At 55.1% G+C, this 57671-nt stretch carries 52 protein-coding genes and 3 pseudogenes (1 of these 55 running past the window's edge); 34 read left to right on the top strand and 21 right to left on the bottom strand.

Features of this window, described 5'->3' with window-relative positions; genetic code table 11:
- Positions 1-675, top strand: partial view of an aldo/keto reductase gene (locus EMO90_RS06225; RefSeq protein ID WP_150355070.1) — the 3' portion only. Its footprint begins 144 nt before the window's first position; 675 of the gene's 819 nt are visible here — the last part of the coding sequence; its start codon lies beyond the left edge, outside the window; its stop codon occupies positions 673-675.
- 82 nt (positions 676-757) lie between these two features.
- On the opposite strand, the gene EMO90_RS06220 is transcribed toward EMO90_RS06225, so the two are convergent.
- The 4 genes from EMO90_RS06220 to EMO90_RS06205 all read right to left on the bottom strand — a co-directional run bounded on the left by EMO90_RS06220 (position 758) and on the right by EMO90_RS06205 (position 5605).
- On the bottom strand, positions 758-973 hold the full coding sequence (locus EMO90_RS06220; RefSeq protein WP_150355069.1) for a hypothetical protein: 216 nt from the start codon (positions 971-973) through the stop codon (positions 758-760).
- Positions 974-1014: 41 nt separating this feature from the next.
- Complete coding sequence (gene rsmD, locus EMO90_RS06215) at positions 1015-1605, bottom strand: 16S rRNA (guanine(966)-N(2))-methyltransferase RsmD (protein WP_263390671.1); 591 nt, start codon at positions 1603-1605, stop codon at positions 1015-1017.
- 215 nt (positions 1606-1820) lie between these two features.
- Positions 1821-4253, bottom strand: coding sequence for an ATP-dependent DNA helicase RecG (locus EMO90_RS06210; protein WP_150355067.1), 2433 nt, complete (start codon positions 4251-4253; stop codon positions 1821-1823).
- 47 nt (positions 4254-4300) lie between these two features.
- Positions 4301-5605, bottom strand: a complete 1305-nt coding sequence (locus EMO90_RS06205) for a HipA family kinase (RefSeq protein ID WP_150355066.1) — start codon at positions 5603-5605, stop codon at positions 4301-4303.
- A gap of 496 nt (positions 5606-6101) precedes the next feature.
- Between EMO90_RS06205 and EMO90_RS06200 the strand changes: the two genes are divergently transcribed.
- The 7 genes from EMO90_RS06200 (at position 6102) to EMO90_RS06170 (ending at position 11675) form a co-directional block, all read left to right on the top strand.
- Complete coding sequence (locus EMO90_RS06200; RefSeq protein ID WP_150355065.1) at positions 6102-7274, top strand: ATP-binding protein; 1173 nt, start codon at positions 6102-6104, stop codon at positions 7272-7274.
- Positions 7275-8193: 919 nt separating this feature from the next.
- The gene (locus tag EMO90_RS06195; protein ID WP_150355064.1) at positions 8194-8385 is read left to right on the top strand and encodes a hypothetical protein; all 192 of its coding nucleotides are present in this window, start codon (positions 8194-8196) and stop codon (positions 8383-8385) included.
- Between the two features lie 132 nt (positions 8386-8517).
- Complete coding sequence (locus EMO90_RS06190) at positions 8518-8781, top strand: hypothetical protein (RefSeq protein ID WP_150355063.1); 264 nt, start codon at positions 8518-8520, stop codon at positions 8779-8781.
- Positions 8782-8802: 21 nt separating this feature from the next.
- Positions 8803-9153: a type II toxin-antitoxin system PemK/MazF family toxin gene (locus EMO90_RS06185; protein ID WP_150355062.1), complete on the top strand. Its 351-nt coding sequence runs from the start codon at positions 8803-8805 to the stop codon at positions 9151-9153.
- A 263-nt stretch (positions 9154-9416) separates the two neighbouring features.
- Positions 9417-9788: a helix-turn-helix domain-containing protein gene (locus EMO90_RS06180; protein WP_150355061.1), complete on the top strand. Its 372-nt coding sequence runs from the start codon at positions 9417-9419 to the stop codon at positions 9786-9788.
- 154 nt (positions 9789-9942) lie between these two features.
- Positions 9943-11112: an ImmA/IrrE family metallo-endopeptidase gene (locus EMO90_RS06175; protein ID WP_150355060.1), complete on the top strand. Its 1170-nt coding sequence runs from the start codon at positions 9943-9945 to the stop codon at positions 11110-11112.
- Positions 11109-11675, top strand: a complete 567-nt coding sequence (locus EMO90_RS06170; protein ID WP_150355059.1) for a DUF4411 family protein — start codon at positions 11109-11111, stop codon at positions 11673-11675. The genes EMO90_RS06175 and EMO90_RS06170 overlap by 4 nt, the downstream gene beginning before the upstream one ends.
- Positions 11676-11706: 31 nt before the next feature.
- Here the strand turns inward: EMO90_RS06170 and EMO90_RS06165 are convergent, their stop codons facing one another.
- The 3 genes and pseudogenes from EMO90_RS06165 to EMO90_RS06155 form a co-directional block, all read right to left on the bottom strand.
- Positions 11707-12096, bottom strand: coding sequence for a hypothetical protein (locus tag EMO90_RS06165; RefSeq protein ID WP_150355058.1), 390 nt, complete (start codon positions 12094-12096; stop codon positions 11707-11709).
- Positions 12093-12566 (bottom strand): helix-turn-helix domain-containing protein, encoded by a 474-nt coding sequence (locus EMO90_RS06160; protein ID WP_150355057.1) that lies wholly within the window; start codon positions 12564-12566, stop codon positions 12093-12095. Before EMO90_RS06160 ends, EMO90_RS06165 begins: the two co-directional genes overlap by 4 nt.
- A 645-nt stretch (positions 12567-13211) precedes the next feature.
- Positions 13212-14319 (bottom strand): annotated as a pseudogene (locus tag EMO90_RS06155) (IS30 family transposase).
- A 287-nt stretch (positions 14320-14606) separates the two neighbouring features.
- On the opposite strand from EMO90_RS06155, the gene EMO90_RS06150 reads away from it, so the two are divergent.
- The 14 genes from EMO90_RS06150 to EMO90_RS12405 all read left to right on the top strand — a co-directional run bounded on the left by EMO90_RS06150 (position 14607) and on the right by EMO90_RS12405 (position 30321).
- On the top strand, positions 14607-15845 hold the full coding sequence (locus tag EMO90_RS06150) for a nucleotide sugar dehydrogenase (RefSeq protein ID WP_190972091.1): 1239 nt from the start codon (positions 14607-14609) through the stop codon (positions 15843-15845).
- Between the two features lie 87 nt (positions 15846-15932).
- The gene (locus tag EMO90_RS06145) at positions 15933-16136 is read left to right on the top strand and encodes a hypothetical protein (RefSeq protein ID WP_150354795.1); all 204 of its coding nucleotides are present in this window, start codon (positions 15933-15935) and stop codon (positions 16134-16136) included.
- Between the two features lie 385 nt (positions 16137-16521).
- Complete coding sequence (locus tag EMO90_RS06140; protein ID WP_150354796.1) at positions 16522-17661, top strand: glycosyltransferase family 4 protein; 1140 nt, start codon at positions 16522-16524, stop codon at positions 17659-17661.
- Entirely contained in the window at positions 17661-19118 is a 1458-nt protein-coding gene (locus tag EMO90_RS06135; RefSeq protein WP_150354797.1) for a glycosyltransferase, read from the top strand. Before EMO90_RS06140 ends, EMO90_RS06135 begins: the two co-directional genes overlap by 1 nt.
- Positions 19105-20205 carry a glycosyltransferase gene (locus tag EMO90_RS06130; protein ID WP_150354798.1) on the top strand — a complete coding sequence of 367 codons (1101 nt, stop codon included), beginning with the start codon at positions 19105-19107 and terminating at the stop codon, positions 20203-20205. Before EMO90_RS06135 ends, EMO90_RS06130 begins: the two co-directional genes overlap by 14 nt.
- A complete protein-coding gene (locus EMO90_RS06125; protein WP_150354799.1) occupies positions 20202-21212 on the top strand; it encodes a capsular polysaccharide synthesis protein in 1011 nt (336 codons plus the stop codon). The genes EMO90_RS06130 and EMO90_RS06125 overlap by 4 nt, the downstream gene beginning before the upstream one ends.
- Before the next feature lie 136 nt (positions 21213-21348).
- Positions 21349-22551, top strand: coding sequence for a hypothetical protein (locus EMO90_RS06120; protein ID WP_150354800.1), 1203 nt, complete (start codon positions 21349-21351; stop codon positions 22549-22551).
- Positions 22544-23521 (top strand): glycosyltransferase family 2 protein, encoded by a 978-nt coding sequence (locus EMO90_RS06115; RefSeq protein ID WP_150354801.1) that lies wholly within the window; start codon positions 22544-22546, stop codon positions 23519-23521. Before EMO90_RS06120 ends, EMO90_RS06115 begins: the two co-directional genes overlap by 8 nt.
- A gap of 1 nt (position 23522) precedes the next feature.
- Entirely contained in the window at positions 23523-24527 is a 1005-nt protein-coding gene (locus EMO90_RS06110; protein WP_150354802.1) for a DUF6625 family protein, read from the top strand.
- Between the two features lie 54 nt (positions 24528-24581).
- Positions 24582-25679 (top strand): polysaccharide pyruvyl transferase family protein, encoded by a 1098-nt coding sequence (locus EMO90_RS06105; protein WP_223849834.1) that lies wholly within the window; start codon positions 24582-24584, stop codon positions 25677-25679.
- Between the two features lie 21 nt (positions 25680-25700).
- On the top strand, positions 25701-26720 hold the full coding sequence (locus EMO90_RS06100; RefSeq protein WP_150354804.1) for a nitroreductase family protein: 1020 nt from the start codon (positions 25701-25703) through the stop codon (positions 26718-26720).
- A gap of 10 nt (positions 26721-26730) precedes the next feature.
- Positions 26731-27822, top strand: coding sequence for a polysaccharide pyruvyl transferase family protein (locus EMO90_RS06095; RefSeq protein ID WP_150354805.1), 1092 nt, complete (start codon positions 26731-26733; stop codon positions 27820-27822).
- 48 nt (positions 27823-27870) lie between these two features.
- Complete coding sequence (locus EMO90_RS06090; protein ID WP_190972086.1) at positions 27871-29325, top strand: flippase; 1455 nt, start codon at positions 27871-27873, stop codon at positions 29323-29325.
- A gap of 156 nt (positions 29326-29481) precedes the next feature.
- Complete coding sequence (locus EMO90_RS12405) at positions 29482-30321, top strand: transposase (RefSeq protein WP_190972087.1); 840 nt, start codon at positions 29482-29484, stop codon at positions 30319-30321.
- 46 nt (positions 30322-30367) lie between these two features.
- Here the strand turns inward: EMO90_RS12405 and EMO90_RS12400 are convergent, their stop codons facing one another.
- The 3 genes from EMO90_RS12400 to EMO90_RS06070 all read right to left on the bottom strand — a co-directional run bounded on the left by EMO90_RS12400 (position 30368) and on the right by EMO90_RS06070 (position 32893).
- Positions 30368-30712: an IS110 family transposase gene (locus EMO90_RS12400; protein ID WP_190972092.1), complete on the bottom strand. Its 345-nt coding sequence runs from the start codon at positions 30710-30712 to the stop codon at positions 30368-30370.
- Positions 30713-31064: 352 nt separating this feature from the next.
- A complete protein-coding gene (locus EMO90_RS06075) occupies positions 31065-32207 on the bottom strand; it encodes an XRE family transcriptional regulator (protein ID WP_150354808.1) in 1143 nt (380 codons plus the stop codon).
- 32 nt (positions 32208-32239) lie between these two features.
- Complete coding sequence (locus tag EMO90_RS06070; protein ID WP_150354809.1) at positions 32240-32893, bottom strand: hypothetical protein; 654 nt, start codon at positions 32891-32893, stop codon at positions 32240-32242.
- A 569-nt stretch (positions 32894-33462) separates the two neighbouring features.
- On the opposite strand from EMO90_RS06070, the gene EMO90_RS06065 reads away from it, so the two are divergent.
- A complete protein-coding gene (locus EMO90_RS06065; protein ID WP_150354810.1) occupies positions 33463-33933 on the top strand; it encodes a DUF6978 family protein in 471 nt (156 codons plus the stop codon).
- Positions 33930-34706, top strand: coding sequence for a DUF1829 domain-containing protein (locus tag EMO90_RS06060; protein WP_150354811.1), 777 nt, complete (start codon positions 33930-33932; stop codon positions 34704-34706). The genes EMO90_RS06065 and EMO90_RS06060 overlap by 4 nt, the downstream gene beginning before the upstream one ends.
- Positions 34707-34885: 179 nt before the next feature.
- Here EMO90_RS06060 and EMO90_RS06055 read toward each other — a convergent pair whose 3' ends face one another.
- The 6 genes and pseudogenes from EMO90_RS06055 to rfbB form a co-directional block, all read right to left on the bottom strand.
- A complete protein-coding gene (locus EMO90_RS06055; protein ID WP_263390670.1) occupies positions 34886-35872 on the bottom strand; it encodes an ISL3 family transposase in 987 nt (328 codons plus the stop codon).
- A 395-nt stretch (positions 35873-36267) separates the two neighbouring features.
- A complete protein-coding gene (locus EMO90_RS06050) occupies positions 36268-36540 on the bottom strand; it encodes a ribbon-helix-helix protein, CopG family (RefSeq protein WP_150354812.1) in 273 nt (90 codons plus the stop codon).
- Positions 36537-36809, bottom strand: coding sequence for a hypothetical protein (locus EMO90_RS06045; RefSeq protein WP_150354813.1), 273 nt, complete (start codon positions 36807-36809; stop codon positions 36537-36539). Before EMO90_RS06045 ends, EMO90_RS06050 begins: the two co-directional genes overlap by 4 nt.
- 198 nt (positions 36810-37007) lie before the next feature.
- A pseudogene (locus EMO90_RS06040) lies at positions 37008-38206 on the bottom strand (IS110 family transposase).
- A 542-nt stretch (positions 38207-38748) separates the two neighbouring features.
- Entirely contained in the window at positions 38749-39276 is a 528-nt protein-coding gene (locus tag EMO90_RS06035; protein ID WP_150394991.1) for a hypothetical protein, read from the bottom strand.
- Between the two features lie 101 nt (positions 39277-39377).
- Complete coding sequence (gene rfbB / locus EMO90_RS06030) at positions 39378-40409, bottom strand: dTDP-glucose 4,6-dehydratase (protein WP_150354815.1); 1032 nt, start codon at positions 40407-40409, stop codon at positions 39378-39380.
- A 469-nt stretch (positions 40410-40878) separates the two neighbouring features.
- On the opposite strand from rfbB, the gene EMO90_RS06025 reads away from it, so the two are divergent.
- The 3 genes from EMO90_RS06025 (at position 40879) to EMO90_RS12135 (ending at position 43023) form a co-directional block, all read left to right on the top strand.
- Entirely contained in the window at positions 40879-41160 is a 282-nt protein-coding gene (locus EMO90_RS06025; protein WP_150354816.1) for an addiction module antidote protein, read from the top strand.
- An 896-nt stretch (positions 41161-42056) separates the two neighbouring features.
- Complete coding sequence (locus EMO90_RS06020) at positions 42057-42680, top strand: hypothetical protein (protein ID WP_150354817.1); 624 nt, start codon at positions 42057-42059, stop codon at positions 42678-42680.
- A gap of 202 nt (positions 42681-42882) precedes the next feature.
- The gene (locus tag EMO90_RS12135) at positions 42883-43023 is read left to right on the top strand and encodes a hypothetical protein (protein ID WP_190972088.1); all 141 of its coding nucleotides are present in this window, start codon (positions 42883-42885) and stop codon (positions 43021-43023) included.
- Here EMO90_RS12135 and EMO90_RS06015 read toward each other — a convergent pair.
- From EMO90_RS06015 to EMO90_RS12395, 3 genes are all read right to left on the bottom strand, one after another.
- Entirely contained in the window at positions 43001-43525 is a 525-nt protein-coding gene (locus EMO90_RS06015; protein WP_190972089.1) for a transposase, read from the bottom strand. The genes EMO90_RS12135 and EMO90_RS06015 overlap by 23 nt on opposite strands.
- A gap of 377 nt (positions 43526-43902) precedes the next feature.
- Positions 43903-45102, bottom strand: coding sequence for a helix-turn-helix domain-containing protein (locus EMO90_RS06010; protein ID WP_150354819.1), 1200 nt, complete (start codon positions 45100-45102; stop codon positions 43903-43905).
- Positions 45053-45739 carry a hypothetical protein gene (locus EMO90_RS12395; RefSeq protein WP_223849836.1) on the bottom strand — a complete coding sequence of 229 codons (687 nt, stop codon included), beginning with the start codon at positions 45737-45739 and terminating at the stop codon, positions 45053-45055. The genes EMO90_RS06010 and EMO90_RS12395 overlap by 50 nt, the downstream gene beginning before the upstream one ends.
- A gap of 61 nt (positions 45740-45800) precedes the next feature.
- Here EMO90_RS12395 and EMO90_RS06000 point away from each other — a divergent pair.
- From EMO90_RS06000 to cas2, 7 genes and pseudogenes are all read left to right on the top strand, one after another.
- A pseudogene (locus EMO90_RS06000) lies at positions 45801-46058 on the top strand (glucose-1-phosphate thymidylyltransferase); the annotation flags it as partial.
- Positions 46059-46560: 502 nt separating this feature from the next.
- A complete protein-coding gene (gene cas7g, locus EMO90_RS05995) occupies positions 46561-47766 on the top strand; it encodes a type I-G CRISPR-associated RAMP protein Csb1/Cas7g (protein WP_150354820.1) in 1206 nt (401 codons plus the stop codon).
- Positions 47767-47776: 10 nt separating this feature from the next.
- Complete coding sequence (csb2, locus tag EMO90_RS05990; RefSeq protein WP_150354821.1) at positions 47777-49495, top strand: type I-G CRISPR-associated protein Csb2; 1719 nt, start codon at positions 47777-47779, stop codon at positions 49493-49495.
- Positions 49496-49509: 14 nt separating this feature from the next.
- Complete coding sequence (gene cas3g, locus EMO90_RS05985) at positions 49510-52647, top strand: type I-G CRISPR-associated helicase/endonuclease Cas3g (protein ID WP_190972090.1); 3138 nt, start codon at positions 49510-49512, stop codon at positions 52645-52647.
- A gap of 5 nt (positions 52648-52652) precedes the next feature.
- Entirely contained in the window at positions 52653-53738 is a 1086-nt protein-coding gene (locus tag EMO90_RS05980; protein ID WP_150354823.1) for a CRISPR-associated protein Csb3, read from the top strand.
- Complete coding sequence (cas1, locus tag EMO90_RS05975; RefSeq protein WP_150354824.1) at positions 53731-54633, top strand: CRISPR-associated endonuclease Cas1; 903 nt, start codon at positions 53731-53733, stop codon at positions 54631-54633. Before EMO90_RS05980 ends, cas1 begins: the two co-directional genes overlap by 8 nt.
- A 28-nt stretch (positions 54634-54661) precedes the next feature.
- Positions 54662-54958: a CRISPR-associated endonuclease Cas2 gene (cas2, locus tag EMO90_RS05970; RefSeq protein WP_150354825.1), complete on the top strand. Its 297-nt coding sequence runs from the start codon at positions 54662-54664 to the stop codon at positions 54956-54958.
- A gap of 1098 nt (positions 54959-56056) precedes the next feature.
- Here the strand turns inward: cas2 and EMO90_RS05965 are convergent.
- Both EMO90_RS05965 and EMO90_RS05960 read right to left on the bottom strand, forming a co-directional pair.
- Positions 56057-56458 carry an HI0074 family nucleotidyltransferase substrate-binding subunit gene (locus tag EMO90_RS05965; protein WP_150354826.1) on the bottom strand — a complete coding sequence of 134 codons (402 nt, stop codon included), beginning with the start codon at positions 56456-56458 and terminating at the stop codon, positions 56057-56059.
- Entirely contained in the window at positions 56445-56732 is a 288-nt protein-coding gene (locus EMO90_RS05960; RefSeq protein WP_150354827.1) for a nucleotidyltransferase family protein, read from the bottom strand. Before EMO90_RS05960 ends, EMO90_RS05965 begins: the two co-directional genes overlap by 14 nt.
- Between the last annotated feature and the right edge of the window lie 939 nt (positions 56733-57671).

Below are 57671 nucleotides of genomic sequence, written 5' to 3'. Positions count from 1 at the left end.
ACGCTGGTGGGCGAGGCGATCCGCGGTGTGGACCGCGACGGGCTGTTTATCGTGAGCAAGGTGATGCCGTCGCACGCTGGCCGCTCCCATATGCGCAAAAGCTGCGAGGCGTCGCTCAAGCGACTGGGCGTGGATCATCTGGATCTGTACCTGCTGCACTGGCCCGGATCGGTGCCGCTGGCCGAGACCGTCGCGTGCATGGAATCCCTGCGCGCCGACGGGCTGATCCGCCAGTGGGGCGTGTCCAACTTCGATGTGGACGACATGGAACAGCTGTGGCGCGTGCCCGGCGGCGATGCCTGCGTGGCCAACCAGGTGCTCTACCACTTGGAGTCGCGCGGTGCGGAGCTGGCGCTCAAGCCTTGGATGGACGCGCACAATGTGGCGATGATGGCGTACTGTCCGCTCGCGCAGGGCGGCCGGCTCGCATACGGGCTCATGAATGATGGCACGCTTGGCGAGATCGCGCGCCGGCACCACGCCACGCCCGCGCAGATCCTGCTCGCATGGGTGATGCGCGACAGTCGGACCGTGGCGATTCCCAAGGCCGGCACCCCGGAGCACATGCGGCTCAACGTGGAGGCCGCGGGGATCGAACTTACGCCGTCCGATCTCGCCGCGCTGGACCGCCGGTTCCCCGCGCCCAGTGTGAAACCGCCGCTCGACTGGCTGTGATCGCGGGACTGTGATCGTGGGCTGTGATCTCGGGACTGTATCGCACAGTCCCACCCGGCCGCTTGCGATCGGGACGCGCGCCCTACAGCACCTTCATGACCACGGCGCCGATGCCGAACACGAACAGCACAAAGCCGCAGATGCGCGCGAACAGCAGCGTTCCGCGGCTCGGGTCCGAATAGGTGCCGGTGATTTTGCACGCGATGCGCCACACCCAGTCCGCCGAAAACAGCAGCGCCGCGCCCCACAGGGCCAGCACCACGCACAGCACGATCATGCCGATGTCCGAACCGCTCATTGTCCTACCTCGATTGCGTTTGACGATGATTTAACCCTAGCCTATGCCTGCTCGGCCCGCTCGATGTACACGACCGCGGTCTCGCCGTAGTCTCGCGACTGGGTGATCTCCCAGCCCTCCGGCGCGGTCAGCGGCTCGGAGCGGGTCGATCGCTCGAACATGATGATCGCGTTCGGTGCGGCCACGCCCTGCGTCACGATCGAGGTCAGTAGATCGTTGCACGCCGACGTCTCCACTGCGTACGGCGGGTCGATGAAGATCAGATCGAACCCCTCGCCGGCGAACCCCGCGGCGAACGATTCCGCCTTGGTCCGCAGCACCCGCGCGCCCATATCCGGCCGCCATGCGCGGGAGGATTTCAGCGCGGCGAAGGTCTTGCCCAGCAGCGCGGCCGCCGGTCCCGCCGATTCCACCGCCACCAGCTCGCGCGCTCCCCGGGACAGCGCCTCGATGCCCAGCGCCCCGGTGCCCGCGTACAGGTCGAGCACGCGCGCGTCTCCGATCACGCCCCACGAGTCGAGGTGCGAGAAGATCGCCTCCTTGGTGCGGTCGGTTGTGGGCCGCGTGCCGGTTTTGGCGGCCGGCAGCTGCAATCCTTTGAATTGTCCTGAAATCACGCGCATGGATACCACTCTAGCGTGCGGTGGGGGCGGTGCTCTCTTTCGTCATCCTGAGCGTAGTCGAAGGATCCTTAATTACGTGCACAAGATCAGTGCGAAATGACAAAGGATCCTTCGACTCCGCTGCGCTGCGCTCAGGATGACGGAGGGGGACCTTTTACGTCATCCTGAGCGGAGCCCGCTAGGGCGTAGTCGAAGAATCCTTCGCCATTTCACACCAAGTCGCATCACGTCGAGGTGAGGAATTCCCCGTTGCCGCGTGTGAAGTCGAGCACCGCCCCGGCCAGCTGCGGCTCGTGCGCCAGCTCCGGATCGGCCTCCAGCACGCGCTTGGCATCGGCGCGCGCCCGCTCGATCAGCTTCGCGTCCTTGATCACGCGCAGCAACTTCAGACTCGACTTGCCGCCCGACTGCGCGTCGCCCAGCACATCGCCGGCCCCGCGCAACTCCAGATCGGCCTGCGCGATTTCGGCACCATCGAGCGTGCCCTGGATCACCGCGAGCCGCTGCGCTGCAATCGAATCGGGCTCGGCGCGCGAGATCAGGAACGCCCATGAGTTCGTGCCGCCGCGGCCCACGCGCCCGCGCAGCTGGTGCAGCTGTGACAGTCCGAACCGATCGGCGTCGAAGATCACGATGCAGCTGGCTTGCGGCACGTCCACTCCCACCTCGATCACCGTGGTCGCCACCAGTATCGGCGTCGTGCCGTCCGCGAACTCGGCCATCACGCGGGTCTTGGTCTCATCGTCGTCGCGCCCGGTCAGCGTGGCCAGCGTGAGCCCGCGGAACTGGGGGAGCGCGGCCAGACGATCGGCGATCTCCGTCACCGAATGCAGCGGCGGCTTGGGCGTCGATTCGTCGCCATCGGGCTCGTCGAACATGTCGATCGCATCGTAGCCCCGATCCTCCAAGCCCCGGCCCGGGCCATGCCCGCCCGCCGAACCGGAACCGCCCTCCGCGGCCGGATCATCATCGGCGTCAATGCGCGCGCAGACGATGTACGCGCGTTCCCCGGCGTCCACGCGCGACCGGATGTGCGCGAACATGCGACCCATCGTGCCGGCGTCCGCCTCGGGCACCACGATCGTGCGGATCGGCTTGCGGCCGCCGGGCAGCTCGGTGAGCCACGAGAGGTCCAGATCGCCGAACCATGTCATCGCGGCCGTGCGGGGGATGGGCGTGGCGGTCATGACCAGCAGGTGCGGGGCCACATCGTAGCGATGGCGCAGGGTTTCGCGCTGTTCCACGCCGAACCGGTGCTGCTCGTCGATCACCACGAGCGCGAGGTCGGGCGCCTGGAATGTCTTGGAAAACGCGGCATGCGTGGCCACCACGATGCACGGGGTCCCGGACGCGATGGTGGCGAGGGCCCGGCGGCGGGCAGCGAGCTTCATGCCGCCGGTCAGCAGGACTACGGGAATCTCGCCAGCGGGGATTTCGCCGGTCGTGGCGGCGGGCTCAGCGCCTCCGGAATCAGGGCCAGCCCCTGCCCCGATCTTCGCGACCATCTTCCCGATCGTCTCCGCGTGCTGCTCGGCCAGCACCTGCGTGGGCGCGACCAGCACGGCCTGATGTCCGGCCCCGGCGGCCTGCAGCATCGCGGCCACGGCCACCACGGTCTTGCCCGATCCCACTTCGCCCTGCAGCAGGCGCTGCATCGGCCAATCGCGCTGCATGTCCGCGGTCACGTCGTCGATCACCGCGCGCTGCCCGCCGGTCAACTCGAATGGCAGCGACCCGATGAACCGCTCCACCAGCGGCCCGCCCGCCGCGCAGTTGTGCGCCTTGATCTGATGCGTGCTGTGGCGGGTGCGGACCAGCGCGGTCTGGCTGACGAACGCCTCCTCGTAGCGCAGCGTGTCGATGGCTCGGCGGAAGTCGTCGGTGGTGTCCGGATCGTGCACCGCGCGGAAGGCCTCCGCCCGATGCAGGTATCCGCCCGCCGCTCGCACCGACTCGGGCAGAATGTCCGGGATCGCATGATCGTCCAGCGCATCCAGGAAGCCCATGATCGACTCGTGGATGTGCTCCGATGAAATCCGGCTCGTGGCGTGGTATACCGGGCGAGGGCGGCACACGCGGCGCAGGGCCTGTTCCTCGGAATCGGCGTCGAATTTGAGCGACGACGGTTGCACGGGCGGCAGCGGTTCGGGGCTCGGCTGCCACGGATCGGGCTGCCACGGATCCGGCTCGGTGCCAGGCAGTCCGGGGCCCGGCTGCGGGGCGGGAACCGGCGCGATCGTCAGGATCTCCGGATGCGTGAACTGCAGCTGCCCGTTGAACTCGCTGGGCACGCCGGCGATCACCACGCGCGCGCCCTGACGCAGTCGCATGCTCACCCAATCGACGTACTGCTTCTTGTACGAGAAGAACACCAGCTGCGCGGCGGTCCCGCTGTCGTCCGCCACCACAGCCTGCAGCCTGAAGCCCCTCCGCGCGTTCATCGGCACCACCCTGAGCGCCTGCACGGTGGCCGCGAACGCGATCGGCATGCCGATCCTCGCCTCGCGGATGGGCCGCGCGGGCACCGGATCGGTCACGCGGAACGGGTAATACGTGAGCGCGTCACGCACCGTGACCACTCCCAACGACTTGAGTGCGCCCACACGCCGCTTGTTCGTCGTCAGCGACGACACGGCGGTATCCAGCGAAACACTCATGCCCCTCATCCTACCCCGTGCCCGCGTTTTCTCCGGGCGGTCCGGGTTCACTCCATTTTGCCGGTCATTTTGCCGGTCATTTTGCTGGTCATCTTGCCGGCCAGCAACCGCTCGTTGAGAATCACCGGCGCATCCTCGACGGCGGGCGCCAAGGCGTCAAGTTGCTCGGACAGCCGCGACTCATCCACCACCGGCAGTTCGAGCAATGATCGCGCGGCGGCGTGCAGATAGTCGTTCAGCGCCTCGATTCGCCCGTCTTCCAGCGGATACGTCCGGTCGTTCTCCAGCGCGATGCCGAGCGCCTTGCGCAACATGTCATGCTGTTCGGCGCCCATGATCACAGCGCACTGATCACGGAACGTCATGCGCGCGTTCGACGGCTGGCGTTCGTCAAGCACGTTCGGCGTCCATGCTCCGGATGCCCAATCGGAGCGCATATCGTTCTTGAACAGTGCCATGTTGTGGTCGAACAGCGGGGCCGGGCCGAGTATCCGGCCGGTGTGATTGTCCCGCAGGAATCCGTGGTTGTTGGCGTGACGATCCTGATTGACGATGAGCGCGTCGAACACGAGCATCGTGCGCATCGCCTCGAACGCCTCGCCTGACACCGCGCGTGCCGCCGCCAGGATCTCCGGGAACGTCGCCAATTGCGTGGCTGCATAGAATGGCACGAACGACACATCCTCCGTGTTCATGACCGGGCACACCGAAGCGAGCTTGCCCTTCCAGCGAGCCAGGCGGTAGCCAACCGCGCGAACGCCCAGTTTTCGAGCCAGCTGCGAGGCCAGATATTCGGAGTATGGCTCCAATCCGGCATTCGCATGCCCCTCCGAGCCGGCCTTCCAGAGCTCAAGGCCGTGCGCGGAATGACGCCACGCCTTGGGGAACTGGCCGTCGGTCGTCCATTCGCTGGACAGTCCAATGGCGTGCTTCTCGCTCGATGTGTAGCCGGTGTAGGCGACGATGGCGAGCGTTTCATCCAGAGGATTCCCGTACAGGTTGATGTCCGCGAATCTGAGGTCCTCGCCGCTGCGCTCAACCCAGTAGGAATCGTTGACGGACAGGCCCTTGCACAGGTCGATGATGCCGAGTATGTCCGAAACCTTGAGTCCGGCCTGCGCCAGAATCTGCGCGGCGAATTCGCGGTTCTTCGGGATGGTTCGTCGTTCCAGCCACGTCGTGAGCTTCGCGTCGTCGGGGTTGGGCGCCATGGGGAACGGCAGCAGTGCGCGCTTCGATTCGTCGAACCAGCGGACGTGCGCCTCGACTTTGCCGGCGAGCAGCCCCTCTCCGTAGGAGGCGTTGAACTCCAACAGGGGAGTGTCGTAGAGGCGCAGCACATAATCGGTCATTGGTGCCTCCTGAACCATTCGTCCGCGTTGCTGTCCATCTCATTGTATGTACGGAGGTGCCGGGCGGGGGCTTCAATGGGCTGGCAATGGGCTGGTAGTGAGGGAAAATGGGCTGGCAATGGGCTGTGTGGGCAGGTTGCGGCCAGACTACGTCCCATAAATCCGATTTGTGTGGTTGTTTTTCCCGTCCCGGCTGGATAACATCAGTGGGAAATCGGCGGAATTGCTGGGTTTCTGGATTTGTCTTTCCGCCCTATCCAGGGAAATCAACCGCACTAATCGGTTTTATGATCCGGCCGAATCTGTTTTGCGCCGCAAAGTCGCGTAGAATGCGCAAGAACAACGTAGATTGGCGGGATTTGCCGTTCAGACTGATGTCCCTGACGGCAAACGCGACCGTGCACAACCGTGTACATTCGTGTACTTTGGTATATTTTCGTGTATAAGTTATGGCGTGCGAATGGTGCGCGAATAGCGTTCGAATTAAGGAGTTGACGTGGCGGCGAATCCGTTCAAACCCACCGCGGGCAAGATGCCTCCAATCCTCATCGGTCGAGACGGGCTGATCGAGGATTTCGCCGAGGCGCTGGACAACGGTGCCGGCGCGCCTGGCAGGATCATGCTGATCACCGGGCAACGTGGATTCGGCAAAACCGTGCTACTCACCGAATTCCGCCGAATTGCCGCAGCCCGTCACTGGGAGACGATCGCCGAAACCGCGTCCGAAGGACTCGTGGATCGACTGATTGCCGCGCTGTCCCCTTCCGACATCCACATGGATCAGGCCAGTCTGAACCCGTCGATCGGCATTCCGGGCGTTGCCACCGCCAGCTTGGGGCAAGCCCATTTCCAGTCGGCGGTGGAGCCCTTCACCCTTCGCAACGCTTTGCTGAAACGGCTTGAAAGCCGGAAGATCGGGAAGGGGCGAGGCATTGTCATCACCATCGATGAGACGCAGGCCGCTTCCGAGGCTGATCTCGTGTCCATCGCCACTGCCGTTCAGCATGTCACAGCGAGCATCGATGAGACCGATGTGCCGGATGCGGACAAGAAGGGCGTCGCGATCGTTTTCGCCGGTTTGCCTCATATGCTCAACGAACTGGTCAATAACGAAGTGACTACGTTTCTGCGCCGTGCCATGCGGCGTGAACTGGAGAACGCGTTGATTCCCGATGTGAAAAACGCCTTCCTCGAAACGGTTCGTGACTCAGGAAAGACCATTGGCGAGGATGACGCGATGACGGCCGCGCGCGAAACCAATGGCTACCCATATATGGTGCAGCTGGTCGGCTATTACATGTGGCAGTCCGCGCAACGGCGTCGCTCCGATGTCATCGGGCCGGAGGATGTGGAAAACGGCATGAGGGATGCGGTGCTTGCGTTCGGGGATGCGGTGTGTACCCCCGCGCTCGATGGGGTGGATCCCTCCGGGCGTCTTTTTCTGGCATGCATGGCGCAGGATGGTCCCTCACCCTCCCGGACTGCGGACATTGCGGATCGTGCGGGCCGGAGTCGTAGCTGGGTGAACAAGTATCGCAGCATTCTGATCGGAGAGCGTATGATTCGTCCTGCCGGCCGTGGTCTGATCGAGTTTACGGTGCCGCATTTCGGGGATTATCTGCGAAGCAAGGGGAATGCTGTGGACGCGCAGACCGACTACGTCCCGTAAATCCGAGTTGTGCATGCTCGATATCGGCTTTGCCGGGTATAGCCTTCGGAAAATCGGCGGATTTTCATGGTTTCTACCAGCCTGTTATCCGCTTGGTCCCGGGAGGGGCATGCACAACTCGGATTTAGGATCCGGCCGGAATGCGTCCGTACCCGATTTGCGCCGCAAAGTCGCGTAGAACGCGCAAGAACAACGTAGGTTGGTGACAATTCTCCGTGCGACGGCCGCATGTCTGGCTTTTCACAGGCAGAACGACATGTACAGCGGCAGGAACCGTCACTTCCCCGCGACTCGCATCGGGGGCGGCGACACCACGTATTCCATGCCCGTGTATTCCTCGCCCGTGCGACCGCATGATTACACGTTTCTAAGGTTTCAAGACTCCTATCAATTACACGTTTCTAAAGTTATAAATGACCCCCATTTTGCACGTTTCTAAGGTTTGAGCACGTCGCTATGCTGGCAAAGGCGACCGCAAACTCCTGTGGCGCGTAGGCCGATCGCCAACAATGTGGTTGCCGTGGTACTGTCGCCGGCCTGAACTTGAGCTCGTCCTGCTGGCGTGGTTGCTTGCTTATGCTGGCGACAGTTGCCGGCGGGCGATTAGGTGGGTTGCGGCCAGACTACGTCCTATAAATCCGATTTGTGCGGTTGTTTTCCCGTCCCGGCCGGATAGCATCAGCGGGAAATCGGCGGAATTGCTGGGTTTCTGGATTTGTCTATCCACCCTATCCTCGGAAATCAACCGCACTAATCGGATTTAGGATCCGTCCGCACCTGATTCGCGCCGCAAAGTCGCGTAGAACGCGCAAGAACAACGTAGGTTGGCCTTGGCGTCGCCGTGTTCCGTCGTGTTTCGAGCGGCGCTCCCGACTTTTGCTCAGTCACTGAGCAAAAATACTCTGAGCAAAAATACTCAATGACTGAGCAATTTTCCGGAAAGCAGGTTCTGTCGTTAAGTATGTCATTGGTCAAGAGCGGGCGGATTCGTCGGCTCAACGGACTTGATGCGTTCTGCGCCGAGTATCCCGGCACCGCCACTATGGTCATCGGATCGCATGAAACGCCGTTGGAGGATTTCCTGCTGGGCAATGTCCCGCTGTTTGCCTGACGGCGGGATGGCCAAAGTCGCTTGATTGGCTCGCCGAGTGTACGACCCCATGTTTCCAGCGGACTTTTACTGCGTCACAATGGGTTGGTGATGGTATACGCTGGTTGCAAGGATCTGGAAAGGTAGCGCGCTATGACAAGTATGGAGAGTCTTCCGGCGTACGCGGAGGCTGAGGCTGCGGCACGTCGTAATGGGTTGCATGTCACGGATCTGATTAATGCGTATTTGGCTGGATTCGCCGCGGGGAGCGCGGCGACACAGCTTGGTGGTGTGCCCGTGGATGCAGCTGGCTACCCGGTGTTTGAACTCGATGTCGACAAATTTGACGTCGTTCGGCCCAAAGTAGATGAAGCCACTGGCGAGCATGTGTGGCCGAAGGATTTTTTGGATGACTGATGAGCATTTTTCGAACCTCGGCTGTTTGAGATTTGGCTCGTGCGGTTCCGGTTCGAAGAGAATCCTAAGAAATACACCGTGTGTCCTGCGCTGGTGATTCAGGAACGTGGCGGCAAGGCTTTTGCATTGATGCTGAGAGTTACTAAAGACGTTAAGCGTCAAGCCGAATATGATGTGATATTGGATGACTGGCATGAGGCTGGTCTGCGTCTGCCCAGCGCAGTGCGATGCGACAAGATGATGGCTGTTGATGAATCGGACGTCGATTGGGAAGAACCGAAATGGGGTCGTTTGACTCCGCATGATGCCATGCGGGTTGTTGAAATGCTTCATCATATGCATAATGATGGCGTGGTGGTTAAGCCATTCTGATTAAGTGTGGCTCTATTTATTCGCCGCATGGGCGGTCCCAAGTCCCGCTGAGTTCCTACTTCCTCTTCCGAGGGCGGATATGAGGCTCCATGAACACCTACTTGACCTTCCGAGGGCAGAGTCCATACCATATTCATCGATTCAGGCGCCTAATTATGGCCATTTTGAGGCGCTCAAGCCCGTTTTCGGCTCCGCGAAGTGCCCTCGGAAGGGCAAGTAGCTTCCGGCGCAGCCCAAAATCCGCCCTCGGAAGGGTAATTCGTTTGCCGTCCGCACGCGAAATGCTGCCCGCGAAATGCCGCCCGCGAAATGCTGCAACCAATGGACACTTTGCCAAAGTATCTGAAGTTATCTGGAACTATCTGAAGATATCCAAATGTATTTACCTGTATTGTCACCTGATGCTTTGCGCACGCTGGATCAGGGTTTGTCCCGATGGCCCGGTGCGCACCGCCGACGTGGCCAAACGGTTCCGTAGCAAAGGTGCCGCCTCCAGCGCCCGCACTTCCCTGATCGAGGAAGGCCTGATTTACCCGGCCGGCTATGGTCAGGTCGCCTTCTCGGTCCCGCGCATGGGCGAGTTCGCCCGCCGTGCTCTTCCTGCGGTCGAGCAGCCATATGATGGGCGGCGGTGATGCGGAAGTGGCTCTGATGCTTGGTGCATTCCGGATAGAACCGGATTATGAACTCCAAGCAGCCGTGTACCATGTGTATCGTAAGTCAAATATGGGGCTGTGCAGCCCATATTGTGCGTTGTGATGGTTTATCCTTTCGCGAGGGGGTGTGGCGATGGCGTCCATTATGGTTCATCCGGCCACGCTCCGGTGGGCTGTTAGTCAGAGTGGTGCGGATCCGGCGGCCGTGGCTCGCAAAGAAGGCCTGTCCGATTTCCCGCAATGGCTGAACGCGGTTGATCCATTCAGTTTGTCTTTTTCCAAATTGACCGCGCTTGGCTCTGCGCTGCAAATGCCATTCGGCGCGCTGGTGCGTTCCGTGGTCCCGGAAGCCCACGAAGATGAATTGATTCGGTATCGCACGATCGACAATCATGCCGTTGATGCAAGCCGAAATCTCAAGGACACGATTGCGATCATGCGGAACCGTCAGAATTGGGCGCATGACGAGATGCTCGCACAGGGATTTGGCAATAACCTGTTGGTTGGCAGCGTCTCCTCCCGGGCGACTGCCGATGAAATGGCGTTGCGCTTGCGCGAGGGGCTGTCTCTGGATGCTGGATGGTGCCGGCATAAGCGCAATGCTGAACGATTTCGTTTCCTTAGAGAAAAGGCATCTGATGCTGGTCTGATGGTGATGGTTGATTCCAAAGCGGGTACGTCCAATGCCCGTCGGCTGGATGTGCGAGAATTTCGTGCCTTCGTGCTGTTGGATGATGTCGCGCCGCTGATCTTCATTAACCGTAATGATTCCTATGCGGCTATGCTGTTTTCCTTGTTGCATGAGATCGGTCATGTGCTGCTTGGAACCAACGAAGTTTACAACGATCTTTTTCTCACTGCTGATGACGGTGAGATCGAACGTCGGATCAATCAAGCCGTCGTTTTATCGGTCGTGGATGATGATGCCGAGTTTCGGGAGTATTGGGAAAAGATAGCAACGGGCGGTGCTTCCGTATGCGAGATTGCCAATGACTGCGCGAAGCGATATGGTCTCAGTGCTCTGGCATTGACGATTCATGCGCACAGGCTCGGGATAGTTGGTGACAAGGCCGTAAACTTGGTGCGCGCTGCAAGCGATGTGCGTGTAATAGGGGCTAAGGCCGGTTCCGGAGGCGATCAAAACCTGACGAACGCGTCTCACTTGGACACGAGGTTTGTGCGCATGATCCGTGATGGAGTCGATCGGGGAAGCTTGCCTTATTCCGACGGACTGACATTGCTGGGAGTAAAGTCCATGCATGCCTATGACGGGTTGCTGAAAGCGAAAGGCTTGGATCAATGAGTGAAGAGGTGTTCCTGCCCGACTCGGATATTTTCATCAACTCCTGTCGTGTCCATCATCCATTTGCTTACAAGGAGTTCCACCCGTTCTGGAGATGGTTGGAACGCATGGCGTTGAACGGCAAGATTCGGATTCTTGACACTGTGTTTAGAGAAATAACGCAGAAAGACAGCAAAGGTAATCGTGACGAGTTGGCCCTATGGGCGTTGAATTTGTTCGAGGACAGGCAGTTTTCCCATAAAACCGATGAAGTAGGCGCGGCTTATGCGCGGATTCAGGATTATCTGGTCACATGTGGGCTTTATCGTGAAGATTCGTATCGCCAGTGGTTGCCGGAATCCAAAGCTGACCCTTGGCTCATTGCGGCCGCAATGGTTGATGGGGCAACGATTGTCACCAATGAGAAGGCTGTACAGCCTGTTCGTAGTAACCCATTGAAGAAGGAGCCCAAGATTCCTGATGTGGCTGCCGCAATGGGGGTGCGGACGATGAATTTGCGCGAATTCTACGATGCCAGCGGTGAGCTTATTTCTCTGCCATATCCTGTTCAGCCAACATTCTGATGTGCGCATAGACCCGCGAAACGCCAGGCCCTCACCTGCTCTTCTTACCGTCCACACCCTCCGCGCCCAGCCGCAGGGGAATGGTGTCGCCCGGGATTTCGTAGCGGCGGAGTTGGGCGACGAGGTCGGGGCGTGCGAGCGGCCAGATGATGTCGAGCGGCGCGTTGTTGGCTTCGGGCTCGTCGAAGGAGACGGCGTAGTGCAGTTCCGTGACCAGCAGCGGTTCCTCTTCGGCCGGCATGTCCTCCGTCCGCAGTTCCATGCGGATCATGAACTCGTTCGGCCATGGCTTGCCCTCGGTTACGCTGAGACCAAACGAGAACTTCAGATTGCGAGGGGCTTTGCCGCTCATCTTCTTGGGGCCGCGAACCAGGTCGAACTGGCTGCTCTCCTTGAAGAGGACGATGCGCGTTACGTTCATTGCATTACCTCCATGTGAGTGGCGGCGGAGACGTTTTCCGGATCTCGCTCATCCTGATTGGAGGAGCTATGGGCGTCGAGGATTGCGGGAGCGGTGATTGAGATGTCCTGCTGGTTCCTCTTCTCGGGAATCAACGTAATCCGCTTCAGTGCCCCTGCGTCGGCTTCGTCTTTCGTTTCCACGGTCAGCCTGTAGTTCGCATGTCCCATGCTCGGACCGTTCTTCTCCCACTCGGTAGCAACCGGAACGTTGTATTCCTTCACTTCCTTATATATGTAGCGTCGCGCGCCCTCCGGCTTGGTCTCGGCGGGTTCGACTGTGTAGTCGATTCTGGCGCCGACCTCCAGCGCATAGTCGGTGAGAAGTGACGTAAGGCTTGTCCTGCCGTTCTCGATCTGGGAGATGTACCCCTGTGTCACGTTCATGGCTTCGGCGAGCTGCGTCTGCGTCATCTTGCGGCGCTTGCGCATGTCCACCAGCTTGCTCAGCAGCTCGTCGGCGTGTTGTACAGGTCGAAAGCCAGCTCCTGGTAATCGTATGCTTGGGCCTCGGTCATGAGATCACCTTCCTGCATGGAGTCTCCCTGCTCGGTCTTGTTTGTTCCAGCATAACATCACATGCGTACAAATGTTCTAGAAAACTTGTTCGATAGAGATCATGCGGGCAGCTCATTCAGGTGAGACGTTTGCGCCTTCGAAGCTCTGCTGCCTAACCACGGAACGCACGATTTTTCTTGAGAATGGCTTGATTTCAAGGCGCAGCCGTGAAAATCCCTCGTTCCGTGGTCGGCGGAGGAAAATCAGCGGAGGAAAATCAGCGGAGGAAAATCAGCGGAGGAAAATCAGCGGAGGAGGATCGGCGGAGAAGATCCGACAGAGCCGAGTCGGCGGAAGGGCCGGCGGAAGGATCTGCGGAAGGGCCGGCGGGCCCGAGCCGATGGCGAGACCGACAGGCCTGAGCCGATGATGAGACCGGCGGTCGAGGAAAGGAGCACTCCTTTGGCCCTAGCCCCGAGGCCAAAACCTCCCACTCCGCGGTGATACTGCCTCTTGCCCCGCCCTCAGCCTAGCCCCCACCAGCCCGAATCTGCCCCGCTCCCTCTCCCGCGCCCGGATTCAATTTGTAAGTGCAACACCCGTCTTTGGATGGTCTTGCCGCAATAGTACCCTGCCGAGCTCGCGGTACCAAACCTCGTTGGGCGTTTCCCACCCGAGGACCTTCAACGGGGTGTCGTTGATCTCCTGGACGATGGCCTGCAGGTCCTCGTACGACAGGTCGTCGAAGCTGGTCCTCTTGGGCAGGTAGCGGCGGATCCTGCCGTTGCGGTTCTCGTTCGTGCCGCGCTGGTACGAGGAGTACGGGTCCGCATAGTAGGCGGGCATGCCGAGCGCCTCGTCCACGAGCAGGTGGCAGGAGGATTCCGTGCCGTTGTCCCAGGTGCGGTCGATGCGCGCGGGCGCGGGGATGCGGCTGTAGATGTCGTATTCGGCGCGCGCGGTCGCCAGCGCGCTCTTGTCGGGGATGAACCGGGCGAACAGCTTGCGGCTCTTGCGTTCGACCTGCGTGTCGATGCACCGTTTCGAGGGGGCCGTGCCGATGACGGTGTCGGACTCGAAATGGCCGAACTCATGCCGCGAGTCGACGCGTTTGGGCCGGTCGGCGATCGGCACGCGCATGGGGATCCTCGGCCCCTTCGACCTGCGGCCCTTGGCGCGCGTGCGGCGCCGCTTGCCGCGCGGCAGGTACTGCCTGAGATCCAGCGTCTGCTGCGGTTTGGCGTAGATCCACTGGTAGAGGCACTCGTGGCCTGCCCGCATGCGCGGGTCGTCCGGGAACTGGACCTTGAGCCGTCCCTCGATCCGCTCCGGCGTCCATCCCTTGCGCAGCGCGTCCATCACCCAGGAGAGCAGCGGGTCGTACGCCATGCGCAGGGGCTTGCGCGACCTGCGGGCGCGTGTCTCGGCCTTGCGCTGCGCGGTCATGGCCGAGTAGAACGGGCGCGCGGTCCATGCGCCCGTCTTCAGGCGTTTCGGCCGGTACGGACGGTAGGAGTCGTTCTCGTTGGACGCGAACCTTGAGGCCGCGTTTGAGCTCGCGGCTGATGGTGGATTTGTCGCGGCCGGTCCTGCGGGCGATCTCGTTGACCCCGAGGCCGTCCCTGTTGCGCAGTTCGTCGATCCGAACGCGTTCCTCGGCCGACAGGTGGGAATACACTTTCTTCATGGGCGCAGCACCTTCCTGGGTTGAACTTGAACACTTCCAACCATAGAGCGGGTGTTGCGCTTCTATTTAGAACCCGGGGCGCCCCCTTAAACGGGGGTATGGGTGCTACACTTAGGGCTAAGCGAAAGTTGCAGGGGGTAAGTGGGGAGTGCCATGAGAGACCGTCGAGCCAGCGTTGGCCGTTGTGCATAGACTCTCGGGACTTGCCGCCCTGCTTCTCAAGCGGTCTGATTTCTGCTGAGACTGCTGAGATTAAGGATCTGGGAAGAATGAAGGATTTGAGTTCGTTGAAGATCGCCGTGGCCGGCACGGGTTACGTTGGTTTGAGCTTGGCCACGCTGCTGTCGCAGCACCATCAGGTGACGGCGGTGGACATCATCCCCGAGAAGGTTGACTTGATCAACGCCCGCAAGTCCCCTATTCAGGACGAGTACATCGAAAAGTACTTCGCGGAGAAGGAGCTGAACCTCACCGCAACGCTGGATGGCGCCAAGGCGTATTCGGATGCCGATTTCGTGATCATCGCCGCGCCGACGAACTACGACAGCAAGAAGAACTTCTTCGACACGTCCGCCGTGGAGGCAGTGATCGATCTGGTCATGAAGAGCAACCCGAACGCGATCATGGTGATCAAGTCCACGATCCCGGTGGGCTACACCAAATCCATCCGCGAGAAGACCGGCTCCAAGAACATCATCTTCAGCCCGGAGTTCCTGCGTGAGTCCAAGGCCCTGTACGACAACTTGTACCCGAGCCGCATCGTGGTCGGTACAGATCCGGACGACGAGCATCTGGTGGAGGCCGCGCACACGTTCGCCGCGCTCCTGCAGGAGGGTGCGATCGAGGAGAACATCAAGACCCTGTTCATGGGCTTCACCGAGGCCGAGGCCGTGAAGCTGTTCGCCAACACCTATCTGGCGCTGCGCGTCTCCTACTTCAATGAGCTGGACACCTACGCGGAGTCCAAGGGGCTGAACAGCCGCGAGATCATCGACGGCGTGTGCCTTGACCCGCGCATCGGCACGCATTACAACAACCCGAGCTTTGGCTACGGTGGCTACTGCCTGCCGAAGGATACCAAGCAGCTTCTGGCGAACTACCAGGACGTTCCGGAGAATCTTATCCAGGCTATCGTTGAGTCCAACACGACCCGCAAGGATTTCATCGCGGACAGCGTTCTCGCCAAGGCCGGCTACTACGGGTACAGCGATAACAACGAGTACAGCGCCTCTGAGGAGAAGCCCATCACCGTGGGCGTCTACCGTCTCACCATGAAGTCCAACTCGGATAACTTCCGCCAGTCCGCCATCCAGGGCGTGATGAAGCGCGTGAAGGCCAAGGGCGCCACCGTGATCATCTACGAGCCCACGCTGGAGAACGGCAGCACGTTCTTCGGCTCCGAAGTGGTCAACGATCTGGACGAGTTCAAGAAGCGCAGCGACGCCATTCTGTCCAACCGCTACGATGCCGTTTTGGATGACGTTCAGAGCAAGGTGTACACGCGCGACCTGTTCCATAGGGACTGAGCCAAACGGGACGGGGATATGCGATGAGCAGCACCTCTGCGAAGATTTGCTTCGCCGCCTCCTCGGGGCGGACATTATGAGCAGCTGATGATGCTCAAGCCGCTGATGCAGCGGTACGACAGCTTCGTTCTGTCGGAGAAGACGCAGTATCAGGCTAAGGGCAAGGGCGAGAAGACCTACTATGTGGGTCAGATCAGCCGCAAGGAGAAGACGGTGCTGCTCAAGCTCGTTGTCAATGCGTTTCATTGCCTTGGCATCTTCATCAAGGAACGGCCCGCGCTGGCTCGATGATTTCTCGCGGCACTCCTCACTTTTTCGCTTGTCTCACCAGCGTAGCACCCGTACCCCCGTTTGAGAGGGGGCTGATGGGGTGAATCAGGCAGAACGATGTCGTACGCGCGACTGCAACTCCTCTCAGAATAGGAAGTGCGGGGCTCGGAGCTTGGAGAACAAAACACCTCTCTTCCCTCCGCCGACTCAGTCCCGCTAGCCTCCCTCCACAGGTCCCTAACCTGCTTCGTTCCCCGTCGGCCCCCTTTAACGGGGGTATGGGTGCTACACTTAAGGACAAGTGTAGGTAGCAGAGTGAGGAGCGCCATGAGGGGTCGTCGAGCCGGTAGAGGCCGTTGTGCCGGATCTTTCGTGGTGTGTTGAGCGCTTAGTTTGGTTGAGTTTCATGCGTATCGCGATGATAGGTCATAAGCGGATTCCGTCGAGGGAAGGCGGGATCGAGATCGTGGTTGAGGAACTGGCCACGCGGATGGCTGCGCGCGGAGAACAGGTTGTGGCATACAACCGCAAGGGGCACAACGTTGCCGGTAAGCGGTTCGACAGCGAGTCCAACCGTAGCGACAAGCCGTTTATGTACAAGGGCGTGAAGGTCGTCCCCGTTAGCACCATCGATGCGAAGGGTCTGGCCGCACTGTCGTCGTCGTTCTTCGCGACTATCAAGGCCATCAAGGCTCGGCCGGATGTGATCCACTATCATGCGGAGGGGCCGTGCGTGCCGTTGCGCTTGGCGCATTGGACGGGCATCCGCACGGTTGCGACGATCCACGGCCTGGACTGGCAGCGCGCGAAGTGGGGTAAGTTTGCGTCCACATACCTGAAGCTGGGCGAGCGAACCGCGGCGAAGTGCGCGGATGAGGTGATCGTACTGAGCCGCAACGTCCAGCAGTATTTCAAGGAAACGTATGGTCGGGACGTCCGATTCATCCCGAACGGAATTGAGCGCAACGAGCCTGTGCCGGCGGACGTGATCACAAGCAAGTACGGTCTTGTGAAGGACGGGTACGTTCTGTTTCTGGGCCGTATTGTGCCGGAGAAGGGCGTACACTACCTGATCGATGCATTCAAGCGGCTGGATACGGACAAGAAACTCGTCATCGCGGGCGGGGCTTCCGATTCCACTGAATACTACGACCGCGTCAAAGCGGCCGCACAGTCCGATCCGCGTATTGTGTTGACCGGATTCACGGAAGGCCAGGAGCTCGCCGAGCTCTATTCCAACGCATACGTGTATGTGCTGCCGAGCGATCTTGAGGGCATGCCGATGAGTCTGCTGGAGGCTCTGAGCTACGGCAACTGTTGCTTGACCTCGGACATTCCGGAGTGTGTCGAAGTGCTTGGGGATCACGGCGTGACGTTCCGCAAGAGCGATGTGGACGATCTTGCCGGCAAACTCAGCGCGCTTCTGGAGGATTTCGCTCGCGTTCAGGCGCTCAAGGATTTGGCCGCGGACTATGTCACCGCCAAGTACAGCTGGGACAACGTGGTGGACCGGACGCTTGCACTGTACCGAGGGGAGGCCGACTGATGAGGATTCTCCTGGTCAACAAGTATTTCTACCGCAAGGGTGGCGCCGAGACCTATTTCTTCGCGCTCGCGGAAGGGCTGAAGGCTCTGGGGCATGATGTTGCGTTCTTCTCGATGCAGCATCCGAACAATGAACCGAGCTACTGGAGCAAGTACTTTGTGTCCGAGAAGGATTACGTGGGCAAGATCAGCGCGTTCCAGCAGGTGAAGGAAGCCGCCACGCTGGTGTACTCGCTGGAGTCTAAGCGCAAGTTCGAGGCGTTGCTTGAGGAGTTTAAGCCGGACGTGATCCACATGAACAACGTCCATCGCCAGTTAACCCTGTCGATCTTGGACGCGCCGTATCTCAAGAAGCATCGTGTGTCGGTGGTGTACACCGCGCACGATTACATCCTGCTGTGCCCCGCCTACACGATGGTGGACGGTTCCGGGCATGTGTGCGATGATTGCCTTGACCGTCACTTCATCCATGCGGTGAAGAAGACCTGCGTGAAGGGTTCGAAGGCCAAGAGTGGTCTCGCCTTCATGGAGGCCGAGTTCCTCAAGTACCACCACAGCTACGACAAGATTGATAGAATCATCGCTCCCAGCGAGTTCATGAAGAAGAAGCTCGACGAGGGTGGATATGCCGGGCGCACCGTGGCCATGCAGAACTTTCTGACCGACAGCCAGATGGCCATGGCCCATAAGGTTGCGAACACCAACAAGTTCAATACGGTCGAGCCGTATTTCCTGTTCTTCGGCCGTCTCTCCAAGGAAAAGGGCATTCTCACCCTAGTCCACGCCTTCCTCCAAGCCGCTGGGCTTTCCTCTCGTCATCCTGAGGCCAAGCCCGAAGCGTCCCTCTCTCGTCATCCTGAGACTGAGCGCGTTGAGTTTTCTTCTTGTCATCCTGAGCGAAGCGCGCAGCGCGAAGTCGAAGGATCCTTAACCCCCTCCCCCCAGGTCCTCCCTCCCAATTGGACCCTCCACATCGTAGGTGACGGCCCAGAACGCTCCACCATCGAGCAGCTCATCGCCTCCGCTGGCTCAGAAGCCCAGAACCGCATCAAACTCCTAGGCTATAAAACTGGCGAAGACCTTCAGAGAGAGGTGGGCAACGCCCGTTTCAGTGTGCTTTGCTCCGAATGGCGCGAGAATATGCCATACTCCGGTCTTGAATCCTTGGCCGCGCAGACCCCGGTGATCGGCGCGAATATTGGCGGCATTCCCGAGTTGGTGGTGGAGGGAGAGACCGGATTCCGTTTTGGGAGCGGTGACCTGCATAGCCTGACTAAAACGCTGTACAAGGCGGCTGATGTAGATGAGCCGCGTTACTCCGCCATGCAACGGCAGTGCGTTCAGTACGTGCAGGAACGTTGCCAGCAGAGAGAGTATGCAGAGGAACTTGGACACGTGTATAGAACATGTCTCGGTACACCGATGCCTATTACGAACTCTGTAAATGGTGGGAAGTAGGCGAGCAAAGATTATGGTAGAGAATATGTCCTCTCAGTCGTCGCAGCGGCCCACGGTATCCGTTGTCGTTCCCATTTACAATGTGGAACGATATTTGCGCACATGTGTTGACAGTTTGCGCAAACAATCATTGAACAATATGGAGATCATTCTTGTCGATGACGGCTCTCCGGATCGAAGCGGCATCATCGCTGATGAGCTGGCATCACGCTATGACAGTGTCAAGGTTATTCATCAGAAGAATGCTGGTCTCGGTCCTGCACGCAACACAGGCATCGAACACGCTACCGGTGAGTATGTCGGGTTTGTGGACTCGGACGATTGGGTCGATGCCAACATGTTTGCTGATCTATACGCTGCTGCCAAGCGGAATCAGGCGGATATCGTATTTGGTGGCCACAAGGATATGGTCAACGGCAATGTGAACAATGTCAAGCCACATCCGTTGGCTGGTAAAACGTTGAATACGCGAACCGATATTCTCAGCGCTCGTGAGCGTCTATTTGGCCATTTACCTTATGATAGCGAGGTAGAATCTTTCCCGATGCGGGTATGGACAGGCATCTATAGGAACGATTTTCTTATGAAGCACGCTCTTCGTTTCAAACCGATTCTCTCTGAGGATACGATTTTCAATCTTTCCGCGTATCAGTGTGCGCAGGTAATCACCTTTACTGATGGGACGGCTTATTGCTATCGTATGGATGATCAGCCTTCCATCATGAGATCGTTTTCTTCCAAGAAACTAAATCAATACACGGCGTTTTTGGATGAGCTGTTCCGCATTGCTGAGCAGGATCCGCAATGTGAGAGGTGCATGTTGCGAGCACGCCGGATGGCTGTTGATTACTGCCGTCTGTACGTGGGGCTTATCGCTGGAGCTCGCCTATCATGGAGACAACAGTTACATGAGGTTCGTAGATTGGTGTCGAGCGATATGTTCAATCGCTATTGTCGCGACTACCCACTGGATAGTCTCCCTACACAACAGCGTCTGTTTCATGCTGCACTGATGTCGAATCGTTTGAATGAAGCACTATTGTTATTACATGTGCGTCAGTTGTTGAAGAAGAGGATTTGGAAATGACCTCAGGACATTCAAGCTTTAAACGTATCTTGCATCGCATTGGCGAGGAATGCAGATCGACTGCTGAAATCGCCCGCTTTACATCGTGGCCGGAGGCATTGGAAACCTTCAGAGCCAAGGTGGATATTCAAGTCATGAATCGTAACGGTTTCAAAGAACCGCCATCCGTTCGCAAGCGCTTGATACATAAGCACGAGATTTTGATGAAGTACTTCGAGAAGCGTTATGGCAGCTTTTACCGGAACTACGATTTCGGCGCTCCGATGCCTGCAAGCGATCCGGCCTTGGAGGGTAAGATTTGGGTTTGCTGGTGGCAGGGATTGGACCATGCGCCGTTGATTGTACAACGATGTGTGGAATCCATTAGGAGGAATGCCGGTAATCGCGAGGTGATCGTCATTACCGACGAGAACTATGAACAGTATGTGCATATTCCTCATTGGGTGAAAGCTAAGCAGGAAGCCGGCATCATCACAAGAACCAACCTTTCGGATCTGCTGAGGCTCTCGCTGCTAGCGGAACATGGCGGTTTGTGGTTGGATTCCACCTTCTATTGTTCAGGACCGCTAGAAGAGATGGCGTTCAGCAAGCCACTATGGTCCATCAAACGGCCTGATTACCTGCATTGCTCAATTGCGCAAGGGTATTTTGCTGGGTATTCTTTAGCCTGTGATGTTGAACATCGATGGATTTTCCGAGCTATTCGGGATTTTTTCCTTGAATACTGGAAGACAAGTAATTTTATGGTCGATTACCTTATGGTTGATTACATGATTGCGCTTGCGCAGCGATATGACGAGCAGGCTGGGCGCGATTTCAAGGCAATTGAACCCAACAATCCGCAGTGTGATGAATTGTACAAGGTGCTGGGAGAAACGTTCGACGAGGGAATATGGCAATCGCTGTCGAATGATACTTCGCTATTCAAACTGACGTGGAAGCAGAGCTTCCCTGAGGAATGTAGAGGAAAGCAAACATTTTATGCCAGATTAATTGAGTCGAATTAAAGTATGAATGATTCGTATAATTCGGAATCCATATGGGAGGGTGTAGACCGTGCATACAGTAGCATTGAGAAATATAGCGGAATTCCGCTTTAATGCACGTACAGGAACTCTGTTTATACTCTTCTTCACCATAATCATGGAAGCACTGATTTCAGTGTTCCATTTCCCTGGAACAATACGGTATCTTAATGATGTAGTCCTGCTTTCTGTAGTACCATCATTGTTTCATTACTATGTCCCCCTGTTAAAGAGACAGCATGCGACTTTAGTGCTATATGCAGTCTTATCATTATTCTCATTTGACATATTGACTGCCGTCATCAATATGGTAGAGCCTCAACTTGTATTATGGGCTATTAGGAACACATTTCGTGGGATAATCTATTGTTTTTCAGTCTTAGCCGTATTAAGAGTGGAAGATGTAGAAAAATTATTTAATTACCTATTCTGGTTGCAGATACCCAATTTATTGCTAGGAACTTACCAGTGGTTGTTTATTGATCAGGGTCTTGGCGATCAGGTACATGGTCTATTTGCAAATGGGGCAGGTGCAAACATGTTCAGTGTTGTTCTTGTGTCCTATTACCTTAACGCCTACCTCGCAAAAAGAAAGTCCCTATTTAAGGTAGGAATAACAATGATAGCCGCGATATTTATGGCGGTTATTGGTGAAGAAAAAACATGTTTCGTTTATCTGATTGCTATTTTGGTAATTTCGTTGTTGGTATCTAAGTGGTCATTAAGAACGATTTTCTTTTCTTGTTTGATAGCTGTAGTATGCTCGACAATGATAAATTGGATTCAAGCAGTTCGTCCAAGTATGTTAAATATCTTTTTTGATAGTCAAGAAACGAGTAATTATCTTACATCCTCTTGGGATAATGCATATGGAATTCCTCGTGTGGGTGCTTTTCATTATATCTCATCACGTTTCTTTGACAATGATCTCCTTAGAGAAATGATTGGTCTCGGCTTCGGCAATTGTGAGGACTCGCAGTTCTCGTTTCTGCAGTCTGATTTTGCTGATTCATATCGTAATTTATCATATAGAGTTTTTACGCACCAATGGACATTTCTCGAAACAGGGTATATAGGATTTATATTACTAGTTTTTTTCTTTATTTCTATTATCATATGCCTAATTTCAAATAGAATTCATAAAAGAACTATTAGTGATTCTGTTCTAAACATTACTTCGATCTGCATCGCAGTATGTTGTATAATATCAATGTGGAGCAACAGTACGATCAAACTTGACTCATCGTTTATTCCTTATTTTGGAATTTCGCTAGGTTTTCTACTTTATAGAAGGAATTTGAACGGAGTATCTAATGATTGATAAACTATTGTCTGTTATCATACCAGTGTATAATGCTGAGCAATATATATCGAATTGTTTGGATTCTGTTCTCTCTCAATCTGTTGAGCTGGAAGTTATATTAGTAGATGATGGATCAACTGATTCTAGTGGTGAAATATGTAGAAGATATGCAAGAGAAGATACTCGCGTTAGATATTTTGAAAAACAAAATGGTGGAGTGTCGTCTGCTAGAAACTATGGATTAGAAAAAATACTCGGCGAGTTTGTCACCTTTGTAGACAGTGATGATGCTGTGTGTCCGGGAGCATTTGCAGAGATGTTTAGGGCTTTTCAAGATGATCTAGTCGATATAGTTTGTTGTGGTATTCAGCGCTTAAATTCGAGAGGTGAGCGCAGCGTCTTTATATGTAATTCTGATTCAGCGATAGCTATGAATTCAAGCCAAGCAATGTCAGAGTGTCTGAAGCGAGGTAAAATAGGTTTTACTGTATATGCTAAAATATTTAGAAGAAATTTATTTGAGTTCAATCCTGAAGTACGTTTTCCTGTAGGACAGCTTATGGAAGAAGCTTATATTCTACCAGAATTATTTAAACGTTCTCGACGGATATATCATATAGGAAAAATAGGCTATTCGTATTATATGAGACCGAACAGTTATACGACTAAGTCTTTGACTACTGAATGTTTTGCTATTTATGATACTGCTAATAGATATGAAATTGAACTTCCGCTTTTATTTCCAGGATTCAATATGAATTATCTATATTCCTGGCGTGTTACGCAATGTGTAAATTTATATCGCACTGCTTTGTTAAATCAAGCTTCAATTGATAAAGTGGTTTTCGACAGAATTCGTCATGAATTTTGGCGATATGTTCCTACATCATTTTTTGGAAATACAATTTCTATGCGTGAAAAGATTGTTGTTCTTGAGACCATTTCTCATCTTTTCATAATTCGCAAGAAAATTCTTGGAAGGATTTAAAATGATCTTTGCTGATAAACAGTGTGTTTTTATTCTTCCATATTTTGGTAAGTTTAATAATTATTTTCCTTTATTCCTTCGGTCATGTGGGTATAATCCTTCGTTTGATTTTTTCATCTTTACAGACAATACTGTTGAATATGATTATCCGAGCAACGTGCATGTCATTTCTATGACATTGGATGAGTTTAAGACGATTGCAAAGAGTAAACTCGGATTTCCTCCATGCATTCCGAGCCCTTATAAATTATGCGACTTCAAGCCTGCATACGGAATTATATTCGAGGACTATATTAGCGATTACAAGTTCTGGGGACATTGTGACTGCGATTTAGTATTCGGAAATCTTGAGAAGATATTATCTCCTATTCTACTTCAGAATTATGAAAAAATTTTTTCTGCCGGTCATTTGACAGTCTACCGAAATGAATATGCTAACAATAGGAGATTCATGAAGGCCCTTAATGGTAGGCGTCTTTATATCGAAGCTTTTACTACTGACCGTATTTATGTGTTTGATGAGGACAATCCTGATCCCGAAAAGAATCCGGATCGATGTAATGTGCATTCTATTTTTCTCAATGATCACGTTCCTATCTATTTGGAGGACGTATCAATGAATATATCCATGTTACATGATCACATACGACGTTCTTATTATGTTCCTGAAACAAGAACATTTGTCCGTGATCCTTATACTCCTTCTAGACTTTATTGGATGGAAGGAAGTATTTTACTAGTTCAGTGGCATGGCGGTACTCGAAAACTATCCACTTCGGAATATTTGTATGCACATTTTCATTCACGTAAAATGCGAATTTCGGATTCTGTTCTACGTGCAGATGTTATAGAGATACGTCCTGATAGATTTGTTGCTATTGATCATATTCCTAATACACGTTTTGATATGCATCTATTGTCACTTAGACTCCCGAGTTTATTTTGGCTTGATGTTTTTTCAAAGCGTGTGAAAAAGAAATTCTTAAAATTGTTTACAAGACCGTAATTTTGTTTTATTGTTTATAATCCATACGGGAGACAACTTATGAATAATATATATGTGTCTACAATAATTGACTCTTATAATTATGGTACTGTACTTCAAGCTGTTGCCACAAGAGATGTACTTTCAGAGTATGGTAAACCATATTTTATAGATTACTGTAGACCCGATTGGACTTCTATAGGACTTAGACAAATTTATCTTCGCGACAAGCATCATAATCCTGCAATCAATCTGTTGCGCTATTGTGTGGCGTTTCCTAATCTTAGAAAAAATAAATATATATTTCGGTCCTTTGTTGAACGACAGTTGGATCTTGTAGATTCGACGCCATATTTGGAAGGAGGCCCCTTCGATGCTAACGCCATATACTGCGTAGGTAGCGATCAAACTTGGAATGAAGAGTTGAATAAAGGGATCGATCCTGTTTATACACTTATGCATGTTCCACAATATATGAAAAAGTTTTCGTTCTCTGCAAGCTTCGGGCGCCCCAGCATACCTGACCGTGAGGCCACAATGATGAAGCCTCTTCTTGAACAGTTCACTGCTATTTCTGTGAGAGAAAGTTCCAGTGTCAAGATATTAAATGATATGGGGATAAAAACAGGTGTAGCATTAAAGGATCCTGTTTTATTGTGTAGACCGCAATTGTGGCATGAACTGAGTGAGAATGTTGCGGAAATGTCACAATCATATGTTCTTATATACATGTTGAATGAGAATCCTCGTATGGTAGAGTATGCTAGATTGTTGGCATCTAGTGAAAGAATTACTGTTCGAATTATTAGGTTTAACAGGACTAAACCTGTCCCTTCTGGGTGTGAACCGATCTACCAACCTAGCCCGGAACAATGGGTTGCTTGTTTCCGTGATGCAAAATACATTGTAACTGATTCATTCCACGGTACATGTTTTTCGATCTTATTTCAAAAGCCAATGATTGTATTTAATCCACCACGCTACTCAATTCGTTTGTCAGATGTACTTAAAGATTTTGGTCTTACTGAAAGACGTGTTGCTGATGATGAATCAATATCTAAGATAAGCATCGCTAGTGATCCCATCGATTGGAACCATGTTAATAATGCGATGTCTGTATTTCAAACTCAAGCGCGTAATTTTCTTAAAAGCGTTATTAATATAGAGCCGTAACAATAGTAAAGGAGAATCTCTATGGGTGTTAAAGCAATTGTGAAGAATATTCTTCCTCAATATCTTGTGGAGCATATAAGGAATGCTAAGTCTACGATGATTCTCTCGCGAGAATATAAAATTCAAGCAAAACGTTTTCGAGAGAGCTATTCCCGTGAGTGGTCTACTGGGAAGATGCAGGTGCAATCTAGAACGATGTTTTTGACGCACCAACTTGAAAAGGGACTTAGCCATAAAAATTTTCGATATGGATTTGGGTTGGGTGTATTTGAAGCACTAGGTACTATGCTTACTCGTTTTGAAAATGCTGATTCTCAATATCTCATTAATCCAGTATATAAAGAATGTATGTCTGCGATTCATGAGTATATTATTCGTCACCAGCGAGCAGGTAAAGATTTATCTAAGCAATCGCAGTTTCTTTCTCATGAACAGTGGAATCGAGCTTTGAACTGGGAAGAAAAAGACGGGGGAACTGCTATTCTTCTTGCAAAAGATAAAATCAATAATTCTGAGTTACCATTTTCTGCTCTGGTGCAGCATCGTCATTCGTTGCGTGAATACTCTAATCAACCTGTGACACAGAATGAGCTTCGGCAGGCAGTGCAACTTGCGACTTCTGCTCCATCGGCATGTAACCGTCAACCAGCGAGAGTTGTTGAGGTTCTCGATCAGAAACTTATTGCCCAACTTCTTAACATTCAAGGGGGAGTTCGTGGCTATGCTACGCCTCCGGCTTTATTGTTGGTTACTGCTAAGCAAAGTGTATTTATGGGGACGAATGAACGCAACCAGGGATACGTTGATGGAGGTCTTTTTAGTATGATGCTTCTTTTATCTTTAGAATCTATTGGACTTGCCTCTTGTCCTTTGCACACAATGTTTGATGGGTATAAAGACCAAATGACCCGCGATCTACTTCACATTCCGGATGATGAGATTTTGATTATGTATATTGAAGTCGGTCATTATCCCGATCGAGCAATGACTCCTCAATCTACGCGCCTTCCAGTTGACGATGTATTGAGAGTTGTTAAGTGAGGATTCTAAAATGAACAAACAGATCGCGATTCTTACCATTAATGATTACTTGAACTATGGTAATCGTCTTCAGAATTATGCTTTGCAGGAAGTATTGAGAAAATTTGGTGAGGTGACCACGCTTCGTGGTGTGGATAGCGTACTTTCCAGTAAGGCTTATATGGTAGCAACTATCCGGTATTGGATGATGATGCTTAAACCAGGTGTAAGCCATGCTATGGCGGTACGCATGTATCGTTCAAAAGCCTTTACCCGGAATCTTGTCAATGATTCGAAAGCCATTCTCGATGTTAACGGGATTCACGGTAAAGCTGGATATCATTCTGATTTAGTTGTCATTGGTTCCGATCAGGTATGGAATTATCGCTGGTTGGATGATGATACTTTTCGGATGCGGCTTGGATTATGCAGTAGAGATATCCCAACGATCAGCTATGCAGCAAGCATAGGAGTTTCATCGCTAACTGATGATGTCCAGGACATCTTCAGGGAAGGTGTTGAATATCTTAAAGCTATAAGTGTCCGTGAGGATAAAGCAAAGGAAATTGTTGAGTCTTGTTCTGATCGCACTGCTACCGTGGTATTGGATCCCACCCTACTTTTGTCGAGAGATCAATGGAAAATTATCGCTTCATCTAAGGTTACTCCTAAAGAGCAATATGTTTTAACATATTTCCTTGGTCAGCCTACGGATCGACAGGAAAAAATCATTAAGGATTATGCTGATAAGCATAAATTAAAAATATGTCGAATGCTTGATAATCGTGATGTGCAAAGACTCTCTGCTGGTCCTGCTGAATTCGTAGATTTATTCCTTCATGCCGATATGATTTTTGCAGATTCATATCATGCATGTTGTTTCTCTATTATATTTAATAAGCAATTCAAAGTTTTCAATCGTGAGGGAAGTACTTCAAAAAAAGGAATAAACATGAATTCTCGGTTGGAGACGCTTTTTCGCGTTTTTGGAATACACGGATTTCTGTCTGAAGATAATCTAATTCCTGAGATTAATTATTCTTGTGTTAATAAAAGACATGAAGAACTACGGGTTAAATCTTTAAAATGGCTTGAAAGTGCAATTGTAGATGCAACTTCTTAAGTATATAGAATCTTGTCTTGATTTCATGTATTGTGGTCGTGGATGATTATGGCTAAACATAAAAATATATCTTTGAAAAAAAATTTTTTGATGAACGCGTTATTGACGAGTTCTAGTTTTATTTTTCCACTTATTACTTTTCCGTATGTATCTCGTATTCTGCTTGCAGATGGTAATGGAAAAATAAATTTTGCAACTTCTATTATTAATTATTTCTTGTTGTTGTCTTCATTAGGCATTCCACTGTATGGTGTTAGATCGTGTGCGGTTGTACGTGATGATAAACGTAAACTGTCCCGTCTTGTGCAAGAACTGTTTATTATTAATGTTATCACCACAGTATTATCTCTTCTGCTATTATTTGTCTCTATTGTTCTTGTTCCTAAATTCCAAGATTATGAAGGACTGTTACTGATTCTTTCATGCAATATATGGTTAAGAACAATTGGTATGGAATGGCTGTATCAGGCATTAGAACAGTACTCATATATTACAATACGCTCTCTTGTGTTCAAAGTCATAGGTATTGTTTTAATGTTTGCTTTTGTCCGTCAACATAGCGATTATATGATTTATGCGCTAGTGACTGTTATTGGTGGTAGCGGATCACTGGTCCTTAATTTTGGTCGGACTTTTAGCATTGTAGATCGTGTTCCATTTTCTGAATGTAATTTAATGCATCACATTAAACCTATCCTTGGATTCTTCTTATTGTCTGCTGCATGGTCACTGTATGCTAATATGGACACTGCATTGTTAGGCTTTTTGAGTAATGATACTCAGACTGGATACTATGGCGCTGCAGTCAAGATCAAGCAGATGCTTCTGGCATGTATTTCCGCTCTTGGGACGGTAATGCTTCCTCGTCTGTCCAATTATTATGGAAAGCACAAAGATTCTGAGTTCTATGCCTTGCTACGTAAAAATAGTTCTTTCATAATGATTGCAGGTTTTGCAATTACATTCTTCTGTATTATCAATGCAAAACCTATTATTGTGCTTTTATCTGGAAATACTTATGTGCCTGCGGTCCCGGCTATGCAAATTATCATGATACCTATTATTTTGAGTGGAGTATCTACGATGCTAGGGAACAACGTGCTTATTGCTCAGGGGAAGGAACGCGTTACTACAATTGCTACGCTTATCAGTTTTGTAATCATTATTATTATTGATTTTTTTTTAATTCCCAAGTTTGGCGCGATTGGAACTGCAATCGGAACTGCAATCGGCACTTTTGTAGTGGTTGCTATTGAGGTAATATACTTAAGGTCAAGTATTCTTTTATTATTTGAGGTCTCAAGTATATTTAAAAGTTTGTTCTCAGGATTCATTGCTTCTGTAGTAATGGTAGCTATTTCTAATTTTGTTCCGCTTCTTGGCAGGAGCATTTTCTTAGGGCTTTTTGTCAATGGTGTAATTTTCTGTATTATATATGCTATTTCTTTGATAGTGCTTCGTGATAAATTTGTTTTGGATACTTTAAGTGGATTACGAAAATAGACTATTGTTGTTCCATGAGTGGTGGTAAGTTGTTTTGTCGTTGAGAGAGAAAGAGAAGAGTGCTTTCCGAGCTGGATATGTCTCGACCAATATAAACAAGTAACCGTAAAGCGCCTGATGAACAGTATATTCAAACGTCTCTTTAACATCAAAGGCATGGTCGTCGAGAACGTTCGTATCGTCGACGAGCCCGTGTGCCTCAACCCGTACTCGAGGTGCGGTACACCCGCGCGCGGGCCTGCTCCGATGCTCCCGCTGCGTCAGACGTCGGTGCAGCTACGACCGCGGCGATGGGAGCGTCGTTGGCGTCATCAGGATTTCGGCTGCTGGCGGGTGGAGCCGGGAAGCCGGTTCACGCGTGATTTCGAGGCGGAGTGCGCGTGGGTGATGACGGTCGCCAGCCAGAGGACCGTGAGCGGTTTCCTGCACGTGGCATGGAGGACCGCCGGCCAGATCGCCCGCAGGGTCGCCGGCCGGCTGAAGGCTGCGGTGCCCTCGCTGTTCGACGGGCTGCACGCGATCGGCGTGGACGCGACCAGCTACCGCAAGGGCCACACGTACATCACCGTCGTCCTCGATCACGAGCGGCGTCGGGTCATCTGGGCGCACGACGGGTACGGCAGGGACGTGTTCGACCTGTTCTTCAAGCAGCTCACCGACGAGCAGCGCGCCTCCATCCGGGTCGTCACGGGCGACGGCGCGAAGTGGATCGACTCGTGCGTCGGCGAGTGGTGCCCCGCCGCGCAGCGCGTGCTCGACGGGTTCCACATCGTCTCGTGGATGACCGGCGCGCTCGACAGGGTCCGCAAACGCCTGTGGAACGACGCGAGGCACTACGGCGACCGGGAGGGCGTGAAGCGCATGCGTGTGACGGTTTGCTCGCCGAAGGCCTTGAACATGTCGTCGATGATGCGTCCCGCCCGCAGTCCCTCGTCCTTGGCCCATTGCCTGACCTGTTCGATGCAGGCCCCGCGCATGCCCGCGGGTCCGCCGTAGCGTTCGAGCAGGGCGAGGGTCGCGTCCCGGGTGGCGCGTTCGCCCTTCAGGACGCGTTCGAACGCGGGGTGGTCTGCAGGAGCATGCTGCGCAGCCGGTTGATGTGGCGGGTGGATTCGTGGGCGAGGTCCTCGTCGTGGCCCGCGAGGATCCTCAGGGCGGCGAGGGTCTCGTCGTCGGGTCCCGCGTCCCGCAGGCTCTCGGGGAGTTTGAGCGCGGCCCATGCGATCACGTACGCGTCCCTGCGGTCGGTCTTTGCGACGCCGGGCAGGAGCTGCGCGGTCCTGCGCATGGCGGTGCCGGGCGGGTAGGCGACCGGCACCGCCATGCTCCGGGCCACGGCCAGCGGCAGGGAGCCGATGGTGTTGGGCTGGTCGACGACCAGGAGCACGCGCCCGCGTTCGGAGAGCTTCCCGGTATCGCGCGGATGGCCTGCTCGTCCTGTTTGAGCGGCTTGTCGTACAGGGTGCGGCCGTCATGGTCGAGGGATGTTGACCGGTGCGACCATCTGGAGCGGTGGATCAAGCGCCGGCTCTACGCTGTCGGATCGTGCTGGCATGCGCGGAGGGCCTCTCGAACAGGGAAGCGGTCAAGCTCTGGTCGGCGCGAGCCTGCCGACGGTGAGCAAATGGCGGGGCCTGTTCCTTGAGCTGCGGCACGACAGCCTGTCGGATCAACCGCGTTCGGGCAGGCTGTCGACGACCACCGGGACTTACAAACATAGTAATGGGCAAAACGTTCTGTCAGTTATCCGTCTGATGGAACGTTTTGGATTTGAAGCCTATGGAGGAGCCTTGTTCCTTAAGTCCGCCGGTCCATTGGTCAAGGAACCGGAACGGCACATTTAGTCCGTTTTCGGCTTTGAATGTATCTATTCCTTTGTCTGGGTTTGCTGGATCTCCGTATTCGGCGACGATCATCTGCCTAAGCAGGATCGGGTGCTCATCTCCGACGTGTACGGGTTCCTCTTTTCTCCATCCCCTCGCGCTAAGCTGTATCCGTAGCGAACGTGTCCTGTCCGCATCAATGATTCCGAGGTTGCTTGCACGACTTATCATTGACGATATGGACATGCCCCATCCCGCTTTGAGCCGCACTAGGTCGGCGAGCATGAGGTGTCGAGGCATGATGAGTTCGGCGTCTCTTTGAGGCATGAGCAGAGCGCCCGCGAATTGGTGAGCCTCCCTTTCCATCTCCCGGTAAAGACGAGGCCTACGGTATCGATGCAGGATTAAGTGGCCGAGTTCGTGCGCGATGGTGAATCTGAGTCTGTCCCCTGTATGTCCCTTCGTGCTGTATCCGATGACTGGGATGCCTTTGCCGTTTGGCTGCGTCACCCCATCACTGTTGAGCTGTGCGGTCTGTTTTGAGGTCAACGCATGGAGCGGTGCCACCACAATTCCTCTTTTCTCTATGGCGCGTGTGAGGTTGGGGATACTGCCTGATTTATCGAGCCCAAGATGGGTTCGGGTGTTGTCTGCTAGACGCTCTATACGGTTCTGCTCCAATTCGCTTTCATGTGGTGCTACGACATCAATCCACGATGTCTTAGATTGCAGCCGCAATGCGGCGGATAGCTTCCGGACGACGGAGCGAAGCAACGCATATTCTGCAGCTATGGCATTCAACTCCCCGACCGACGCGCTTGATGTATGACGATATGTTAGATCCACAACAGGGGCAGGCTCATCATGATCTAGAAAGAACGATAGCGGGTAGTCAGTTGCCATGGAAATTTTCCGCGCGGCATCATCGGTGAACTCAATCTGCTTGTTCTGCAACTTGCTGAGTGTTCCTTGGGCCATACCGGTTTCTTCAGCGAGTCTTTTCTGGGTCATTCGTTCGATCTGGCGGAGCAGAACGACCCTGTCAGGATTGTAATTCACGTTTTCTCCTTTATTTCCTTACTACTTGAACTCTAGCAATCCACCTTCTCTTCGGTCATAAGGTTCGACAGGATATCGACCTCGTCATCGGGCTCGGGCTCAAATCCCGGCGTCCAACCACGACCGTCCCCGCCGTCCGACATGATGGGAAACGAATATGCAGACTTGCCTTTCGTGCCGTATCTCCCTGGGCTCAGAGGCTTGTACACGCGAAGGAATGCTGGATCGGGGAAAAGGTAATCGCAGGCGATGGTGAGCCTGATTTCACTCAAGTCAGGCTGTCCGAAGACGTTGGTCGTAAGTTGCCCAACACCTTTCGCTCCCTTCTGACTGTATCGTGCTTTAGCCGACAGCGTATGACCGGCACACGGAAGACCACGTGTGACTGGGTCTACCGCGTGGAAATAAGAGGTTACTCCTGTGGGAGTGTGGACAAGATGGAAGAACCCCGAATCGTCGACCTCCCACCATCTGGCTGGATGGAATTCCTTCCATGCTTTTGCCATGTGCATATTGATGAGCAATGCTGCGATCCGCATCTTCTGCCGATCGTCAAAACGCTTAGACGAGGAGAGATCCTTCCTGATATTCGCAGAACAGTCCCGGACGAATTCGGGTAAAAGCTCGCAGAGGGGACTAAAGACTTCCATGACCGCATGCTTTTCATCGATTTTCGAGATATCCACAGCAGTAGCATCCTTTCATTTTCCCCGGATCACTTCTAAAAGAATATTTTAGCACTGAATGTTACATACGAGAACGTGGCATGTCGCGATGGTTGATCACCTGTCAAACCTCCCAGGAGGAACTGCCGACTGCCTGTCCAACCATCTGCTCATCGGCGCGGTTGTGGCCCGTTCCCCGTACGTCGCGAGTCTGAGTATGCTCAAACGTCGCATGTCCCTAATCTTGCTCATCAGACGATGCTGGTTGCGCTTTGTCCATCCGCCGGTCAGTTTCATCGGATCGCGCCTCAGCTCGTTCCTGCACCTAGGTGCCAGTCGATCATCTTCGTCTCCGGTAGTGGGGTGAGCATCTGGTCCATGCGACGCTCGGCCTGTGCGACCAATTCCATGCTTGCGGGTGCGTCTGACCCTGCCGCGCGAGTTTCGTTCTGATCTCGCGTAGCATGAAGATGGGTTCTCTTCCGCTTGGACTCACATAGACGAGGGAGAATCAGCTTATCGCGTCCATCGCGAGATACAGGGTGCTTGTGTTTCCGATGACCGGTCTGCGGGCAAGGGAGGACAAACTTATGCCAAAGAAAGCGTCTAAACCGCGTTGGACTCTTAGTCAGGAAGAAGCGGAGCGTCTCATCGTTGAGTTGAAGGACGCCGTGGAACATTATGTCGTCATGCCCTCGCCTGGGGAGCAAAACTGTGAATTCCACGTGGAAGCCCAAGAGAGTGACGATTCTTTCGTTATTTCATTGTTCCGTGGCAAGTTGAACACTGAACGGCATATGATATCAGCGCGAATCGCAGAGTCCGGCATACAGCTCATGCGGCTCTGCGTCAATGGCACGCCTCATCCCAATCCGAAAAATACGGTTCCCGATCCCGGTAGGACACATCTACATATCTATCGGGAGGGGTTTGATGACCATATCGCTTACCCTGTTGACATCGAATCCCCGAATTTTGTTGAAGACACTATATTACTGCTGGATAAATTCCATGTGATTCGTAAACCTGACTTTCAAGAAGGATTGGAGGGAACAATATGACCGTAAAAATCCAGATCGACAGCATCGTCGAGGAATATGGCGAATGGTTGAAGCGTGAATCCTCGGTTCGGAAATACGGTGAATGGCGTGAAATAACCTTTCCATTCCTTGATCGTTCCAATGATCAGCTCTGCTTCTATGTGCGTGTCGCTAACGGCGTGACCTCGTTTACCGACGACGGATATACCATGGCCAGTCTTGGTCAAAGCGGGATCTCCCTCACCGATAAACGCCGGGAACGCATTGAGTGCGCAGTGCGCCGTTTTGGCGCGGCTCTCAACCGTGAGGATGGACAGATCACCCTCGAAACCGAAGGAAGTCGACCGGATGCCATGAATCGGTTCATTCAGGCGTTGACTGATGTGCAGTCCATGGTGGAGACGGCGCAACATCATGCGGCTGAATACTTCGTTGACGACGTCGCGGCCGCTCTTGACGCGCATAACGTGTACTACACGGCGGGTGTCAGCGTGCATGGAGCATCCGGGTATGAGCATAGTTTCGACTTTTTGTTTCAACGTACGGCCAGCCAACCCACGCGCTTCTGTCAGGCTCCGAACCGTCTCGACCGCGATATAACTGAGCGCATCATTTTCGGATGGAATGATACAGCAAAGGCGAAGGAGCGCATGGGGTCAAAACTAATCGTGATCGGCGACGACCGTGAACGTGCGCTACGGGAGCCTGTCGTGCAGGCGTTGATCAGCTACAATATAACCGTCATCCCGTTCAGCGAGTTGCCGGATCGAATGCATACGGAACTGGCGGCATAGTCTGCTCCTTTTAGCACTTGACCAGCAGCGGTTGTCTCCCGATCGGTTTTGGGTCAGCTATGCAGTGCTTTCCCGGTGTTCATCGCCCCGTTATGGTTTTGAGCGTGCGCGGTGGGAGCCCCCTTGTAGACTATGGGGGTATGGCTGAAGAAATGTGAGGCTTCTGTTGTTTTCGTGGGTTAGTTGGTGGGCTTTGGTAGTCGGATGTCGAGGCCGCCGCATCGGATCATGATCAGGGCGATGAGGTTGTCCACGTGGCGGAAGCCGTAGGCCATGCGGATAGTGACCTTGATCCTGTTGTTGAACGCCTCGAGTCTGGCGTTGGAGTATCCGAGTTTGATCGTGCGCAGGATGTCGGGCCGGCGTCGTCTGATCTTGCGTGAGAGTTCGACGATCTCGGGGATGCGGCTGTGGGACGCCCAGAACACCCAATGCCTGAGCTCCGCCGTGGCCTGTCCGATGGGGTGCCTGAGCAGGTTCCTCAACAGTTCCTTGAGCTGCCAGGCGCGGTAGAGCTGTCCCTTGGGGTCCGTGTTCCCCAATGTGGTGAGGGATTCGTCCTGCCGGTCGGTGAGATGGTCGGGGTTCTTCAGGACCGCGTATTTGACGCCGCGCATGCGCTTGGTCGCCTCGTCGTCGCCGTTGCGTCTCGCCTGGTTCCAGAGGCGTTTCCTGACCTTGTCGAGCGCGTCGGTCATCCAGGAGACGATGTGGAAGCCGTCGAGCACGCGCTCGGCGTTCGGGCACCATTCATGCACGCACGAGTCGATCCACTTCGCCCCGTCGCCGGTCACCACCTTGATGGACGCTTTCTGCTCGTCGGTGAGCTGTTGGAAGAACAGGTCGAACACGTCCCTGCCGTACCCGTCGTGCGCCCATATCACCCGATGCCGCTCGTGGTCGACGACGACGGTCAGATACGTGTGGCCCTTCCTGTAGCTGGTCTCGTCCACGCCGATGGCGTGCAGCCCGTCGAACGGCGAGGGCGCCGCGGCCTTCAGCCGGCCGGCGACCCTGCGGGCGATCTGGCCGGCGGTCCTCCACGCCACGTGCAGGAAACCGCTCACGGTCTTCTGGTTGGCGACGGTCATCAGCCACGCGCACTCCGCCTCGAAGTCCCGGGTGAACCGGCTTCCCGGCTCCGCCCACGGCACGGCGGCGACCACGACGCCGCATCCGGGGCAGTCACCCTGGGCATCATGGAGACCAGTTCGACCCGCCAGCAGCCGAAGTTCTGGTGGCGCCAACGGCGCACGCCGCCGCCACGGTCGTAGCCGCGCCGGCGTCCGCCGCAGCGGGAGCATCGGAGCATGCCCGCGCGAGGGCGCACCCGCACCTCGAGCACGGGCTCGGGGCGCATGGGCCCGTCGACGATCCTTGCGGACTCGACGACCATGCCTTTGACGTTGAGGAGCTGTTTGAATATGCTGTTCATCAGGCGCTTTTTGGTTGTGTGTTTTTCTTGGTCGATGAACATCCTACCCAAAAAGCGCTCTTCTCTTACTGCCTCAACGCCTCAACCACGAACCACCACCCACGAAAACAGCAATAGCGCCTTAAATTACGCATTGCCGAGCAGCGCGTCGTCGACGGCTTGGCGCAGAAATTGGCTGCGGGTCTCGCCGTTGCGCTTGGCTCTGGCGTCGATGGCGTTCACGCGAGACTTGGGAAGGCGGAACGAGATGGTTTCCAGCTCCTCGTCGTAAATGCGCGGGCGTCCGGGGACCACGGGGCCTACGCCGCCCTCCCAGTTTCCGGATTCGTACTCGGCGGCCATGTGGTCGAGCTGCTCGTCGGTCACGCCGAACAGCTTGTTGATTTCCTTGCGGTTCATGATTTCCTCCTTGTAGCTCCGAGTTCCTTCATGGTCTTTTTTGTTGGTGGTGTCATCGCGTGATAGATCAGCCATTGTCCGACGCTATTGTGCACGGAGACCATTTCGAGCAGCCGGCCGTTGCCGTCCATGCCGATGGACACCCAAGATCCAGTTCCGTCGTCTCGAGGGGCTGACAGCAGCGCGTTGTGCCATGCCGTCAGAACGTCCTCCTCGCTGATGTCCGGATGGCGTTCGTGCACTCGTGGATGAACGATGACGTTTTCCATTGGTGGTGAACCTCCATAAGTTTTGCAATACAAAATTGTATTACAGCAGAATTGTCTTGTCCATGTGGGGGTGTTCCTATATTTTTGTCAACTTTTGTTTGGGGGGTGGTTTTGGATTCCGCCCGGCTGTAATGGGCATGCTTCGCCCCGGCCGGGCGGCCGTCGGTGTAGTTCGTCGCCGTCACCTGTGCCGGTGGCTCAGGCGACGAGGGCCTGCTCCTGGTAGAGGGTTCCGTTCCTGAGCATGCTGTAGATCACGTCGCAGCGGCGCCGGGCCAGGCAGATGATGGCGGCGTTGTGGTGCTTGCCCTGTTCCCGTTTGCGCCTGTAATAGGCGATGGATGGCGGGTGCTTGGTCGAGGCGACGAACGCGGATTGCCACAGCGCGTTCTTCAGGCGCTTGTTGCCGCCCCGGGCGGGGCGTTCGCCCCTGATGCTGGTGCCGGACTGGCTGGTGACGGGCGCGATGCCGGCGCATGCGGCCAGGTGCGCGGCCGATCTGAAGCGGGTGACGTCCCCGCCGATGGCCAGGAGGATGTTGCTCGCGGCCCCGGCGCCTATCCCGGGCATCGACGTCAGGACCGTGAGAAGAGGGTGATCGTCGAGGAGCTCCTCGACCTGGGCGGCGAGGCCGCGCCGCCGGTCCTTGATGGTCCTGATGTCGCGGGCGATCGAGGGGATGATGGCCTCGGCCATGGCCGTTCCGGGCACGGTGACGGTCTGTTCGCCGATGGCCCTGAACATGTCGTCGATGATGCGTCCCGCCCGCAGTCCCTCGTCCTTGGCCCATTGCCTGACCTGTTCGATGCCGGCCCCGCGCATGCCCGCGGGTCCGCCGTAGTGCTCGAGCAGGGCGAGGGTCGCGTCCCGGGTGGCGCGTTCGCCCTTCAGGACGCGTTCGAACGCGGGGTGGGTCTGCAGGAGCAGGCTCCGCAGGCGGTTGATGTGGCGGGTGGATTCGTGGGCGAGGTCCTCGTCGTGGCCCGCGAGGATCCTCAGGGCGGCGAGGGTCTCGTCGTCGGGTCCCGCGTCCCGCAGGCTCTCGGGGAGTTTGAGCGCGGCCCATGCGATCACGTACGCGTCCCTGCGGTCGGTCTTTGCGACGCCGGGCAGGAGCTGCGCGGTCCTGCGCATGGCGGTGCCGGGCGGGTAGGCGACCGGCACCGCCATGCTCCGGGCCACGGCCAGGGGCAGGGATCCGATGGTGTTGGACTGGTCGACGACCAGGAGCACGCGTCCGCGCCCGGAGAGCTTCCCGGTATCGCGCGGATGGCCTGCTCGTCCTGTTTGAGCGGCTTGTCGTACAGGGTGCGGCCGTCATGGTCGAGGGCGTGCGCGTGGTGCGCGCTCTTGCCCACGTCCAGGCCGACCCACACGTCGATGTCGTCCGGAGCCATTGTCGTTCTCCCGTCATGAAGGCGTCCTCGGCCGCCGCAAGTTCAGCGAGTCGCTGACCGATTCCAATCCATACTTCTCTCACGGGGAACGACAGAGCACGTTGACAGCGCGGATGGCGTCGGAGCCATTTCAATCCACGCTCTCCTCGCGGGGAGCGACCCGGCGACCTCCAACAAAGCTCGTACACCGACAATTTCCTTCAATCTACTATTGCAAAGCTTGTCGAGATGCCTTATCGCGTTGAACCAAAGTCGTCAGGTAACGTTCGGCATTCATCGTTCTGAGATCCTGCGCCCCATCCGGGAACGCCAATCTGATGCCTTCGCGGCTGATAGCCCCCAGTACGAAAAACATGTTGTGACGAAGCTGGGGAAAATCAACTCGAAGAAGGTTGTCTTCGTGACCGGCCCTGTTCCGGATATTGCGGATGCTCCGCAGTCGGTCCGTCAATTCGCGACAGAGTCTCTCCTGCTCGTTGTCCCCTTCAGAACCCGGGAGTTGGGCATTCGGCATTCTCCTCAGCTCCACCGCCCAAGCAGAATCAATAACAGGAAACGCCCCCCATGAGCACTTCCATAAGCTCCGTATCGTTCATGGAACGACTCAGCATTCCGTCCCAGGTGCCGAAAGTCAATTGCGCGAATACATCATCACGATTGGCTCGATCTCCGTGCCGAGGGTGCCGCTGTTCCGAGCGCCATTGCTTCTGTCTGTTCAACGCATTGATGCGCGCGGCCTCCAGATAATCCCGATCAGCAGTGTTCACCAGACTGCGGATTCTCCCGATTGGGTCTACAGGCCGCGCACCGACCCAATCGGAGAACCCGCTGACGTTCTGCGCCGCCAACCACTTGCGAATTACCCGGTCGATGGAATTCCTGACAAATACTTCCACATAAGAAATATGAGCCATGACCATGGCGGAAGCGCTGACATTCCACCTATACAACTCGGTGGCATATCGTTCCACGTCGGACTGTTCCAGCTTCTGATAGCGTTCGGTCACGTAGTTTCTATACACGCTGAATCTGGGTTCGCTCAAGAAAGCCGACAGCTGCTCACCTGTCATTTGATTCTCCGAAGGCTTCACGCTACACTGGTACTTGCTTTCAGGGCCACCCACATGTGGGGTGGCCGTTTTCATATCCGATCTAATCTGCAGCAGTCCGCTCACTGTCCCTGCTGCTTGTATTTGGCTTCGGTGGCGGCCTTGGCGGGCTCCCACCAGGCCCGGTTGTCGGTGTACCACTTGATGGTCTGCTCGAGGCCGGACTCGAAGTTCGTGTGCTTCGGCCGCCAGCCCAGCTCGGTCCTGAGTTTGGTCGCGTCGATCGCGTACCGGCGGTCGTGGCCGGGACGGTCCTTGACCCAGTCGAACGCGTCCTCGCTCTGGCCCATCATCCTCAGGATCATGCGCAGCACGGTGATGTTGTTCCTCTCCCCGTCCGCGCCGATCAGATATGTCTCGCCGATACGGCCCTTGGTCAGGATGTCCCATACGGCGCTGGAGTGGTCGTCCGTGTGGATCCAGTCGCGCACGTTCAGGCCCTGCCCGTACAGCTTCGGCCTGAGGCCGTCCAGAATGTTCGTGATCTGGCGGGGGATGAACTTCTCCACATGCTGGTAGGGCCCGTAGTTGTTGCTGCAGTTCGAGATCGTCGCGCGGATCCCGAACGTGCGGTGCCATGCACGCACCAGCAGATCCGAACTCGCCTTCGTGCTCGAATACGGGCTCGACGGGTGGTATGGGGTCTGCTCGGTGAACTTGTGCGGGTCGTCGAGGGCGAGGTCGCCGTACACCTCGTCGGTGCTGATGTGGTGGTAGCGCACATCGTACTTGCGGCACGCCTCCAGAAGGCGGAACGTGCCCTCCACGTTGGTCTTGAGGAACGGCTCGGGGTTCGCGATCGAATTGTCGTTGTGGGATTCGGCCGCGTAGTGCACGATCGCGTCATGCCCCGGCACCAGTTTGTCGAGCAGCTCCGCGTCGCAGATGTTCCCGTGCACAAACTCCACACGATCACCCAGAATCGCGCGGATGTTCTCTAGGTTGCCCGCGTACGTGAGCGCGTCCAGGACGGTGATGTGCACGTCGGGGTGGTTGTTGTACACGTAGTGCACGAAGTTGGAGCCGATGAACCCGCAACCGCCGGTCACAATGATGTTATGAGGAGTAAACACCTCTTGAGAATCTTCGGTCATACCCCCCTAAGTCTACAGGGGAACCCCTACCGCATCTGGGGTCTTCGGGATGCAAACGGTGAATACAAGTAGGCATCCATTGGGGTGGTCTCCACTGCCCTTGCGAGAATACTCGCGACCGACTTGTTGGACGTTGACGACACCGTGCTGCCCGCGCTCCGTGTCTGCTCTCCATGTCTGCATTCCGGAAGCTCGCCAAACCGGCTTCGCTCTCGATTTCATCGCCGGCAGTACCGAGGAACTCCTAAAGAATCGTCATGTTCCTGTTGTTCATGTCGCTCCCCGCGAGGGGTGTGCGAGGATGATGAAGGAGCTGTTGAGTAATGGAGCTTAGCGCATATGGGGTGCTGGCGATGGTATGTGGCAAAACTTGACATACATGTATTCTATGGGATACATTATTGGGCGTGAGGATTGCTGCCATTGCATACGCCCAACAACTTTTCAGACAGCTCAAGGAGGAACACCAATGGTGACTATCAAGAACTGGGATGCCAGTGAATACTTCAAAACTGAACAAGACATCATCGAGTATCTCGACGCCGCTGCGGAAACGGGTGACCCGGCTCTTTTGCAGGCTGCCATAGGCGATGTCGCCAAGGCGCGGGGCATGGGGCAAATCGCCAAGGAGGTCGGCGTCGGCCGCGAAAGCCTCTATAAGAGCCTCAGCCGCGATGGCAATCCCAGTTTCCAAACCATCCTCAAGGTCATCCACGCTCTCGGCGGGCGGATCAGCATCCAAGCCGCCTGAGATCGAAATGTTGGGCGGCGTGGACGCTTCGTGCTCTTTGTGCTTGCATGGTGATCGGCGGAGCTGCGATCGGCGAAGCTTTGTCCAGCGAAGCTGCCCGGGCAGGGAATGATCCTCTATCCTGATGGCTTTGCTCATTTTGTGTTTTGGCTTCTTGCCGTTCTGTCGTTCCTTGACGTTTATGCGTAAGCGCAGAACGGGGCATTGAAGTGGTCGTCCGGGGTCTAGATCCGGGTCTTCTCGTCCGGGCGCAGCGCGGCAGCATGCTCGGCGGGACCGCCATGTCCGCATTCCGGGTGACAGCAACGTAGTATCCAGCGCTTTGCGGGCTTCAACTACGTCCTGCGGTGTCCCGCCGTCCAAACTACATCGGGTAATTCCGATTTGTGCGGTCGTTTTTCCGGATTGCCCGGATAGCATCCGCGGAAAACCGGCGGAATGGCGGTGCTGCTATCCGCCCTACCTTGGGAATTCGACCGCACAAATCGGAATTACATGCCGGCCGGCCGCCATTCGGCCAAAACCAGAAAAACCGGTATATTGTAGTATAATCGCTTGAGTGGAAAGTCGCGTATAGAATTGATTGGATCTTTTATTCTTGAAAGGAATTTGCATTGGTTGAATATTGTTCAGATATTTCTGGACGCTATGTGTCAGTTCACTATGGCAGATGTTATCTTTGAGTGACAATCCTTATAAAGAAGTAGGTGTATATGATGCTTCATAAGTGACGAATCCTCATAAATTGTATCACTTTTGAATGGGCATTTAACAATTCGGTGGAATCTTGCATTGATTATATTTGGTACCACTTATGTCGTTGACTATCTAATCAATAATAGAATCTCTTACTCTCTTAAGCATATATGGCATTGATGGAATGAAATGGAGATGATATGTTCGCTATTGCTGCTACTGAGCCATGGTGGTGGTCGGGCGTAAGTACACTACTTGGTGTAATAATTGGTGCAATGGTATCTGTTGTAATGGGTATTGTGCAAAATAGATATGCATTGAAAAAGATGTATCATGAGTACTTTTATTCTTTAAATGAATTGTTGGTAAAAAGTATCATTGATTTTCTATCTGCTTGTTTGGATTTGATGAATATATATGAAAAAGAAAAGGTGAGAAAAGATATAGCAAGAGAATTTAATGATTTGGGTAAATTGATTAATCAATTGGGAATTGAGGAGATAGTAAAAAGGGTTGAAAATTTAGAAACTAATTACCCTAATAATATTTTTGATATGAGAACAAAAAATAGATATATGGAAGAGAAATATTATTTGCTTGTATTAAATTTCCCATATCTTGAATCATATGCACGCATAATAAAGGAAGCGGTATTAAATATAACTGTTTCTCAAATTAATAGCAAAAAATATAATGACAATATAAAAGATTTCGCATTTGGTGTAGAAGGACTTATGCATGCAGCAAAAGAATTGAGGGAATCTTATAGAAAAAAAGATCCTTTTTTTAAAAAAATTATTTCATACTTTACTGTTAATAATTAGAAGTAATAGTGACGATTATTTATGAGGTTTGCTCTCAATCTGTGTGATCAAGATTTTCGAAATACTATCGACAGCTATTATTAGGTAGAGAATGTAAATTTATATTTCAGCATTTGAGAATTGTCAAATAATCAACTTGTTATGATTGTGGCAAATTCTTGTGATGATGCTGAGGCTGGTATCGAGATTTACACTCTCATACATGAATAGCAAAGATTTAGAAAAGACTCAAGTCGACCGGTACTTCTTTACTGGTATTGCTCATATTTTTGGCTTTTCGGGTGTTTGTGTGGGTGTGGGTCACTGGTCTGGCCTGCTGGTTATTGGCGTCCGGGGAGTGTGAGGTCGAGTCCTCCGCATTTGAGCATGACGAGGGCGATGAGGTTGTCGAAGTCGCGGTAGCCGTAGCCGATCTTGATGGTGGTCTTGATCTTGTTGTTCACGGCCTCGAGCCTGGCGTTGGACAGTCCGCTGCGGATGGTTCCGAGGATGCCGAAGTGGCGTCTGGCGATCTTCTCTCCGAGTGGGACGAATCCCGGGATGCCGGACAGGAACGCGTCCGCGGCCCATTGGCGCAGCAGGGGCGCGGCCTCGTCCGCTGTCTGCCTGAGGATCATCCTGAGACGCTCCTTGAGCTTGTACGCCTCCCAGAGGGTCTCGTTGGTGTTCGCCACGCACTCCAGCTGGGCCCTCTGGCCGGCGGTCAGGTCGCCCCCGTTCTTCAGCAGCGCCCGTCTGGCGCCTTTGATCGGGTCCTTGGCGCCTTTCCGGGCCGTGCTGGCCTTTCTGGCCTCGCGCCATGCGGCGGTGCGGACCTTGTCGAGCGCGTCGGTCGCCCAGGACACGATGTGGAACCCGCCTGGGGATGCGTTCGGCCATGGGGCACCAGCGGAACGCGCACTCGTCGATCCACCGGGCCCTGTCGCCGGTGATCACCCGGATGGAGGCGCGCTGGGCCGGCGTCAGCTGCTGGAAGAACAGGTCGAACACCCTCTCCCCATGACCTTGGTGCATCCAGACCACGATGTTGGAGGGCAGGTGCAGCATGCGCTTAGCGCGCCGGCTGATATGGTTGGCACAGGCGTTCCCTTGTTCCGGTTCTACTTTCTTGGCGGAAACAAACCATACAGGAGAACGCCCCTCCCGAATCCCACACGGAAAAAGCCCCGGCAAAGACGCCGAGGCCCAACACCCCACCACACAAACTGGCGAAGGCTCCTATTCATTGAAGTCCGTGATAGTTGCTATTGATATGCAATGTCAGTTTTGGCCGTGACGACGTTGCCCCGAGCCTGCAAGTGGTAACGCCTTTGCCGGACGCATATAGCATTGATCCGAAGGACAGGTCGTGAAGTTCCTTGGATGACAGTCCGGTCTCCTCGCTGATCGTAGTGGTTGACACACCCTTCACTTGGTTGGTCTGAACGATGAATGAGAACACCTTGGAGAGTTCAGAGGGGATGCCATCGGGTTCTTCGGTACGGTATCCACGTGATGTAAGCTCGGAGCAGACACGTCGGTACTCCCAGTCGGAGAGCCTGCCCAGTTCATGTGCCCGTCTCGCCATGGCCATGGCTGATACCTTGAAGTATCTCTTGCCCGAGATGATCTGGGAGATGGTGGCATGAGAGGGTATGACGGCAAGTACTCGACGTGTCGGCATGAGCAAATGCGCGGCGAATTCATGCGCTTCGGATTCGATGTTCCTTCCCGCAACATCCTCGGACAGTAAGCCTGCGTGCAGCATGAGATGCCCGATTTCGTGAGCGATATCGAATCGTTGGCGTTCCGGCGTCTTTGCCGTATCGACCGCAATATAGGCATTATCGGCGAACACGAAGCTGAAGGCATCCACCTCTTTGCCGACCGACGGCAGGCTGAACAGACGGACGCCATGGGCTTCAGCAAGCCCCATCATGTCGGGAAGTGGGTTCTCGCCATAGGCCCAGTCGCCGCGGAGAGCCGACGCAGCTTCTTCCGGCTTCCATACGGTCTCGTCTCCTACGGGCAAATCACATGTGGGCAGATGGAAATGTCCTTCGATCCAGCGGAAGAAGAGTAGTGCGTTGCGGCCGTGGCCGACGGCGGACTTGCGTTGGCGAACAGTGGATCTGCGCAATGAACGGAACCATACCTGTCCCTCCGACAGATCCTCGATCGCTGGTGAATTCGGCAGCACAGTGAAAAACAAGGGCATGACGTTCAATGCTCTGGCCAAGGCGTTCACTTGGAAAGCAGGGGCTCCATCCTCCTCGTAGTTGGTGATGGTGCGTGACGTCACTCCCAAGAGCTCCGCCAGCTGAATCTTGCTCAAACCCGCGGTTTCACGGGCGCAGCGAATGCGCTCCGGATCCAATGATTGGCGGTGATCGTCAGCGCGCGGAAATGGTGACGGCAACGTCGTCGCTCGTGTTGCGCTCATCGTCCCGAACCTCCATAATCTGATCGTTTGCACCGATTTCGCCAAATACGATTCGCTTATCCCAGCCTAAGATTTTACCGTCATCGCTTACTCCAAGAGGCAATGACACCTCCAAACCCACGCTTTCATTGTCCGTGCTGCGGTGAAACAACAACAGCCATAATGTCTGCGGACGCTCTTCTACTGCTTCGGAGAAACGCTCGAACTCCATCTGTTGAGGATCTTGAGAGGTGCTGCGCTGCAGTTCGAGCAGAGTTACCGTTCCCGGTTTCTTCCGCAGTTGAGGTGATCCGGTGCTACGGCCTGTCGCAGCCGTGCCTTGGGCGAATGCTAATGCAAGACCGTCAGCTCGGTGCGCGCGAGGCGAAGTCTTGTTGTCATCTGAACGATTCGCACTCCAATCATCGAGGATGTCGATCTCGGCACGCACCTCTGACACCAGACTATGGTAAAAACTGGAGCCTGCGGCACTCAGCTGAGAGTGCATATCATCCGTTTCGCGTGCCGATCGTAGCGCACGAATTGCGGCCTCTTTTAGTTTATCGGCAGAGAAACCGAAAATACGGAAGAACTCCATAGAGGCGGAATCTGCGGTAAGAATCCTTGGATTATCAGCAAAATCAGGCTGTACTGACATTGTAAATCTCCTCATGTAGTTGTAGAAAACCGGAAAATTTCTTGCCGTTAGCATACCACAACGTGGTCGTGGTTATGCGTGGTTGGATACGGGTACGATGGATTCGTTGTATGAGGCGGGTGAGTTCGTGCGTACGGTGCAGCGTGCGCAGGGTCTGCCGATCGCGGTGGTCGAGGAGATCGCGTATGAGAACGGGTGGATCACGAAGGGAGAGCTTCTGGAGTCCGCGGACCGTTATGGCAAGTCCCCGTATGGCAGACATCTGAAGGATGTGGCCGAGGGGCGTGTCGTCATCATTCCCAGCCGGGGTGAGTACTGATCGTTTCTCGTGGTATATCGTGAGGTGATCGGCTGATCCTGGTGCTGTCCCGCAGGAACGGCCGGTGTTCAGGCCGTCGGGTAGCGTTCTCGCCGCTGGATGGTGTGGCGAGAGGTTGTCGTGGTGGCGCGGTTGTTGCTTGCTGGCATGCTGTCGGCGGGGCATGCGGTTCGGGTGTCGGCGGTGTTCTCTCGGTGAGGCGTCCTTGGTGGGAGGTCCGTGTCTGTCCGTGGCGGGAGTCTCTCGCTGGGCGAGGCTCTGGCGGGAGGTCTCCGTCACGGCGAGACGGATTACAAATTGAACCCGGCCTGTTAAGCGGTGCGATAGTGATGCTACATTGACAAACCGCCGATGATCGCTGTCGTAGCCCATCAACTAACCCACGAAAACTGCGAACACGGTCGACAGGCCCGTCGATTTCCCTATCATGTAGTCTTAATGTAAGATAGCTGTGTCGAACAAAGTTGTTCCACAACTGGTATAGGCCGAAAGGAACGTAGCCATGACTATCCTGAACATCAACGATTTGAATTCCGCTAGCAGACTTGGCGGGCCAAGTACATTGTCGGAGCGAACGGTCTTGGTACCGGCTGCCGGCGGAGAGGGGATCGTGGCACCGGCCAAGTACGCCGATGGCAATGCTGCTTCATATGTCTACGAGGATCGATACATCAACGGGGAACTCCGGCGCGTGGTGCTCATTGATTCGCGGCCGTCGCAAGCCAATCGACTGGAGGACCACATTGTCAAGGCCATCAAGGACGGTCATCCCATTCTCTCGCGTATGCCACGCATCGAGGTGACCTACGAGATGGAGAATGGCCGCGGAAACACGATCCAACGGTCGTATTTTGATTCTCAGCTACCGCATCGCGCATTCGATGCTCATATCCGCGTCGGTTCGATCGATGGGCGGTCGACTTCCGAATTGCCGGCGTACATCAATGCTCGTAACGCCACGGCGGAGGATATGAGTGCCTTGTTTGATCTGTCTCCCATCACGGTGGCGTTCGGTGGCTGGGATTCCACGCGGCGTAAGAACCAGCTGCGCATTGCGTCTCCGTTCAACGGTGAGATCATCGGAGTGCTTGCCAATCAGCGGGATCCCGAGCCCGTGCATCGTGCCGGTGCTCGTGTGGATCCCGTCGATGCGAGCATCAAGTTTGACAAGGCTGACGCCAAAGTCATCGGAGGCATCGTGGCCTCGGAGGTCAGTGAGAAAACCCGGGCGGATTTTGAGAAAAGCGGCAAAGGATCCAAGCTGGGTCTTGGCGCTATTCCTCCGCAAACCGGCAATGCCGCAGACTTGGACGGCATCGCGGTTAGCTCGATCATCCGTACGCACGTGCTCAGCTTCTCCACATTGCGCGCATTGCGATTCGGCAAGGGGCCGGACGGCGATGCCGCGATTCGTGTGCTGCTGGCCGCTGTCATTCTCAACGCCATGGCGGGGAGCAACGCTGAGCTTAATCTCCGCGCAAATTGCATGCTGCGCGAGGAGGCCGCTCCGAAGACGGTCCTGGATCGCCGATTCGGCGCCCAAGAAGATCTGGAGATGCTTGACTTGGTCCATGCCGATGAGCTGCTTGAACAGGCGTACCAACAAGCACATGACGTGGCCGGCGTGGACTGGCATGGTCAGGTACTGCGTGTTACCGGCAATCCGCTGGTGACCAAGGCAGGTACCGCCGAAGAATCCGACGAGTAGGCGGTATGCGATGCCATTTGCGATATCCGCACGTTTTTTGTTTGCCACCTATCGAGGATCAAACTCCGTGGGGCAGCTGGAACGATATCCCTCGCCGGAACGCCTCTACAAGGCTTTGGTCTCGGCTGCCTATGGACCATTTGGTTTCGGGGCGATCTTGGACGGAAGCGGATCCGTCGTATCCGCGGATCGTTTGGAATCGGCATTCCAATGGCTTGAACAGCATGCTCCGGATGCGATTCGACTGCCCGAAAGCACGCCCAATGCGGTTACGCCACTCAGATACCGCGATCAAGGTGTATGGGACAGTAAGAACGGCATCTCGAAGAAAATCGCCGCGGCCGATCTGAGTTGCGTGGCCTATAGCGATACCGAATCCGGCACACTGATTTGGCAATGGCGGCATGCCCCCAATTCGGAACTGCGGGAAGTCTTGTCCGCGTTGTGCTGGGAGGTGCCATATCTGGGTGAAGCATGCTCGCCGGTGAGGCTACATGCCTATGCATTCGATGATGCCGCATATCCGTTGGCGAACTCGTTACTGATGGAGGCCGACGATTTTTCCTTTGCCGGTATGGCGAATATGGAAGAGTTTGCCGTACCCGCACCCGGACATCTTCAAGAACTTAGGAATGGCTACGCCAAGGCGTATCCGAAGAAGGGTTCCGCGGCAAAAGGCAGTGAGGATGAGAAGAACGTCCTATCGAACGATCTGACGAACTGCGTACGCAATGTTGGATATGCTCTCGGGCATCCGACGGCGGCTGCGATGCACGGGAGCGCCATCTGCCCATGGACGCATGGCATTCTCATCCCGGCATGCGTGGATGATACTGAAAGGCCGTACGCTCGTAACTGGGCACCGAAGGATTCCGAGTTGGTTGCTTGGTGCGTCGCCATGCATCGGCTGCTGGTACGGCAGTGGGGATATGGCGCGTCGCCGGTGCTGACGGGCCGCTATGAGGGTATTCCAAGCACCTTGCGCCCCGCAAACAACGTAGCAATCCAGATTCTTACGCCGGATATGCCCATTGCCGACGGTCTTCGCGGGGAGCTTCCCGCATTCCTCATCATGCTGCCGCATGACATCGCTCCCGAGGACGCGGATGCAATCGAACGGATTTGCCATGCAGTGCGGGGGACGCGTCTGTATCACCGCGACGCTGCACAGAGACTTGTGCTTGGAGACACTAGGGAGGATATCGATTTGCGGAGATTCTGGAAACCGGTGGAACGCGGATGCACACGACTGTGGAGTCCGTACCCGTTCTGTGTCCGGGAAACGCGACCGATTCCTGATCCGACCGATGCCCGTCGCCGTTGGGGCGCACGGGAGCACGTGGAACTGTCTGTTGGCCATGCATGGCGCGACAGTATCAACGAAAAGGCCGACGCGTCTCGGAACACCACGGACGTTTCGCCCGTGACGCCAAGCAGCCGCGAGGCGCGGTACTGGTCACTCGTGGACCGTGTCGTTGCGTCGGGATTGCGCGTCGTTGAGGCGCAATCGACAGGTCGTCCGCAAATGGAACGGTATGTGCACAAGGTGCAGCCGGGAGTCACGCTCATGGGAATTTCAGCCTTGATCGGCTTCGATCCTTCATGGCAGACGGATACGACGATTGCGGCGATCGGACAGAGCCGGCATCTGGGTGGCGGATTGCTGTTACCTGTCGATATACCGACTCGTTTGCTTGACAACATGGGGAAGCCGGGGTGGGCGCGATGAACGGTGGCAGAAGGATGGGAAACGACGGCACTGCTCGTGATGAGGCATGGGAACAGATCATAGGCCCGAAGTTCATACGATTCGTCGGTGATATGCATGGAGGGCGTACGCCGTATCAATGGCAATTGCAGCTGGCAAGGGCGGTATGCATTACCGGTGCATGGCCGCAGCGCTTAGCGGCACCCACTGGTTCAGGCAAGACGATGGTCATTGATGTGCATGTCTTCGCCAATGCCATGGCAGGATTGAAGCGTTTGACCAGTGCCGGCGACGTCGACGATGTCGCGTTGGCTGATGCGCTCGCCGCCATGCAAGTGGAGCATGTTCCACGGCGACTGGTCCTAACGGTGAACCGTCGTGCCTTGGTCGACGACCAGTACGAGGGTGCAGCCGAACTCGCAGCACGGCTCAACGGCGTGGAAGCGCCATCGTCCTTGCATGATATCTGCCGTGGTTTGGATGTGCGCTCGGGCATCGAATCGCGATGCGAAGAGGACGCGCTACGGTGCCGCGTCACACGGCTGCGCGGCGGCGAACCGGTGGACGCCACAACACGTGAATGGCGGTATCATCCCACCGAATGCCAGATCATCTGCGCCACGCCGGATATGTTCGGCAGCCGTCTGCTGTTCCATGGCTATGGCGTCACGCCTTTGGCGGCGCCGATAGAGGCGGGACTGCTGGCCTACGATACGGTACTGGCTGCCGACGAAGCACATCTGAGTCGTCAGCTGGTCGAAACGGCGAGGTCCGTGCGGCGGATTGAATCGCTCGGGGAGGAGCGTCCTCTTTCCGATGCGATTGCACCGCTTCAGGTTGTGGAAATGACCGCTACGCCGTCCCGCTACGATGCGCAGAACGAGCAAGGCGATGAAACCAAGGTGATTGATGTCCGGGAACAGGACCTCGAAGTGGATACCGATCTGAGCCGCAGGCTCAAGGCTCCGAAACCGGTGACCCTGAGAATTGCCGAGGACAAGGAATTGGCAAGCGCAATGGCATCCGCTTGCATCGATGCAGTGAAGGCGGCGGAGGATGCGCAAGGCGTCGTGGCATGCATCGTCAACACTCCCGCCATGGCTGCCGACGTGCGCCGGGCCGTGGACAGGGAGTTGAAACAGGCCAAGGTGCTCGGTGCCGCGGATCCGCGTCGCCAGATCGACATGTTTATCGGTCCGATGCGGCGGTACGACAAGAATGAATTACTGCGGTCCGACCGGTATCTGGCAATGAAGGGCGATCCTGATGCTTGCGAACGGTCAGGCCTGCGGCTTGTCATCGCCACGCAGACCTTGGAAGTCGGCATCGACGCGGACTTCGCATCACTCATTACCGAACTTGCGCCACCGGTAGCATTGATCCAGCGTGCTGGGCGCATCAATCGTCGGGGATTGCGTGCATCCGGCCCCATTACTGTTTTCCGACACGAAAATGTGGCCAAATCGATACGGAAATCCGGTCCGTATGAGGCGGAGGATTTGGAATATGCCCTGCGCTGGCTCGCCGAATTGCCGCAGGACACGGGTCTTTCCGCATGGAATGCCTGCATACGGCCTCCGAAGCCGGCAACGTTGCAGCGTATGGCGTTGCAGCGTCTTGAGTCATGGGATGTGGAGAACCTGTCTCATACCGATGAACCTCTGGCCGCGGACCTTGCGTTGCCACGGCAGCGTCCATTCGATATCACACTGTGGCTTAGGGATGATTTGAATGTGGATGACGATCCTGGCATAGGCCTGGTGGTCCGTACGCTGCCGGCCGATGATGCGGTTGCCATTCAAGTGATCAATGGCGCGTCGCCGGTGGCGGATGAATCATTCCCGATTCGTTCATGGGCGCAAATCGATGAGATCGGCAAAACGATGATGGCTCCGGATACGGTGCGGCGCCGCATCTTCATCGTCCGACCGGGAATGGATGACGAAGCGCAGCAGGTGACGGTGTGGAACGGCTCGGATCCAAACGCTGCCGTGATCGGCAACAACGGTACACTGAGCAGACAAGTCCAACCCGGCGATACGCTCGTTGTCGATGACAGCGCCCCGCTATTCGACACGAACATTCCCATGATCGATCTCACACGCCGTGAATCATTTGCACAGACCACCGATACCGCACGAATCGGCGCGCAAGGTGATATTTACAACCGTTGTCAGTCCGATGGCGTAGTGATTGTGACGGAATCGGGAAAGACGGATGGCCGTTCCGTTCTGCGCAGTGCCATGCTGACATTGCAGTCCGCGATCGCTCAGCAGTCTGATGCGTCGGATGGCGTCATTGCGGAAGGCGACGATGGACAGGCCGATCATGCGCTGGCATACGATGTGCTGAGGCAGGCCATCGCGGGGATCAATCCCACTCTCGTTGACGCTTACGAGTCGGGGGAGACGACCATCGATATGGTACTTCCGACCGATGCGGTTGATGATGAACCGATGTGGCTGATCGTCCGACGCGTTTCGTCGGTCGGGGAATCCGCGACCGTCAGACAGGAATTGCAGTTCGGGCGACGAGCGGGGCACAGGGTTCTGCTCGAAACGTCGGACGGCCATCAGTGTGCAGTCCGGAATCGTGCTGAGATGTTTTCTTCCCTGCTTGCTGTTCCGAGCGATTTGTGTATCGATCTGGCCATAGCTGCCCGGCACCATGACGACGGCAAGAAGGATACGAGATTCCAGGAGTTGTTGCATTATCGGCTGCAGAAGCCTCGGAACGAAGTTTATGACGACACGACGTATCTGGCGAAAAGCACATTCCGATTCCCCGCATATGAACACGCCAATCGCATCGCCCTTGGACTCCGTGGATGGCGTCATGAACAGCGCTCCGCCGCGGAATGCTGGTCTGAGCGAACCAGGTTGCAGATGCATGATGCGGAATTGGTGACCCGTCTGGTCGGTACATCGCACGGTCATGGCAGATCGACGTTCGCGGCCAATGCGGACACGTTGATTCCGCAAACGGAATTGCAATCCGGTGATCCTCGCATTGATATGCCGGCAATACACGCTGCTGCCGTCGAACTCTTCGACCGCGGAAGATGGGAGACGATCATTGATCGCACGAACCGCCGCTACGGGTTCTGGGGTGTCGCTTATCTGGAGGCGGTGCTGCGTGCGGCGGATTGCACGGTTTCCAAAGAAGGCAGGTGAGCGCCATGGAACTGGTAATCAAAGGCCGATATGATGACGCATTTGCGCATATGCTGCTCGTGGGGCTTGCATCCATTGTGGAGGATGCGGATCCGCAACGCATCTGCGAGTTGCGATGGCGGGACCGCGACCATGCGGTGTTATGTACTAGCGACGATCTGACATGGGGGGATTGCGCCGCGATTGTGCATGACCATGCTGCACGTTGGCTGGCGTCCAAGTGGCTGAATGCCAAGGGGGCGTATGACCGTTCCGGTTCCTCCGTCCGAGCGACGCTGAGCCCGCGACTGGGTATGCCAAAACCGCGAGAGGGATGGACGCTACTGCATCATGACCGCGAACAGGCCATTGACGCATTGCTGACGCCGTTGGACCATCGGTACATTGGATCTCTGGGCGAGCCGTCATATTGGTCCGGAGACGTTGCTTCGAACCAGTACGATCCCGACCGCGGCGCTTCCCTCTGGGAAATGGTTACACGAAACAAGGGGCAGGAATTCATATCCGGTCGCCTGTTGCCGTTGGCCAAAGCCGTGGCCGAGCGATCTGTCGAAGCGGTGGAATCCGGTCTGCGTGGTGAAACGGTAAATGATGAGGCCGGCAAGAATGAGCCGGACAGTCGTACGCCGACGGGCCTGCACCGTCCGTTTCCCACGGACAATGCTCAGGCGTGGTGCGCGCTGTTCGGAGTGTCCGCATTTCCCGTGATGCGATCGGTTTCGACGGCTCGAGGCAATACCGCGTCGTTCTTCACCGTTGCTCGGGCTGTGTATACGGCGTTGCCGATATGGGACGAACCATGGACCGTTCGTCGGTATGCTTCCGTGGTGCGCAGTCGGGCGCTGACAGTGGTTGGGTGTCATGGTGCAATTGCCTCTGTGCCCGGAAAATTGCGGAGTGATACTGGGCGGAAATCGGAGGAGATGCTGACGTCGATCGAGATTCGTAGAGGCGAACGGTGGCTGCATGAGCGGGGAGTGCGGTGCTGCATGTTGTTCGCCCGGCATGCGACGGCGGTGAAGGTGCCGGAACTATGGCTGCAACGAGGCGAACCGATATTGCTCGGTGGGAAAGGATTTGGCGATGCATGACGATCCGATTCCGTTGAGTTTGGTGACTCATACGATATTCTGCCCGCGCCGGGCATGGTTGGAAGCTGTCGGCGAGCGGGTGGATTCCGACCAGATCGCACAAGGCGATTACGATCATCGCAAGGTGGACCGTGTCGTCGGTGCGCATGATAAGGATGAATTCCAGTCGGTGGATATCCGGCATGAGCGGTGGGGCGTAAGCGGGCGTCTTGACGCGGCGCGAATGATCGAGAATGGCGTGATTATCCGTGAATACAAGGCCACTCCGGTCAAACAAGCCATGACTGTTACCGACGCCATGCGTATCCAGCTCGCGCTGCAGTCGGCATGTCTTGAGGATATGGGATTCCGTGTAGCCGGTACCGAGATCTTCTTCACTTCGCATCATCGAGTCGTGGAAGTGATCAAGGAAAATCGTCGCGATGACTGGCCTTGGAACGGCAGGACTCGCCGCCCGGCGCTCGATGCGATGAACAGTCTGCTTGATTATGCCTATGCCTTACTGCTGTCGGATTGCATTCGCGCACTGATTTCATGCGGTCTTGATCCCCATGCCGGCTTTCTGCATAGTAGTGGCCGGAACAAGCCGGCTTTGGCGTTGGATCTCATGGAGGAGTTTCGTGCACCGATTGCCGATTCGGTGGTGCAGACCGTGATCAACAACGGTGAGGTGTCTCCGGAAGGATTTACTGCCGTGCTCGGTTCGGTTCGTATGAAGGACCGCACCAGAAAGTCTTTGATTGCCGCCTATGAGCGTCGAATGCAGACCAAAATCACGCATCCGATTTTCCGCTACAAGGCTTCGTGGCGCAGGATCGTGGAGATTCAGGCACGGATGGTGCTGGGGTATTTAGATGGAACGCAATGCGAGTACCGCGGCATTCGTGTTCGATAGGGGAGATCTCACAAAGAGAGGATACGCAATGGTCATTGGACAACGTCGCTATCTGATCGCGTACGACATCAGCGACGACGTACGTCGATCGCATGTCGTAAAAACCCTGCAAAGTCACGGAATGCGTTTGCAATACAGCGTGTTCCTGTTGGAAGTGCGCAAGTCGGCTTTGCTGAAGGTCAAAGCGGCGCTTGAAGATGAGATTGATAGTTCTCAGGATTCGGTGCTGATCTGCGACTTGGATACGTGCGAAGGATCTGAGAGCGCCATGACGTTCATGGGAAGACGCGGATATCGTGATGTGACAGTGCCACAGATTATATGAGCGCGAACGTACGTTTATCCTGTCTTGTGCCTTTCCACGTATTCGCTGACTGGCAAGAAAGCTAATTCACCAAGACGTGATGGCAGCTTGATAATTGAAGAGTGCTTTGGTTGGAGTGCGATCCGCAATGCGAGAGCTATATCGAGATATTATTGCCTGTGAGCGCTCGCTGGCGGAATTCCAAGGTTTTTGGCTGCAAAGCATTGCAGCCGGAGCTTGTTATGTTCGCTGCTTGCTGTAGCGCTCGCATGGAAGGTATTTTGTTCCCCTGTGCTATGGTGTGAAGGTATGGCGGTCTCCTTGGTTAACGCTGGGGAGCTTCATTGAGGGTCCCTGCCGAAACCATCCAACGGGTTGTTCGACTCGTCTCCTCGGCTAACGCTGGGGAGCTTCATTGAGGGTCGCACCTGTACACGAAACCCTCGAAGTTGCTGTTCGTCTCCTTGGTTAACGCTGGGGAGCTTCATTGAGGGCCGGACATCCCGCTCAACCTCAACGTCGGCAACCTGTCTCCTTGGCTAACGCTGAGGAGCTTCATTGAGGGCATGATCCGGACAAGCAGCATTACATCGACGGCGACGTCTCCTTGGCTAATGCTGGGGAGCTTCATTGAGGGCCCCCGGCCTCTCCCCACCCAACGCCGCTGCGTCCTCGTCTCCTTGGTTAACGCTGAGGAGCTTCATTGAGGGTCGTCAAATCTCACCATCAAACCTCCAGTAATCCCCGTCTCCTCGGTTAACGCCGGGGAGCTTCATTGAGGGGTGCAGAAGAGCGCGATCGGCCAGATCCCCGCGGAGTCTCCTTGGTTAACGCTGAGGAGCTTCATTGAGGGCATGTTGTCTTCTCCTTTCAGGATTGCATTTGTCTCGTCTCCTTGGTTAACGCTGGGGAGCTTCATTGAGGGCAATCCCTCGTCATGGATTCCGGCAGCACGAGCTCGTCTCCTTGGCTAATGCTGAGGAGCTTCATTGAGGGGAGCCTGCGAGACTCATCATCATCATCATCGACGAGACCATGTCTCCTTGGCTAACGCTGGGGAGCTTCATTGAGAACGGGAGGGACGGGCGAATAAAAAATCGGGGCTGCCTGCACGGGGCGCTACTGGCCGAGCAGCACACCGTAGCGCGCGACGAGCCCTTGGTCCACTCGCTCGAATTCGGGGATGTACTCGTCGATGACCGTGCGCACGAGCTGCTTGGCGCGGGACTCGTCATAGATGTGCGCCGAATCGTTGCGATCGCGCAGCATGCGCAGCCAGAGCGATTCGTTCATGAAGTCGTAGTACTGGTATGCCGTTTTGAGGACATCGCGCGGCGATCCCGATGCGGAGACCGGATCGCCCTCATATGCCAGCAATGCCTTGAACAGCTTCCACCCGAGTTCGAACTGGAGCTCGAACTTGTCGATGATGCCGCTCTGGATGAACTCGTTGCTCAGATCCTGTGAAGGGGCCTGCCGCAGTGAGCGCAGTGCGGAAGCGTAGTTCTCATACTTTTTCATAGAGCACCTTCCCGGTATGGGCTATCTCCGTTCTCAGGGATTCTGAGATGGGGCCGTCGAGGTTGATCACGTCCACCTTGAGCAGCGACCAGAGGTCGTTCTGCAGTCGGTACTCAAGCGAGTCGAAATCGGGGCATCCGGCCACGGCGAGGTCGATGTCGCTTTTGGGTCGGTTCGTGCCTTTGGCCCTGGAGCCGAAGAGCACGACTCTGCGCGCGCCGGACTCGGCGGCGAACTCGCGGATCTGCGCGTACACGTCCTCGATGGGAATCATCGACTGCCTCCGATCTGCATAGAACCGACTGTCTTCGTGCGTCTTTGATGCTCATGATACGTGAAGTCCGTGGGTGCCCTGGGCGCTCTGGGTGACAATAACGTAGTGTCTCGCGCTTCGTGGGAGTCAACTACGGCTCGCGACGCTCTGTCGCCGCTCTGCCGCCCAGACTACATCGGGTAATTCCGATTTGTGCATGCGTTTTTCCGGTTCCCCCGTATAGCGTCCGGATGGCATCCGCGGAAAACCGGCGGAATGGCGGTGCTGTGATCCGCTGCTATCCGCCCCACTCGGGGAAATCGACCACACAAATCGGAATTACATGCCGGCCGACCGTCGTTTGGGCCGGTCGAAAGCCCGTGGGGCGCGTAGAACATGGGGAAACAACGTTGCTAGTGTGTTGCCCCGGCTGTTTCGAGCATTTCCGCCGTGTCTGACCCATGGATGGTAGGCATGCCTTTCTGCCTAAGCCTGATCTTCGATCGTTCGGACTGGTGCGCGGCGCGGTGGCGATCATCGGTGATCCGTCAGTGTAGCATCACTGTCGCATCACTTATAACACTGATGCAATAGTGATGGGCCATCGGTGCTATAAGTGACGCTCGGCAACGCCATCATCATCCCCGGTCAAGGTGAGTGCGGATCGCTTCGTGTCATTCGAATTCGATGTCCCCGTCATTGGCGAGGAATTCCATCAGGTTGCGGTGCCGTACGCCGCCGCGTTGCAGCGGCAGTGGGTCGAGTCTCGCATCGCTTCCGGGGGACAAATTTTGCTTTTTTATCTAAAATACCCCCCCGGAAACGACCTCCGGAAGGGCGGGCTCTAGTGATCGTTGCAACACCTGACCGACCGACGGGAGGATCAGATGGAGACGGACACGAAGAGCGCGGCCAGATGGGTGTTCGAGGACGTGGAATACGCCACGCGCGGCGAGATGT

Origin of the sequence: Bifidobacterium vespertilionis (assembly GCF_008698145.1) — a bacterium.
Classification (GTDB): Bacteria; Actinomycetota; Actinomycetes; order Actinomycetales; family Bifidobacteriaceae; genus Bifidobacterium; species Bifidobacterium vespertilionis.
Note: the sequence above shows the minus strand (reverse complement) of the source record. Positions and strands in the feature narration are given on the sequence as shown.

Excerpts from the sequence above, each read along its gene's own strand:
- EMO90_RS06025 (WP_150354816.1), top strand. The coding sequence starts at position 40,879 with ATGGTGACTATCAAGAACTGGGATGCCAGTGAATACTTCAAAACTGAA.
- EMO90_RS06130 (WP_150354798.1), top strand. The coding sequence starts at position 19,105 with ATGGTGGGAAGTAGGCGAGCAAAGATTATGGTAGAGAATATGTCCTCT.
- EMO90_RS06145 (WP_150354795.1), top strand. The coding sequence starts at position 15,933 with ATGATGCTCAAGCCGCTGATGCAGCGGTACGACAGCTTCGTTCTGTCG.
- EMO90_RS05965 (WP_150354826.1), bottom strand. The coding sequence starts at position 56,458 with ATGAAAAAGTATGAGAACTACGCTTCCGCACTGCGCTCACTGCGGCAG.
- EMO90_RS05960 (WP_150354827.1), bottom strand. The coding sequence starts at position 56,732 with ATGATTCCCATCGAGGACGTGTACGCGCAGATCCGCGAGTTCGCCGCC.
- csb2 (WP_150354821.1), top strand. The coding sequence starts at position 47,777 with ATGCCATTTGCGATATCCGCACGTTTTTTGTTTGCCACCTATCGAGGA.
- EMO90_RS06045 (WP_150354813.1), bottom strand. The coding sequence starts at position 36,809 with ATGGAAAACGTCATCGTTCATCCACGAGTGCACGAACGCCATCCGGAC.
- EMO90_RS06065 (WP_150354810.1), top strand. The coding sequence starts at position 33,463 with ATGCCAAAGAAAGCGTCTAAACCGCGTTGGACTCTTAGTCAGGAAGAA.
- EMO90_RS06090 (WP_190972086.1), top strand. The coding sequence starts at position 27,871 with ATGGCTAAACATAAAAATATATCTTTGAAAAAAAATTTTTTGATGAAC.
- cas1 (WP_150354824.1), top strand. The coding sequence starts at position 53,731 with ATGCATGACGATCCGATTCCGTTGAGTTTGGTGACTCATACGATATTC.
- EMO90_RS12395 (WP_223849836.1), bottom strand. The coding sequence starts at position 45,739 with ATGTCAGTACAGCCTGATTTTGCTGATAATCCAAGGATTCTTACCGCA.
- EMO90_RS06195 (WP_150355064.1), top strand. The coding sequence starts at position 8,194 with ATGACTGAGCAATTTTCCGGAAAGCAGGTTCTGTCGTTAAGTATGTCA.
- EMO90_RS06020 (WP_150354817.1), top strand. The coding sequence starts at position 42,057 with ATGTTCGCTATTGCTGCTACTGAGCCATGGTGGTGGTCGGGCGTAAGT.
- EMO90_RS06165 (WP_150355058.1), bottom strand. The coding sequence starts at position 12,096 with ATGAACGTAACGCGCATCGTCCTCTTCAAGGAGAGCAGCCAGTTCGAC.
- EMO90_RS06035 (WP_150394991.1), bottom strand. The coding sequence starts at position 39,276 with ATGACAGGTGAGCAGCTGTCGGCTTTCTTGAGCGAACCCAGATTCAGC.
- EMO90_RS06175 (WP_150355060.1), top strand. The coding sequence starts at position 9,943 with ATGGCGTCCATTATGGTTCATCCGGCCACGCTCCGGTGGGCTGTTAGT.
- EMO90_RS06050 (WP_150354812.1), bottom strand. The coding sequence starts at position 36,540 with ATGAACCGCAAGGAAATCAACAAGCTGTTCGGCGTGACCGACGAGCAG.
- EMO90_RS06095 (WP_150354805.1), top strand. The coding sequence starts at position 26,731 with ATGAACAAACAGATCGCGATTCTTACCATTAATGATTACTTGAACTAT.
- cas7g (WP_150354820.1), top strand. The coding sequence starts at position 46,561 with ATGACTATCCTGAACATCAACGATTTGAATTCCGCTAGCAGACTTGGC.
- cas3g (WP_190972090.1), top strand. The coding sequence starts at position 49,510 with ATGGGAAACGACGGCACTGCTCGTGATGAGGCATGGGAACAGATCATA.
- EMO90_RS06205 (WP_150355066.1), bottom strand. The coding sequence starts at position 5,605 with ATGACCGATTATGTGCTGCGCCTCTACGACACTCCCCTGTTGGAGTTC.
- EMO90_RS06115 (WP_150354801.1), top strand. The coding sequence starts at position 22,544 with ATGATTGATAAACTATTGTCTGTTATCATACCAGTGTATAATGCTGAG.
- EMO90_RS06140 (WP_150354796.1), top strand. The coding sequence starts at position 16,522 with ATGCGTATCGCGATGATAGGTCATAAGCGGATTCCGTCGAGGGAAGGC.
- EMO90_RS06170 (WP_150355059.1), top strand. The coding sequence starts at position 11,109 with ATGAGTGAAGAGGTGTTCCTGCCCGACTCGGATATTTTCATCAACTCC.
- EMO90_RS06010 (WP_150354819.1), bottom strand. The coding sequence starts at position 45,102 with ATGAGCGCAACACGAGCGACGACGTTGCCGTCACCATTTCCGCGCGCT.
- EMO90_RS06120 (WP_150354800.1), top strand. The coding sequence starts at position 21,349 with ATGGAAGCACTGATTTCAGTGTTCCATTTCCCTGGAACAATACGGTAT.
- EMO90_RS06060 (WP_150354811.1), top strand. The coding sequence starts at position 33,930 with ATGACCGTAAAAATCCAGATCGACAGCATCGTCGAGGAATATGGCGAA.
- EMO90_RS06210 (WP_150355067.1), bottom strand. The coding sequence starts at position 4,253 with ATGAGTGTTTCGCTGGATACCGCCGTGTCGTCGCTGACGACGAACAAG.
- EMO90_RS06220 (WP_150355069.1), bottom strand. The coding sequence starts at position 973 with ATGAGCGGTTCGGACATCGGCATGATCGTGCTGTGCGTGGTGCTGGCC.
- EMO90_RS12405 (WP_190972087.1), top strand. The coding sequence starts at position 29,482 with ATGGTCGTCGAGAACGTTCGTATCGTCGACGAGCCCGTGTGCCTCAAC.
- EMO90_RS06110 (WP_150354802.1), top strand. The coding sequence starts at position 23,523 with ATGATCTTTGCTGATAAACAGTGTGTTTTTATTCTTCCATATTTTGGT.
- rfbB (WP_150354815.1), bottom strand. The coding sequence starts at position 40,409 with ATGACCGAAGATTCTCAAGAGGTGTTTACTCCTCATAACATCATTGTG.
- EMO90_RS06100 (WP_150354804.1), top strand. The coding sequence starts at position 25,701 with ATGGGTGTTAAAGCAATTGTGAAGAATATTCTTCCTCAATATCTTGTG.
- EMO90_RS06135 (WP_150354797.1), top strand. The coding sequence starts at position 17,661 with ATGAGGATTCTCCTGGTCAACAAGTATTTCTACCGCAAGGGTGGCGCC.
- EMO90_RS05980 (WP_150354823.1), top strand. The coding sequence starts at position 52,653 with ATGGAACTGGTAATCAAAGGCCGATATGATGACGCATTTGCGCATATG.
- EMO90_RS06125 (WP_150354799.1), top strand. The coding sequence starts at position 20,202 with ATGACCTCAGGACATTCAAGCTTTAAACGTATCTTGCATCGCATTGGC.
- EMO90_RS06190 (WP_150355063.1), top strand. The coding sequence starts at position 8,518 with ATGACAAGTATGGAGAGTCTTCCGGCGTACGCGGAGGCTGAGGCTGCG.
- EMO90_RS12135 (WP_190972088.1), top strand. The coding sequence starts at position 42,883 with ATGAATAGCAAAGATTTAGAAAAGACTCAAGTCGACCGGTACTTCTTT.
- EMO90_RS06160 (WP_150355057.1), bottom strand. The coding sequence starts at position 12,566 with ATGCGCAAGCGCCGCAAGATGACGCAGACGCAGCTCGCCGAAGCCATG.
- cas2 (WP_150354825.1), top strand. The coding sequence starts at position 54,662 with ATGGTCATTGGACAACGTCGCTATCTGATCGCGTACGACATCAGCGAC.